The 55,759-nt window shown below is 68.4% G+C and carries 55 protein-coding genes (2 of these 55 running past the window's edge); 32 read left to right on the forward strand and 23 right to left on the reverse strand.

The features are described from left to right. Positions 1–1,010: the 3' portion of an LCP family protein gene (locus EIZ45_RS19130; protein WP_134665216.1), read on the forward strand. It extends 232 nt beyond the left edge of the window; 1,010 of the gene's 1,242 nt are visible here — the last part of the coding sequence; its start codon lies beyond the left edge, outside the window; it ends in the stop codon at positions 1,008–1,010. Positions 1,011–1,121: 111 nt separating this feature from the next. Then, positions 1,122–2,390 carry a putative lipid II flippase FtsW gene (gene ftsW / locus EIZ45_RS19135; protein ID WP_134665218.1) on the forward strand — a complete coding sequence of 423 codons (1,269 nt, stop codon included), beginning with the start codon at positions 1,122–1,124 and terminating at the stop codon, positions 2,388–2,390. A gap of 146 nt (positions 2,391–2,536) precedes the next feature. On the opposite strand, the gene EIZ45_RS19140 is transcribed toward ftsW, so the two are convergent. Both EIZ45_RS19140 and EIZ45_RS19145 read right to left on the reverse strand, forming a co-directional pair. Next, entirely contained in the window at positions 2,537–3,703 is a 1,167-nt protein-coding gene (locus tag EIZ45_RS19140) for an AAA family ATPase (protein WP_134665221.1), read from the reverse strand. Beyond that, entirely contained in the window at positions 3,697–4,665 is a 969-nt protein-coding gene (locus EIZ45_RS19145) for an RNA polymerase subunit sigma-70 (protein ID WP_240690734.1), read from the reverse strand. The genes EIZ45_RS19140 and EIZ45_RS19145 overlap by 7 nt, the downstream gene beginning before the upstream one ends. Positions 4,666–4,731: 66 nt before the next feature. On the opposite strand from EIZ45_RS19145, the gene EIZ45_RS19150 reads away from it, so the two are divergent. Beyond that, on the forward strand, positions 4,732–5,292 hold the full coding sequence (locus EIZ45_RS19150) for a TIGR03086 family metal-binding protein (RefSeq protein ID WP_205670055.1): 561 nt from the start codon (positions 4,732–4,734) through the stop codon (positions 5,290–5,292). On the opposite strand, the gene EIZ45_RS19155 is transcribed toward EIZ45_RS19150, so the two are convergent. Next, entirely contained in the window at positions 5,289–6,224 is a 936-nt protein-coding gene (locus EIZ45_RS19155) for a methyltransferase (RefSeq protein WP_205670060.1), read from the reverse strand. The genes EIZ45_RS19150 and EIZ45_RS19155 overlap by 4 nt on opposite strands. 214 nt (positions 6,225–6,438) lie before the next feature. On the opposite strand from EIZ45_RS19155, the gene EIZ45_RS46140 reads away from it, so the two are divergent. Further along, complete coding sequence (locus tag EIZ45_RS46140; protein ID WP_167756492.1) at positions 6,439–7,071, forward strand: TetR/AcrR family transcriptional regulator; 633 nt, start codon at positions 6,439–6,441, stop codon at positions 7,069–7,071. 55 nt (positions 7,072–7,126) lie between these two features. Further along, on the forward strand, positions 7,127–7,789 hold the full coding sequence (locus EIZ45_RS46145) for a TetR/AcrR family transcriptional regulator (RefSeq protein ID WP_167756493.1): 663 nt from the start codon (positions 7,127–7,129) through the stop codon (positions 7,787–7,789). Here EIZ45_RS46145 and EIZ45_RS19165 read toward each other — a convergent pair whose 3' ends face one another. Next, a complete protein-coding gene (locus tag EIZ45_RS19165; RefSeq protein ID WP_134665227.1) occupies positions 7,790–9,103 on the reverse strand; it encodes an MFS transporter in 1,314 nt (437 codons plus the stop codon). 32 nt (positions 9,104–9,135) lie between these two features. Further along, positions 9,136–10,140 carry a hypothetical protein gene (locus EIZ45_RS19170; RefSeq protein ID WP_134665229.1) on the reverse strand — a complete coding sequence of 335 codons (1,005 nt, stop codon included), beginning with the start codon at positions 10,138–10,140 and terminating at the stop codon, positions 9,136–9,138. 98 nt (positions 10,141–10,238) lie between these two features. Here EIZ45_RS19170 and EIZ45_RS19175 point away from each other — a divergent pair, with 98 nt between their 5' ends. Continuing rightward, positions 10,239–10,838: a TetR/AcrR family transcriptional regulator gene (locus EIZ45_RS19175; protein WP_134665231.1), complete on the forward strand. Its 600-nt coding sequence runs from the start codon at positions 10,239–10,241 to the stop codon at positions 10,836–10,838. Here the strand turns inward: EIZ45_RS19175 and EIZ45_RS19180 are convergent. Continuing rightward, the gene (locus EIZ45_RS19180) at positions 10,835–11,185 is read right to left on the reverse strand and encodes an antibiotic biosynthesis monooxygenase (protein ID WP_134665233.1); all 351 of its coding nucleotides are present in this window, start codon (positions 11,183–11,185) and stop codon (positions 10,835–10,837) included. The genes EIZ45_RS19175 and EIZ45_RS19180 overlap by 4 nt on opposite strands. A 207-nt stretch (positions 11,186–11,392) precedes the next feature. Here EIZ45_RS19180 and EIZ45_RS19185 point away from each other — a divergent pair, with 207 nt between their 5' ends. Continuing rightward, entirely contained in the window at positions 11,393–12,580 is a 1,188-nt protein-coding gene (locus tag EIZ45_RS19185) for a cytochrome P450 (protein WP_134665235.1), read from the forward strand. A 93-nt stretch (positions 12,581–12,673) separates the two neighbouring features. Then, positions 12,674–13,057: a hypothetical protein gene (locus EIZ45_RS19190; protein WP_205670062.1), complete on the forward strand. Its 384-nt coding sequence runs from the start codon at positions 12,674–12,676 to the stop codon at positions 13,055–13,057. A 4-nt stretch (positions 13,058–13,061) separates the two neighbouring features. Here EIZ45_RS19190 and EIZ45_RS19195 read toward each other — a convergent pair whose 3' ends face one another. Beyond that, the gene (locus EIZ45_RS19195; protein WP_037811056.1) at positions 13,062–14,003 is read right to left on the reverse strand and encodes an MBL fold metallo-hydrolase; all 942 of its coding nucleotides are present in this window, start codon (positions 14,001–14,003) and stop codon (positions 13,062–13,064) included. 10 nt (positions 14,004–14,013) lie between these two features. Then, positions 14,014–15,006, reverse strand: coding sequence for a fumarylacetoacetate hydrolase family protein (locus tag EIZ45_RS19200; RefSeq protein WP_134665239.1), 993 nt, complete (start codon positions 15,004–15,006; stop codon positions 14,014–14,016). Positions 15,007–15,130: 124 nt separating this feature from the next. On the opposite strand from EIZ45_RS19200, the gene EIZ45_RS19205 reads away from it, so the two are divergent. Further along, on the forward strand, positions 15,131–15,730 hold the full coding sequence (locus tag EIZ45_RS19205) for a TetR/AcrR family transcriptional regulator (protein ID WP_051728821.1): 600 nt from the start codon (positions 15,131–15,133) through the stop codon (positions 15,728–15,730). On the opposite strand, the gene EIZ45_RS19210 is transcribed toward EIZ45_RS19205, so the two are convergent. From EIZ45_RS19210 to EIZ45_RS19235, 6 genes are read right to left on the reverse strand one after another with little or no spacing between them, the layout of a single operon-like run. Beyond that, positions 15,727–16,608 carry a hypothetical protein gene (locus EIZ45_RS19210; protein WP_134665241.1) on the reverse strand — a complete coding sequence of 294 codons (882 nt, stop codon included), beginning with the start codon at positions 16,606–16,608 and terminating at the stop codon, positions 15,727–15,729. The two genes, EIZ45_RS19205 and EIZ45_RS19210, sit on opposite strands and share 4 nt — an antisense overlap. A 1-nt stretch (position 16,609) precedes the next feature. Further along, positions 16,610–18,091: a CoA transferase gene (locus EIZ45_RS19215; protein ID WP_134665243.1), complete on the reverse strand. Its 1,482-nt coding sequence runs from the start codon at positions 18,089–18,091 to the stop codon at positions 16,610–16,612. Further along, on the reverse strand, positions 18,088–18,945 hold the full coding sequence (locus EIZ45_RS19220; protein ID WP_037811049.1) for a 3-hydroxyacyl-CoA dehydrogenase NAD-binding domain-containing protein: 858 nt from the start codon (positions 18,943–18,945) through the stop codon (positions 18,088–18,090). The genes EIZ45_RS19215 and EIZ45_RS19220 overlap by 4 nt, the downstream gene beginning before the upstream one ends. Before the next feature lie 14 nt (positions 18,946–18,959). Continuing rightward, a complete protein-coding gene (locus EIZ45_RS19225) occupies positions 18,960–20,123 on the reverse strand; it encodes an acyl-CoA dehydrogenase family protein (RefSeq protein ID WP_134665245.1) in 1,164 nt (387 codons plus the stop codon). A 13-nt stretch (positions 20,124–20,136) separates the two neighbouring features. Next, positions 20,137–21,309 (reverse strand): acyl-CoA dehydrogenase family protein, encoded by a 1,173-nt coding sequence (locus EIZ45_RS19230; RefSeq protein WP_037811046.1) that lies wholly within the window; start codon positions 21,307–21,309, stop codon positions 20,137–20,139. 3 nt (positions 21,310–21,312) lie between these two features. After that, complete coding sequence (locus EIZ45_RS19235) at positions 21,313–22,479, reverse strand: CaiB/BaiF CoA-transferase family protein (RefSeq protein ID WP_043830680.1); 1,167 nt, start codon at positions 22,477–22,479, stop codon at positions 21,313–21,315. Positions 22,480–22,608: 129 nt separating this feature from the next. Between EIZ45_RS19235 and EIZ45_RS19240 the strand changes: the two genes are divergently transcribed. The 16 genes from EIZ45_RS19240 to EIZ45_RS19315 all read left to right on the forward strand — a co-directional run bounded on the left by EIZ45_RS19240 (position 22,609) and on the right by EIZ45_RS19315 (position 43,884). After that, positions 22,609–23,481 (forward strand): LysR family transcriptional regulator, encoded by an 873-nt coding sequence (locus tag EIZ45_RS19240; protein WP_043830871.1) that lies wholly within the window; start codon positions 22,609–22,611, stop codon positions 23,479–23,481. Between the two features lie 55 nt (positions 23,482–23,536). Next, positions 23,537–24,739, forward strand: coding sequence for a TIGR02679 family protein (locus tag EIZ45_RS19245; protein WP_240690735.1), 1,203 nt, complete (start codon positions 23,537–23,539; stop codon positions 24,737–24,739). Positions 24,740–24,816: 77 nt separating this feature from the next. Beyond that, the gene (locus EIZ45_RS19250; RefSeq protein ID WP_134665247.1) at positions 24,817–26,355 is read left to right on the forward strand and encodes a TIGR02677 family protein; all 1,539 of its coding nucleotides are present in this window, start codon (positions 24,817–24,819) and stop codon (positions 26,353–26,355) included. Next, a complete protein-coding gene (locus EIZ45_RS19255) occupies positions 26,352–27,593 on the forward strand; it encodes a TIGR02678 family protein (protein ID WP_134665249.1) in 1,242 nt (413 codons plus the stop codon). The genes EIZ45_RS19250 and EIZ45_RS19255 overlap by 4 nt, the downstream gene beginning before the upstream one ends. Then, positions 27,590–31,642, forward strand: a complete 4,053-nt coding sequence (locus EIZ45_RS19260; RefSeq protein ID WP_134665251.1) for a TIGR02680 family protein — start codon at positions 27,590–27,592, stop codon at positions 31,640–31,642. Before EIZ45_RS19255 ends, EIZ45_RS19260 begins: the two co-directional genes overlap by 4 nt. 246 nt (positions 31,643–31,888) lie before the next feature. Continuing rightward, positions 31,889–33,289, forward strand: a complete 1,401-nt coding sequence (locus EIZ45_RS19265; RefSeq protein ID WP_134665253.1) for a fatty acid desaturase — start codon at positions 31,889–31,891, stop codon at positions 33,287–33,289. Next, the gene (locus EIZ45_RS19270) at positions 33,289–33,480 is read left to right on the forward strand and encodes a ferredoxin (RefSeq protein ID WP_037811043.1); all 192 of its coding nucleotides are present in this window, start codon (positions 33,289–33,291) and stop codon (positions 33,478–33,480) included. The genes EIZ45_RS19265 and EIZ45_RS19270 overlap by 1 nt, the downstream gene beginning before the upstream one ends. Beyond that, positions 33,477–34,679 (forward strand): NAD(P)/FAD-dependent oxidoreductase, encoded by a 1,203-nt coding sequence (locus EIZ45_RS19275; RefSeq protein ID WP_134665255.1) that lies wholly within the window; start codon positions 33,477–33,479, stop codon positions 34,677–34,679. Before EIZ45_RS19270 ends, EIZ45_RS19275 begins: the two co-directional genes overlap by 4 nt. Before the next feature lies 1 nt (position 34,680). Then, positions 34,681–35,304 carry a TetR family transcriptional regulator gene (locus EIZ45_RS19280; RefSeq protein ID WP_134665257.1) on the forward strand — a complete coding sequence of 208 codons (624 nt, stop codon included), beginning with the start codon at positions 34,681–34,683 and terminating at the stop codon, positions 35,302–35,304. A gap of 42 nt (positions 35,305–35,346) precedes the next feature. Next, entirely contained in the window at positions 35,347–36,075 is a 729-nt protein-coding gene (locus tag EIZ45_RS19285; RefSeq protein ID WP_167756494.1) for a cyclopropane-fatty-acyl-phospholipid synthase family protein, read from the forward strand. A 60-nt stretch (positions 36,076–36,135) separates the two neighbouring features. Then, the gene (locus EIZ45_RS19290) at positions 36,136–36,531 is read left to right on the forward strand and encodes a VOC family protein (RefSeq protein WP_037811038.1); all 396 of its coding nucleotides are present in this window, start codon (positions 36,136–36,138) and stop codon (positions 36,529–36,531) included. Positions 36,532–36,704: 173 nt separating this feature from the next. After that, positions 36,705–37,061, forward strand: coding sequence for a hypothetical protein (locus EIZ45_RS19295; protein WP_134665259.1), 357 nt, complete (start codon positions 36,705–36,707; stop codon positions 37,059–37,061). An 89-nt stretch (positions 37,062–37,150) separates the two neighbouring features. Further along, a complete protein-coding gene (locus EIZ45_RS19300) occupies positions 37,151–40,672 on the forward strand; it encodes an AAA domain-containing protein (RefSeq protein WP_370318152.1) in 3,522 nt (1,173 codons plus the stop codon). A 16-nt stretch (positions 40,673–40,688) separates the two neighbouring features. Next, a complete protein-coding gene (locus EIZ45_RS19305; protein WP_134665263.1) occupies positions 40,689–41,534 on the forward strand; it encodes a vWA domain-containing protein in 846 nt (281 codons plus the stop codon). Next, positions 41,531–42,238 (forward strand): hypothetical protein, encoded by a 708-nt coding sequence (locus EIZ45_RS19310; RefSeq protein WP_134665265.1) that lies wholly within the window; start codon positions 41,531–41,533, stop codon positions 42,236–42,238. Before EIZ45_RS19305 ends, EIZ45_RS19310 begins: the two co-directional genes overlap by 4 nt. 11 nt (positions 42,239–42,249) lie before the next feature. Next, a complete protein-coding gene (locus EIZ45_RS19315) occupies positions 42,250–43,884 on the forward strand; it encodes a serine/threonine-protein kinase (protein WP_134665267.1) in 1,635 nt (544 codons plus the stop codon). 437 nt (positions 43,885–44,321) lie between these two features. Here the strand turns inward: EIZ45_RS19315 and EIZ45_RS19320 are convergent, their stop codons facing one another. Further along, positions 44,322–45,038 (reverse strand): CDP-alcohol phosphatidyltransferase family protein, encoded by a 717-nt coding sequence (locus tag EIZ45_RS19320; RefSeq protein ID WP_134665270.1) that lies wholly within the window; start codon positions 45,036–45,038, stop codon positions 44,322–44,324. Between the two features lie 33 nt (positions 45,039–45,071). Between EIZ45_RS19320 and EIZ45_RS19325 the strand changes: the two genes are divergently transcribed. The 3 genes from EIZ45_RS19325 to EIZ45_RS19335 are packed head-to-tail and all read left to right on the forward strand — an operon-like array spanning position 45,072 to position 47,190. Then, positions 45,072–46,046 (forward strand): zinc-binding alcohol dehydrogenase, encoded by a 975-nt coding sequence (locus tag EIZ45_RS19325; protein WP_134665272.1) that lies wholly within the window; start codon positions 45,072–45,074, stop codon positions 46,044–46,046. A gap of 11 nt (positions 46,047–46,057) precedes the next feature. Further along, positions 46,058–46,456 carry a 6-carboxytetrahydropterin synthase gene (locus EIZ45_RS19330; RefSeq protein WP_037811036.1) on the forward strand — a complete coding sequence of 133 codons (399 nt, stop codon included), beginning with the start codon at positions 46,058–46,060 and terminating at the stop codon, positions 46,454–46,456. Continuing rightward, positions 46,453–47,190, forward strand: coding sequence for a class I SAM-dependent methyltransferase (locus tag EIZ45_RS19335; protein WP_134665274.1), 738 nt, complete (start codon positions 46,453–46,455; stop codon positions 47,188–47,190). The genes EIZ45_RS19330 and EIZ45_RS19335 overlap by 4 nt, the downstream gene beginning before the upstream one ends. On the opposite strand, the gene EIZ45_RS19340 is transcribed toward EIZ45_RS19335, so the two are convergent. From EIZ45_RS19340 to EIZ45_RS19355, 5 genes are all read right to left on the reverse strand, one after another. Further along, positions 47,173–48,138 (reverse strand): DNA polymerase domain-containing protein, encoded by a 966-nt coding sequence (locus tag EIZ45_RS19340; protein ID WP_134665276.1) that lies wholly within the window; start codon positions 48,136–48,138, stop codon positions 47,173–47,175. The two genes, EIZ45_RS19335 and EIZ45_RS19340, sit on opposite strands and share 18 nt — an antisense overlap. 39 nt (positions 48,139–48,177) lie before the next feature. Beyond that, complete coding sequence (locus EIZ45_RS19345; protein ID WP_134665278.1) at positions 48,178–48,957, reverse strand: oxygenase MpaB family protein; 780 nt, start codon at positions 48,955–48,957, stop codon at positions 48,178–48,180. 42 nt (positions 48,958–48,999) lie between these two features. Next, on the reverse strand, positions 49,000–50,043 hold the full coding sequence (locus EIZ45_RS19350; protein ID WP_240690736.1) for a cytochrome P450: 1,044 nt from the start codon (positions 50,041–50,043) through the stop codon (positions 49,000–49,002). Positions 50,044–50,121: 78 nt separating this feature from the next. Next, a complete protein-coding gene (locus tag EIZ45_RS47615; protein WP_350539724.1) occupies positions 50,122–50,199 on the reverse strand; it encodes a tryptorubin family RiPP precursor in 78 nt (25 codons plus the stop codon). Between the two features lie 203 nt (positions 50,200–50,402). Continuing rightward, positions 50,403–51,278, reverse strand: coding sequence for a LysR family transcriptional regulator (locus EIZ45_RS19355; protein ID WP_043830659.1), 876 nt, complete (start codon positions 51,276–51,278; stop codon positions 50,403–50,405). Between the two features lie 70 nt (positions 51,279–51,348). Here EIZ45_RS19355 and EIZ45_RS19360 point away from each other — a divergent pair, with 70 nt between their 5' ends. Next, complete coding sequence (locus EIZ45_RS19360; protein WP_134665280.1) at positions 51,349–52,491, forward strand: FAD-binding oxidoreductase; 1,143 nt, start codon at positions 51,349–51,351, stop codon at positions 52,489–52,491. 1 nt (position 52,492) lies between these two features. On the opposite strand, the gene EIZ45_RS19365 is transcribed toward EIZ45_RS19360, so the two are convergent. Continuing rightward, a complete protein-coding gene (locus tag EIZ45_RS19365) occupies positions 52,493–52,897 on the reverse strand; it encodes a nitroreductase family deazaflavin-dependent oxidoreductase (protein ID WP_043830655.1) in 405 nt (134 codons plus the stop codon). An 86-nt stretch (positions 52,898–52,983) separates the two neighbouring features. On the opposite strand from EIZ45_RS19365, the gene EIZ45_RS19370 reads away from it, so the two are divergent. Further along, positions 52,984–53,433, forward strand: coding sequence for a MarR family winged helix-turn-helix transcriptional regulator (locus EIZ45_RS19370; RefSeq protein ID WP_043830653.1), 450 nt, complete (start codon positions 52,984–52,986; stop codon positions 53,431–53,433). A 32-nt stretch (positions 53,434–53,465) separates the two neighbouring features. On the opposite strand, the gene EIZ45_RS19375 is transcribed toward EIZ45_RS19370, so the two are convergent. After that, positions 53,466–54,137, reverse strand: coding sequence for a GNAT family N-acetyltransferase (locus tag EIZ45_RS19375; RefSeq protein ID WP_134665282.1), 672 nt, complete (start codon positions 54,135–54,137; stop codon positions 53,466–53,468). An 81-nt stretch (positions 54,138–54,218) separates the two neighbouring features. Between EIZ45_RS19375 and EIZ45_RS19380 the strand changes: the two genes are divergently transcribed. Then, positions 54,219–55,067: a PaaX family transcriptional regulator C-terminal domain-containing protein gene (locus EIZ45_RS19380; protein ID WP_043830652.1), complete on the forward strand. Its 849-nt coding sequence runs from the start codon at positions 54,219–54,221 to the stop codon at positions 55,065–55,067. On the opposite strand, the gene EIZ45_RS19385 is transcribed toward EIZ45_RS19380, so the two are convergent. After that, positions 55,057–55,449: a RidA family protein gene (locus tag EIZ45_RS19385; RefSeq protein ID WP_037811023.1), complete on the reverse strand. Its 393-nt coding sequence runs from the start codon at positions 55,447–55,449 to the stop codon at positions 55,057–55,059. The genes EIZ45_RS19380 and EIZ45_RS19385 overlap by 11 nt on opposite strands. A 66-nt stretch (positions 55,450–55,515) precedes the next feature. Between EIZ45_RS19385 and EIZ45_RS19390 the strand changes: the two genes are divergently transcribed. Next, a protein-coding gene (locus tag EIZ45_RS19390) for a bifunctional salicylyl-CoA 5-hydroxylase/oxidoreductase (protein ID WP_134665285.1) crosses the window boundary here: on the forward strand, positions 55,516–55,759 show its beginning. Its footprint extends 2,108 nt past the window's final position; 244 of the gene's 2,352 nt are visible here — the first part of the coding sequence; the start codon lies at positions 55,516–55,518; its stop codon lies beyond the right edge, outside the window.

Raw genomic sequence — 55,759 nt, forward strand, 5'->3', positions numbered from 1 at the left:
ACACCAACATCCTCGTCATGGGCCTTGATTCGCGGCTCGACGAGAACGGCAACCCGCTGCCGGAGGACATCTACAACTCGCTGCACGCCGGGGATCAGCAGGACGGCGGCTACAACGCGAATGTGCTGATGCTGCTGCACGTCCCCGGCGACGGCGGCAGGGCGACGTCGATCTCGATCCCGCGCGACGATTACGTTCCGCTGGCGGGCTGTCCGGACAACGTGTGCCAGGGCAAGATCAAACAGGCCTACGGGCTGGCGTTCGACGAAAAGGCCAAACAGCTCGTCTCGCAGAATGTCACCGACAAATCCCAGCGCGAGCAGCAAGCCCGGGACGCGGGCCGCCGGGCGGAAATCGACACCGTGCGGAAATTCCTCGGCGGTGTCCCGATCGACCATTTCGTCGAGGTCACCCTCGTGGCGTTCTTCGAGATCGCCCAGGTAGTCCAGCCGATCACGGTGTGCCTCAACGAGGACACCCAGGACAGCTATTCGGGCGCGAATTTCCACGCCGGCCAGCAGGAAATCAGCGCCGAACAGGCCGTCGAATTCGTCCGGCAGCGCCGCGACAACGTGCATCCAGCGCTCAATTTCACCGATCTCGACCGCGAACGCAGACAACAGGCTTTCATCTCTTCGCTGGCCTATCAGCTCAAACAGGGCGGTACCTTCACGAACCCGGCGAAACTCCAAGGGATCCTGGATGTCGCGAAGCAGAACACCGCGGTCGACAGCGGGCTGGACCTGCTCGCGCTCGCGAAGCAAGCGTCCAGCCTGACCGGCGGGAATGTCAGTTTCGTTACCCTTCCGGTCGACCATTTCGGCAAGAGCCCGTCCGGCGAAGACGTCAACTTCGTGAATACCGGGCAAATCCAGTCACTGGTCGCGCAACTGCTCAGCGGCGCTCCGGTGCCGACACCGGCTGCGTATGTGCGCCCGATGACGCACAGCAGCGGCGTTCCCGCTCCCCCGCCGGCGTTGAGCGGTGGCGGAATCCCTTGCGTGAAATAGCTTCAGCGCCGAATGCCCGCGCGCCGCACTATCCGATGAAGACGGTTAGGGCATAATCGGCCCGGCGCGTTCCTTCCGCGCGCCGGAAAATCGGCGGACGGCGGTGCGCGAGTGGCTACGACACGGAACAGACGAACCCGGGTTCCGGTCGCGATCGTCGGCTGGCTCTCCCGGCCGCTGGCGTCGTTCCACCTCGTCCTCGCGCTGTGCGGCCTGCTCACGCTGCTCGGCGTCATCATGGTGCTGTCGGCGTCCTCCGCGCAGCCGGGCGGCGTGTACAGCACGTTCCAGAAGCACGTCATCTTCGTCCTCATCGGCCTGGTCGCGCTGTGGGCCGGGTTGCGGATTCCGTTGCGGCGGATCAGATCCCTCTCGCCGATGCTGATGCTCGTGACGCTGGCGATGCTCACGCTCGTGCTCACCCCGCTCGGCGCGAAGGTGAACGGTGCGCAGCGGTGGTTCGCGCTGGGACCGCTGACGCTGCAACCGGTCGAGGTCGCGAAGGTCGCGCTGACCCTGTGGGGCGCGCACATTCTCGTCGTGAAAGCCCGGCTGCTGCACCACTGGCGGCACCTGCTGGTGCCGCTGGTGCCGGTCGCGCTGCTGATGTTCGCGCTGGTGATGGCGCAGCCGAACCTCAGCGGGACGATCTCGCTCGGCATCGTGCTGCTTGCGCTGCTGTGGTTCTCCGGCGCGCCGGGACGGCTCTTCGCCGCGCTTCTGGCCGGCGGCGTCGGCGGGTTCGTGGTGCTCGCGCTGGTCGCGGACTACCGGCTCGCGCGCGTGCTGTCGTTCCTCTCCCCCGACGCGGACACGTCCGGTGCCGGATACCAAGCGGTGCAGGCGCAGTACGCCCTCGCCGAGGGCGGGTTGTTCGGGGTCGGGCTCGGTCAGGGCGCGTCGAAGTGGAAGTACCTGCCGAACGTGCAGAACGACTTCATTTTCGCGCTGATCGGCGAAGAACTCGGTTTCCTCGGCTGCGCGGTGGTGCTGCTGCTGTTCGGCGGGCTCGCGCTGGTCGGCCTGCGGATCGCGACGCGCAACCTCGACCCGTGGATCCGCATCGTCGCCGCGACGATCACCGTGCTGCTGGTGGCGCAGGCGGCGGTCAACATCGGGTACGTGGTCAACGCGCTGCCGGTCACCGGGGTGACGCTGCCGCTGGTGTCGTACGGCGGGACGTCGCTGATCGTGACGATGTTCCTGTTCGGCGTGCTCGCCAGTTGCGCCCGGCACGAACCCGCGGCGGTGGCGGACTTGAACCATCTCGGGCCGGGCAAGATCGGGCGGATCCTGCGGCTGCCGGTGCCGGAGCCGTACCGGCCGGTCCGGACGCCGGGGAAAACGACTCGCGCGCGGCGGCCGGTTCGGCCTCGCTAATCAAGGTGCGCTCGCCGGGTTCCGGCACGCGGGTTGACGGTCCGTGAGGGGAACCCTCAGGGAATCAGATTCCCTCAGGGTTCCCCTCACGGACTTGAAGACAGCGGGCTGACCCCGGCGAGCGTTTTCTCGCCCTCACGCCAGGTTTACCGTTTCGGCCAATGCCAAGCCGGTTGGTCCAGCCGCCCCTGTCCGGCGACCACCGTCGCGCCGAAGTCCTTCTCCAGTTCCAGCACCGAGGCGTCCTCGAGAAACCGGACCAGCAGCTGGGAGTGCGACACCACCAGCAGCTGCGTCTTCTTCGCCGCCGCGGTGATCAACGCGGCCAGTGCCGGCAGCAGGTCCGGGTGCAGGCTGGTTTCCGGTTCGTTCAGGACGAGCAGCTCCGGCGGGCGCGGGCTGAGCAGCGCCGCGGCCCACAGCAGGTAGCGCAGGGTGCCGTCGGAGAGTTCGGCGGCGCTGAGCGGGCGCAGCAGGCCGTGCTGGTGGAAGCGGAGGTCGAAGCGGCCGTCGGCGGTGGCTACTTCGACGGACGAGCCGGGGAAGGCGTCGTCGATCGCGGTGGTCAGTGCGTCGGCGTCGGTGGATTCCTGGATGGTGCGCAGGGCCGCGGCCAGGTCGCCGCCGTCGTGGTCCAACGCCCAGGTGCGGGTGCCGATGCGGCTTTGCCTACCCGGCGCGTCGGCGTCAGTGCGGAAGTGGTCGTAGAACCGCCACGCGCGGACTCGGTCGCGGACGATCAGGAGTTCCGGGCACCGGCGCGGGTCGGCGAATTCGCTCAACATGCTGTCGGTGAGGGCGATCGAGTGGCCGCTTTCGACCCAGGAGCCGGACTCGTCGCGGATGCGGACCCGGGTGCCGGAGCGGTCGGCCAGCAGCGCGGACGGGCGCAGTACCGGGCCGTGCCAGACGCATTCGCGTTTGTATTCCGGGTCCAGGTTGAAGGCCGTCGGATGGCGTTCGCGACTGGGCACGGGCAGGCCGAAGTCGAGGGCGTAGCCGAATTCGTCGCCGGAGAAGCCGAGCCGCAAACCGACCGCGGTGGTGCGCTGCAAGGGCTGCACCGGTGACCGGCCCTCGCGGACGGCTCGGCCGATCTTCTCCGGACCGGCCCACAGCGTCGACGGCAGACCGCCTTCTCCGGCGAGAGCGGCGACCGCGCCGTTGCGTCCCGCGTCGGCCAGCAGCCGCAGCGCGCGGTACAGGCTGGACTTGCCGGTGCCGTTCGCGCCGACGATCACAGTGAGCTGCGACAACGGCAGCACCAGGTCTCGCAGCGAGCGGTAGTTCTGGATCGCCAGGGTGGTCAGCACATCTTCACCTCCGCGGGCAGGCCGAAGCGCGGGAACAGCTCGGGTTCGAGGAACCAGGTGACGGTGCGGATTCGGTCGCCCCACAGGGCGAGAACGAGGATTCCGGCGGGATGCCCGACTGTTCCGTCGGGTTCCGTGAGGTAGCAGGCGAAGGCGGGGTGGGTGTTGGCGCGCGTTGGAAGAAGACGGAACCGTCGGGTGCCACGCCACTGCCCGAACATCGCGAGGAACGCCGTGACAGCTTCGCGGCCGACGTATTCGTGCGGCGCGGGCGGCATGGCGAGCCAGCCGTCGTCGGTCAGGAGGGCGACCACGCCGTCGACGTCTCCCTCGCTGAACGCGTCCGCGAACCGTTGCGCGATCTCCCGTTCCCGCGGTGCTGGCGGGGCGGGTTCGACGGTCTGCCGCAGCTGGGCTCGCGCGCGTTGCAGAGCGCCTTTGACCGCGGTGGAGCTGGTCTCCAACATGTCCGCGACTTCGGCGGTCGAGTAGTCGAGCACATCCCGAAGCAGGAGGACGGCGGCCTGTCGCGGCGGAAGTTTCTGCAGCGCCGCGACGAACGCCAGCTCGAAGGTTTCCTTGGCGCTGTACTGCGCGGCGGGGTCGTCGGGCGCGGGTTGCAGCCAAGTCACCTCGGTGCGGCGCGTGGGCTCGGTCGGGGTGAACGGCGGCGAAGGCTCGGCCGGGACGCGACGGCCGGCGTCGCGGAGGGCGTTGAGGCAGCGGTTGGTGGCGATCCGGTACAGCCAGGAGCGCACCGAGGCGCGACCGGCGTATCCGTCCAGCCCGCGCCAGGCGGCGAGGAGGGTCTCTTGCAGGAGGTCTTCGGCGTCGGTGAGGGAGCCGAGGATGCGGTAACAGTGCACTTGCAGCTCGTGCCGATAGGGCTCGACCAGCTCACGGAAGGCGCGCGCGTCTCCGGCGCGTGCGCGATCGAGGATGTCCTGGCCCACCTTTCGCATCCTGCCATCGTTCCGTTTCCGGGGCGGGCGGTGTCTGTACTGGTGACCCCTGAGAAAGGCGAAACGATGAACCCTGTCGACGATCTGTCCGCGGTCCTCGATTCCACCGGCGCGCTGGTCGCCGGCGTGTCTCGCTGGGACGCGCCGACGCCGTGCCCGGAGTGGACGGTCCGCGAACTGGTGAACCATCTGGTCCTCGGGCACCGGCTGTTCACCGCCGCCCTGAGCGGTGCGAAGGGCGCGTCGTTGGACCCTCGTACCGCCGACGCGCTCGGCGACGACCCGGTAGCGGCCTACCGGGACGCGGTTGCCGGTCTGCTCGGGGCGTTCCGGCAGCCGGGGGCGCTGGAGCAGGTGGTCGAGGTCCCGGCCGGGACGGTTCCGGGGATTGTCGCGGTGCACCTCCGGATCGTCGAGGAACTCGTCCACGGCTGGGACCTCGCTCGCGCCACCGGGCAGGAGGCGAAGTTCGAGGACGCCTTGGTGGAGCGGGAAATCGCGTTCAGCGCGGCGAAACTCGCCGACCTGCCGCCGGAACGGAGCCCCTTCGCGCCGCCAGTGCCGGTCGCCGAGGACGCGCCGCCGTTGGATCGGCTGGTCGCGTTGCTCGGACGGTCGCCGAGTTAGCCGACGCGAAATTCCAGGAGGCCTCGTTGATCGGTCAACGGGGCCGCCGATCCAAGGACCAAACCCGCGGAATCGGCGAGTGCGCGGAATTCTTCCACCCGTCGTTCACGGCCGCCGAAATGGACCAGCATGACCAAGTCCATTTCGGTCCGCGCGTGAATTCCGCTGACCGCTTCGATGGCGAGAATCCGACCGGACCGGCCTGCCGCTTCGGCGCATTGCTCCAGGATGCGGCGGGCGTTTTCGTCGTCCCAGTTGTGCAGGATGTCCACCAGGACATAGGCATCCGCGCCCGCCGGGAGCGGATCGAAGAAGCTCCCGCCGCGCACCTCGACCCGGTCAGCGAGGCCGCGTGCGGCGAAGGCGGCGCGGGCCTCGCTCGCGGTCGGTTCGAGGTCGACCAAGTGGGCACGCAGGTTCGGATTGGCTTCGAGAATCGCGGCGAGCAAATCTCCTCGACCGCCGCCGACGTCGACTACCGTAGTGAAAGAAACCCAGTCGACACCGGCGACCACTTGCGGGATCTCCGTACGGAACCGGTTGATCATCTGCTGGTCGAAAGACTTCCGCAGGTGCGGCTGCTCAGCGAGATCAGCCCAGAAATCCTTGCCGTAACGCCGGGAGTAAGCCGCTTCGCCGGTCCGGATGCTGTGCGCCAGCTCGACGAACGCGAGTTCGGCGCGACCGGCGGCGCGGTCCAGGTGCAGCAGATTGGCTACGCCGTTTTCCTTGTCCTGGCAGAGATTCGCGCCGTACGCAGTGGTCAGGTAACCCTCGTCGGTGCGTTCGACCACGCCGAGCGTGACCAGGTGGCCGAGCAGGACGTCGAGCGCGATCGGCGACAGATCCAGTTCTGCGGCGACGTCGTCGACCGTGCCAGGGGCGCGCAGCCGGTCGGGCAAGCCGAGCGTCACCGCGACGCGCAATGCCATGGGGGTCGCCAGGCTGGCGGCACGGAGAAGGTGGGTCGCGTCATCACTCACGTGACTCCACTTTGCCAGCGTGGTCAACCGGCTTTCCGGGCCACGGTTGACAAGCTCGCCTCGAGGTCCGCGCGTATACGCTGGCCGGGTGGACACAGCAGCGGAATTGCTCGCGAACGTACGGGCTCGCGCCAGGCGCCCGAGATCGGGGTAAGGAGAACCGATGTCCCGCCCGCGCAAGGTCCGCAAGGACGCGGCGGCCAACCGTGAACGGCTGCTCTCCGCGGCTGCCTCGGCGATGCTTCGCGAAGGACGGCATGTGCCGCTGGCCGCCATCGCCGCCGAGGCCGGTCTCGGGATCGGCACGCTCTATCGCAGCTATGCCGACCGCGACGCGTTGCTCCAAGCCCTGGAGCACCGCGCGTACGGCCTGCTCAACAGCCTGCTCGACCAGATCGACGACAACGGCACCGGCCTCGACCAGGTCCGCCGCTATCTCGAAGGCACCGTCGACATCGCCGACCAGCTCGTCCTTCCGCTGCACGGCGCGCCCCCGCTCGTCACCCCGGAAGCGGTCGCGGCCCGGAAGTCGATCTACGGGCGGCTCGAGTTCTTCCTCACGACCGGCCGCGAGGACGGCAGCATCCGCGGCCCGGTCAACGCCACCGATCTCCTCGCGTTCAGCACCCTGCTCACGCAGCCGAAGGCGTCCGTCCTCGACTGGGCCCACCTGGCGAGACGGCAGATCGCGCATTTCCTCAACGGCCTCGCCGCCGGTGGACCGATCGAAGTGCCTGGTCCCGCTGTCGAGCGCGACGACGTCGAGCGAGCCTTCGAAGACCGGACGAACAGTTAGAAGGTCTTCCGAACGATGGGCCGTGTTACCGTCGGGCGTCGTCAAGGAGGTGGGGATGCCCGCAGCAGGCACCCGCAAACCGATGCGCGAACGGTTCCGCGAGCAGGTGCGCGAGGAGGTCAAATCCGCCGCACTCGACCAGCTCGCGGCCGGGGGCGCGCAGGCGATCTCCATCAACGCCATCGCCAAGCAGCTCGGGGTCAGCGGACCGGCGTTGTACCGCTACTTCTCCAGCCGCGACGAACTGCTGAACGTCCTGGTCATCGACGCGTACCACGACCTCCGCGACGCCATGGCGCGAGCGCTCGGCGCCGACGCACCCGACGCGGAAGCGCGGATCCGGCTGCTGGCCGCCGCCTACCGGAGCTGGGCGCGGGAAGAGCCGCACCGGTACGAATTGCTGTTCAAGGCACCGTTCCCCGGCTACGACGCGCACGCCAAGCCGCTCGCCGACGCGGCCCGCGCGCTGATGGGCGTGGTGCTGGGGGTGTTGCACGACCCCGAAACCGCGGGAAAGCCGTACGACAACGAGGAAGTCCTCGACGCCCGGCGCGCGAACACCGAGAACCACCAGCTGGCGGTCGCGTTGTGGTCGCGGCTGCATGGCTTTGTCAGCCTCGAAATCGGCGGCGGTTTCACCGCGATGGGCCTCGACGCCGACGCGTTGTTCGAGACCGAAGTACAGGTGCTGACGGACCGGGTGCGCCGCGCCGGCTGATCACCGGCGAGACGCGCGCGGCTTCGCCCCCAACGCCACTGCCGGCACCGCTCCGGCGACCATGCAGGCACCGACCACCCACAATCCGGTCCGCTGCGTACCGGTCAGGTCGCGGAGCCAGCCCGTCAGGTACGGCGCGACGAATCCGCTCAGGTTGCCCAGCGCGTTGATCAACGCGATCCCGCCGGCGGCCGCCGCGCCGGACAGGAAGTTCGAGGGCAGCGCCCAGAATGTCGGCAGCGCCGCACACACGCCCATCGCACAGATGGTCACCGCGGTCATGGTGGCGTAAGGGTTTCCGAGATACAGCGCGACCGGGATCGCCGCTCCGCCGACGAGCATCGGCAACGCGACGTGCCACGTCCGTTCCCCGGTCCGGTCGCCGTGGCGCGCCCACGGGACCATCACCAGCGCACCCGCGACGTACGGGATCGCGTTCACCAGACCCGCTTGCAGCACGGTCAGTTTGGTGCCGAATTCCTCGCCGAACCCGGCGATGATCGTCGGCAGGAAGAAACCCAGCGCGTACAGGCCGTAAACCACCGCGAAGTACACGAACGCCAGCCCGAGAATCCGCGGGTGCGTGAGCGCTTTTCGCAGCGGCCAGTGGTGTTCGGCTTCGGTGGCGCGGCGTTCGGCGTCGAGTTCGCTGGTGAGCCAGTCGCGTTCCTCGGCCGTCAGCCACTTCGCGGATTCCGGCCGGTCGCTCAGGCAGAACCACGTGACGACCGCCAGCAGGATCGCCGGAACGCCCTCCACGAGGAACATGAACCGCCAGCCGGACAGGCCGAACACGCCGTGCCCGCCGCTGATCAGCAGACTGGAAACGGTCGAGCCGATCGCGCTCGACACCGGCACCGCGCACATGAACAGCGCGACCGCCTTCGCCCGCTGCGCCGCCGGGAACCAGTACGTCAGATACAAAATGATGCCGGGGAAGAACCCCGCCTCGGCGACGCCGAGCACGAACCGCAGCACCACCAGCGTCGTCGTGTTCGGCACGAACGCCATCGCGACGGCCACCGCGCCCCAGGTGATCATGATCCGCGCGATCCAGCGGCGCGCGCCGAACCGGTGCAGCGCGAGATTGCTCGGCACCTCGAGGATCAGGTAGCCGATGAAGAAGATCCCGGACGCGAGCCCGAACGCGGTCGCGGTGAGGCCGAGTTCTTTGTTCATCCCGTTCGGACCGGCGAACCCGATGTTGACCCGGTCCAGGTAATTGACGAAGTACAGCAGCATCAGCAGCGGCATGATCCGCACCGCCGCCTTGGCCATGACCCGGTTGCCCAGCGCGCTCGTCTTCGTCGGCATGTCCGGATCTCACCCGCCCGGACCCCGCTGAGTCAAGGTTTCGCGTAATGCTCGGCGACCGCGGCGAACGCCTCCTTCGGTTCCCAGTTCAGCCCCGGGTACGCCGTGCCCGACCGTCCTTCCAGGACTTTCACCAGGCCGAAGCTGGCCAGGTCAAGATCGTCCGGGTAGTTGTAGAGCGCGAAAAGGAACACGAACGCGCTGTCCACGCCCTCCGCGTCGAAGATTTCCAGCAGCTCGCGCAGATACGCGGCCTGTCCGGCCTCGTCCCGCTCGTACTCGCCGTCGATGCGGAGCGGATCGCCGGTTTCCTTGTCGTACTCGACGATCTCCATGCTCCGCGGCGCGACGTCGCCGGACCCGCGCCAGGTCGCCGTGCCGAAGCCGGTGATCGCGACCGGTTTCCCTTGCGCCACCAGGGTTCGCACGCCGGCTTGGAAGAGGTCGGCGACCTCGGCGGAGCGGATGAGCTCCACCGTGACGAAGTCGAACCGGCTCCAGTCCACCTGCTCGAACTGGATGCACGCGTAGGTGACCGGGCCGTGGAACCGTTCGCGCACGATCTTCACCGCGGTGTCGAGGAACGGGTCGAGCCGCTTGCCCACCTCGGCCAGCCGCTCGGCGCGGCCCTCGGGTTCGGCGAGCAGCAGGCTGACTCGTTCGGCGGTGTCCTCGCCGGGCAGGAAGCCTTCGTTCATCACGCTCAACTCGACGCCGGTCACGAACACGACGTTCGCCCCGGTGGCGCGCAGCCGTTCCGCACGGGTGGCGCAGTCGGCGAAGAGGGCGAGGATCTCGTCGTGGGTCTGCTCCAGCGGATACGGCGAGAACCAGACCTCCAGCCCCAGTTCGGCCGCCCACCGCGAGGCCTGCTCCAGCCGATCCGGATCGCCGCCCACGACGTGCACCGCGGTGCAGTGCAGGTCGTCGCGGATGATCGCCAGTTCGCGCTTCACCACCTCCGGTTCGAAGCTCTCCCGCGACGACCGTCCATTGCGGACGAATCCGGTGTCGTACGTCATTCCCTTGCCGCGCATGGCGGTTTCCTCTCGTTCGGGGACGCCGCCCACCCTACGCACGAAATTTGCGTGTGCGCAAGTTTGCGTAGGCGCAGGAACCCTGCGAGACTGGCCGGGTGACCGGATTGCGCGAACGGAAGAAGCAGGCCACTCGCGTCGCCTTGCGTGAAGCGGCCCTGCGGCTGGCGATCGAGCACGGGCCGGCGAACGTGCGCGTCGACGACATCGCCGAAGCGGCCGGAGTGTCCCCGCGGACTTACAACAACTACTTCTCCAGCCGCGAGGAAGCGATCGTCGCGGCGGTCACTGCGGACCGCGAGAACCGGATCGCCGCCGCTGTCGCCGAGCGCTCGCCGGACACCCGGCTGGCCGAGGCGATCCTCGACGCGATCGCCGAGCAGTACACCGATCCCGGCGAACAGAGCCGCGACGCCCTCCTGCTGATCACCACGAATCCCGGGCTGCGCACGGCTTTTCTCGACGCTCCGGCCGCCCTCGCGGACCCGCTGCAGGAGGTGATCGCGGCCCGGGTCGGCGACCCGCAAACCGCCCGCGTGCTGGCCGCGTCGATCGCCGCGGCGGTCCGGGTCGCGCTGGAACAGTGGACGCAACCGGCGGGCAACGGACTGGTCGTGGTGTCCGGCTCACTGCCGGATCTGTTGCGGCGAACGCTGGAACCACTCGTTCCGGCGCTCGACGCGGCACAGGCGAACTAGGCCGCGATCTCCTCGAAGATGTGCGGGTAGGACACGACGTCGTCGGGGAACTCGGCCGCCACGCGCTGGAACTCCGGATTGCTCAACGCCGCGGCGAGCGCCTCGGTCGACTCCCACACCGCGACGTTCAGCAGCAGCTGGCTGCCCGCCGTTCCCTGATGCATGCGCAGTGAGACGAATCCGGGCTGAGCCTTCATGAACTCGGCCTGCTTCCGGAAGAGAGCCAGGAACGCGTCGGTCCGCTCCTTCGGGACGACGAAGGTGTTGGCGAGGACGATCTGCCCGGTTTTCTCCTTGAACTGAGCGAACATCGGCGTGTGCGGGTCGAGGCTCTGCAACTGGGCCATTTCGGAACTTCCCCTTGCTGTCGACTGAATCTAGCATCGCTAGCTACTGGTTCGACGCTAGCACTGCTGTCGCTCGGTTGTCTAGCAGCGCTAGCACTAGGCCGGGCCGGTGATTCTCCGCCCGCTCGGCGTTCAGCTCCGACATTTACTTCACAACTTTGTGAAAGCTGTGTACCTTCTGAACTATTCAGAGGGGAAGGAGCGACGATGACCCGTCAGGCAGGACTCCCGCTCGAAAGGGGCGCGTGTCCGTTCGATCCGGTGCCGGCCCAGCGCACGCAGGCTCCGGTCGAGCCGATGACGTATCCCGACGGCTCGCAGGGCTGGCTCGTCACGGGATACCAGGAGGTGCGGGCAGTCCTCGCGGACAAGCGGATGTCCGCGCGCGCCGAACTCGCGAAGGTTCCGCTCGACTTCGGTCCGCTGCCGCCGCCGAAGCCGGCCGACCCGGGGGTGTTCACCGGGATGGACGACCCGGACCACCACCGCTACCGCAAGCTGCTGACCGGGGCGTTCACCGTGCACCGGATGCGCACGCTGGAGGACCGCGTCGCCGAGATCGTCGACGCCCACCTCGACGCGATGGCCGCCGCGGACGGTCCGGTCGACCTGGTGGAAGCGTTTGCGCGGCCGGTGCCGTCGCTGGTGATCTGCGAACTGCTCGGCGCGCCCTACGAACGCCGCGCCGAGTTCGACGGCTACGCCAGGACCATGTTCGCCAAGGACATCCCGGTCGCCGAGCGGATCGACGCGACACAGGGCGTCGTCGCGTTCATCGCCGGGCAGATCAAGGAGAAACGGGCGAACCCGGGCGACGACCTGCTGTCCGATCTCGTCCGCGGCGACGAGCTGACCGACGAGGAACTCGCCAACATCGGCATGATGCTGCTGGTCGCCGGATTCGAGACGACCCGCAACATGATCGCGCTCGGCACGCTGGCACTGCTCGAAAACCCGGAGCAGCTGGCGAAGTTCAAGGCCGACCCGGAGCTCACCGCGGGCACGGTCGAGGAACTGATGCGCTACCTCAGCGTGATCCACATCGGCCCGATCCGCACCGCGCTCGAGGACGTCGAACTCGGCGGCGTGCGGATCAAGGCGGGCGATCCGGTCGTCATGTCGCTTCCGGTCGCCAACCGGGATCCGGAGAAGTTCCCGGACCCGGACCGCCTCGACGTCACGCGCAAGGCGGCCGGGCAGCTCGGCTTCGGCCACGGCGTGCACCAATGCCTCGGGCAGCAGCTGGCGCGGGTGGAGATGCGGATCGCGTTGTTCCGGCTGTTCGCGCGGTTCCCGGACCTGCGGCTCGCGGTGCCGTTCGCCGAGGTGGACCTGCCGCACGACGCGTCGATCTACGGTCCGGTGCGGCTGCCGGTGACCTGGCGGCGGGAGTAGCCTGGCGGCGGCGGATCGAACACCGGAATCGAGGTTTTCCGCGCTGTGCACGCGATTGCTCTGATTGGCGCCTTCACGTTCGTCTGGTTCGGGATGGTGCTCGCCATCTCGTTCCTGGAAGCCCCGCTGAAGTTTCGCGCACCGGGGGTCACCATCCCGATCGGCCTCGGCATCGGCCGGATCGTGTTCCGGGCCTTGAACATCGCCGAGATGCTGCTCGCGGCGGGGATCGTGGTCACGGTCGCGGTGGGGCAGCCGGGCACCGCGGTGACGGTGCTGGCGGCGGTGGCGGTCGTGGTGCTGATCGGGCAGCTGGGGGCGGTCCGTCCGGCGTTGAACCGGCGGACGGACCGCGTCCTCGCCGCTCCGGAAGGCGTGGAGCTGCCGCGTTCCCGGGCGCATTTCGTTTATATCGCCACGGAAACCGTGAAGGTGCTCGTACTGCTGGCGCTCGGGATCCTGACCGTGGCGGGCTAGCGGCTCACGCGAACCCCTCCAGTTCCGCGATGCGGCGGAACACCTCGCGGGTGTCCACGCGCTCCATCTCCGGGTCGAGTTCGTAGTACACCGCGAGCACGTTCTGCGCGAGGCGGCCGTGTTCGTCGAGGTCGGCGAACCGGCCGAGCGAGATGTCCCGCATCGCCTCCTCCGCCGTCATCCCCCGGCGGTGACGGTCGGCGGCCTCGGCTCGCACCCACTCCAGGTAGTCGCGGACCGAGCGGATGCCGTTGGCGTCGGTGACCGGTCCGTGGCCGGGAACGACGAACTCGGCGTTCATCGCGAGCATCGCGTCGCAGGCGGCGATCCAGTTCGTCACCGGTCCCGCCCAGGTGATCGGGGTGCCGCCGATGAACAACAGGTCACCCGCGTACAGCACGCCCTCGTCGGGGACCAGCACGACGCTGTCGCCCTCGGTGTGCGCCGGTCCGAGACAGCGGATTTCCGCGGTGACGCCACCGATGTCGAGCTTCAACTGCCCGGCGAACGTCCGGGTCGCCGGGGTCGCGGTGATGGAGTCGAAGTCGAACGGATGGAGGATGTGCTGGGCGAAGCGACCCAGCGGGCCCTCCTGATTCACCAGGCCACGCATGAGGTCGGGGCCGTTGGTGCGCATCTCTTCCGCGGTGGCTTCGGACGCGATGATGGACGCGTCGGCGACCAGCTCGTTGCCGAACCAGTGGTCTCCGTTCGCGTGCGTGTTCACGACTGTCTTGATTGGACTGTCTACTGTGGTGTCTTGAAGCCCGTCGAGCATTTCCCGGGTCATCGGCACGTCGAAGAGCGTGTCGACGAGGAGAGATTCTTCTTTCCCGGCGATCAGCCCGGCGTTGCTCCAGCCCCAGGTGCCGTCCGGGACCAGCCAGGCCGAGCAGTGTTCGGTGAGCCGGTGATGTCCTTTGGTGTAGGGAATGTCTTTGCGCATTGCCTGCCTCCTAGTGGACGTGCACTTCAGGTGCGCCTTGATACGAAGCCAGCCCCGCACCGTCCGGCGCGGTCTGCCGTTGCCCCACCGGGTTTCGCAGCACCCCGACGCCGGCCGCGGCGAGTTCCACCACGTCGCCCGGCTGGATCCAACGGTCCAGCTCCAGCCCGCACCCGCCGCCGACGGTGCCGAGTCCGAAGAACTCGCCTGGATAAACGTCTTCGTCTAGCGATGCCCACGCGAGCACCTCCGCGAACGAGAACTGTCGGTCCTTTGTAGACTCTGACGCCCAGACTTCACCGTTCACCGTGGCCGTCATCTGCACCGCCCATTCGTCGACCTCGTCCATGGTCAGCACACACGGACCCATCGCGGTGCAGAAGTGTTTCCCTTTGGACGGACCGATGGTCATGCTCATCTCGAACATCTGGATGTCGCGGGCGCTGACGTCGTTGAAGATCGTGACTCCGGCGATGCGTCCGGCGGCCTCGGCTTGCGTGAGGTTCTTTCCGCCGCCGGACGTGAAGAAGCCCAGTTCAAGCTCGAAGTCGAGCTGCGCGGTGTAGGACGGCCACAGCAACGGTTCGTCCGGCCCGATCACTGTTTCGACGTTGCACTGGTAGCAGATCGGCATCGCGGCGAAGGCTGGCGGAACGGCGAGTCCAGAGCCCTTGGCGTGCTGGGTGTAGGTCAGATAGTCGCGAATCCGGCGCGGCCTCGGCACCGGCGCGAGCAGGCGAACGTCTGCTTGCGGAAGCACTGCCGGACGGCCTTCGTCGACCAGGACGTCGCCCTTTTCGGCCGCGGCGTCCGCCAACTGAAGCGCCTGCTCCGCCCTAGCCCGCGCCTCGGCCCCGCCCTCGAAGAAGGCGACCATCTCCGTCGGGACTTCGGTTTCCCCTGCTCGCGACGCTCGCAAGACCCGCGCCGGATCCACCACAGTGTCGCCGTGCAGCACCCCGAGCCGGGCCGTGCCCGCGGATTCATAGGTGACCAGACGCACCGCCGCCTCCTTGAACTGGAGTTCACTTTTAGACTTGCGTCCAATCAAGCTAGGCCGCGGCGGAGGCAGCGTCAAGAGCGCCGTTCAGCAGGCGCCGCGAAGAAATGATGGTTGACTGCGAGGCATGACGGCAGAGGCGACGACCGACCGGCGGACCAGGCAGCGGCACGAACGCCGGGACCGGCTGTTCCAGGCGGCCGTGGAGCTGTTCGTGGAACGCGGCTACGAGAACACCACGATGGAGGACATCGCCGAACGCGCCGACACCGCCCGCGCCACCGTGTTCAACCACTTCCAGCGCAAGACGGCGTTCCTCGACGAGTGGAGCCTGCGCCGCCGCGAACGCGCGATGACCGCGGTGCGCGCCGAGAACCTGGAGGACCGGCCGCTGCGCGAGGTGCTCGGCCGGTACCTGATCGAACTGGCGCGCAACAGCCTCGACTCCCGCGCGGAAACGGTCGCCTGCATGGGCGCGGCGATCCACTCCACCAACGTGTTCGGCAATCCGGAACTGGCGCGCGAGTTCGCCGCGTTCGTCGCGCGGGCGCAGGAGACCGGGGAGATCCGCGCGGACGTCGATCCGGCGCAGGCGGGTTTGCTGCTCGCCACCGGGTATTTCGGGACGCTCAGCTCATGGATCGAGAGCGAGGCCGCGCCGTTCGATCTGCAGGAGCATCTGCTGAACCTGGTGGAGATGATCCTGCGCGGGATCGCGGTGAGCTAGCCGCGCACGACCCCGGCGATCCCGGACAGCAGCTCGCCCATGTCCACCACTACCCGCGATTCGCCGCCGTTCAACGGCACCTCAGTGATCCGCCCGCCGAGATCGGAAACGTAGGCGACTTCGTCGTCCACCGCCAAGCCGATCGCCTCGGTGAAGCCGCTCGCCAGGATCTCCGGCTCCACGCCTTTCTCCCCCGGACCGGGAATCGGCGCGCGGTTCAGCGTGTTGCCCTTCGGGGCCGCACCACGGTCGGTCCAATACAGGTACCCGCCATGGATTTCCAGGTCGATCGGTTCCGGCAGGTGATCCCACAGGGTCTCCACATCGGACCGGTCGCGCGCGGTCTCTCCCGACGGGATCTCCAGCCCAGCACGGAAAATCCGGCCGACGCCGCCTTTCGCCGGACCCTTCTGCGTCCAGTAGAGATGCGTGGCGTCCACAGTCACGCCGACGCATTCCTGCATGCCGCTGTCGTCCGGCTCGTTCACGATCAGGTCCGTGAGGCCCGTGCCGTCTGGACGCACCCGGGTGATCCGGTAGCCCTCCCGGTCGCCCCAGTACAGGGAACCGTTGTACGCCAACTGTTTCCCGGTAGTCAGAGTTCCATTCGGGACAACGTCGCGGGCACCGGTGCCATCAAAGGAAACCGCGTGCAGACCGCCGTTTCGCGCGGAGTAGTCGAGACCCGCTTCGCCCGGCACCGACGGGTCACGCGAAGGCATGCCCATCGTGGTCCAGTAAACAGTGCCATCGGCGATGACAACGCCATCCGGCGAGACACCAGCGTCTTTGTACAGCGGGGTAACCTGCCCGTCGGGAAGTCCGACGCGGTAAATCGTCCCGGTGCGAATGCCCAGCACTACTAGCTCGCTGAACATGTCACCTCCACTCTGGACGGTGCGATCCCATGGGGATCAGCGGATTCGTGTAATAGCCCGGAGTCTCGGACATCCGGATCTGTTCGGTGACGCCGCGGTAGCGGCCGAGCGGGGTGTCCGCGGTGAACGTCTCGGGGCCGAAGTATTCGTGCCCGGGCGCGACACCGGCGACCTCCGCGGCGTAGCCCTTGTCGAAGATTCCCAGGCTCAGCAACCACAAGGCGACGCGCGTGAGCGAAACCTGCACTCGGTAGGAACCGCCCCATTCGGCGCGGAGCATGAGTGCACGCAGGATTCCCAATTGCAGGAACCAGGAAGTGATGTAGTCGTTCACCACCGGCACCGCGGGCAGCGACGGGACCCCGCCCTCGCCTTCCAGCAGCATGACGCCGGACAGGCAGCCAGCTGTCTGGTCGAAGCCGACTCGGCCGGACCACGGGCCGGTGCCGCCGTTGAGCGTCACTTCGGCGTGGATAATTCCGGGACGGATCTCAGCGGCGGTTTCTGCGTCGAGACCGTGCCGCGCAAGGTATCCGGGGCGACGGTTGGCGTAGAAGATGTCGGCACCGGTAAGCAGCCAGTGCATCCGCTCCTGGTCGACGGGGCGACGGAAGTCGAGCCGGGTGGAGCGAACGCCCACATTGGACGTCGCGTACAGCACCGGCAGTTCGTACTCGCCTGGATCCCACACGTTCAGCACGTCCGCGCCGTGCAACGCCAGCGCCCGGCCGCAGCCAGCGCCCGCGATGATGTGCGCCCGACCGAGAGCGCGGATTCCTTCGAGCGGCGTGGAAGGGTTGGGGTGCAACGGTTCCGGCGCGCTTTCGCCGATCCGCTCGACAATCACCGGCGGCATCGTCGACAACACCGACTGGTACTGCTCGGTCGCCATCAGCTCTTCGGTCGTGCGCACCACCGGCATGATGACGCCCGCGGCTTCGGCGGCGTCCTCCAGCTCGAACGAGTTCCACTGCGCGATCGCTCGCTGCACCACGGCATCCCGCTCGGGAACGCCCAGCAGCGCGGCAGCGTCGTTGCGCAGCTTCGGATACGGGCTGATCGGGTGTACCCAGCGGCCGTCCGCGGTAGAGTAAAACCGATCGGTGCCGAAGGCGGGATCGACGCGCGCCGGGTCGCCCTGCGGGTAGCCGTCGAGCAGTTCCCATTTCTTGTCGTAGAACGGGCACAGCCGGTGCGGCGCGGTCCGCAGGTCCATCGAAATGTCCTGTCCGCGTCCGCCGCGCAGCTGCCAGATCTTCGCCACCGCAACGGATTTCGCCGCCAGCGCGATCGACGTCGCCCCGGCCAGCCGCAGCGCGCCCGGCAGTACCGGGTCCGCTCCGGTGAACTCGATCCGGCCGCCTGCGTCGGATTCCTGCAGGCCGACCGAGCCGAGGAGATCGGCGAGCGGCTGGTGCAGATCGTATTCGTCGGTGGTGGCTGGTTTGGCGAGCGCGGCCTCGAGTTGCTCGGTGAGGCTCATGCCTTCTCCAGCGCGTCCACCACCGCGCGAGTACGGCTGTCGCGCGCTTCGACCCGCTCGGCGTAGGTGTCCGCGGTCCCGTAGGTCTGCTCGACCTCGTCGATCACCGCGTCGAGGTGTTCCCGGTCCGGACGGCCGATCTCGAACTTCATCTGCGAGCCGACATGGCTCACCAGGTGCCGGATCCCGTCCGGACCGCCGCCGAGGTGCATGCTTTCGAACGGCCCGATGGTCGCCCACCGCGGCCCGAGCGATGCCTTGACCAGCTCGTCCAGGTCCGCCGCGGACACGACGCCCTGCTGCACGAGGTACATCGCCTGGTCGTTGAAGACCTTCTGCAGCCGGTTCCCGACGAAGCCGGGCACTTCCTTCTTCAGCGTGATCGGCTTCTTGCCCAGCCCGCGGTAGACCTCGACGGCCTTCGCCACGGTCTCCTCGGCGGTCGAAACCCCGGGCACCACCTCGACCAGCGGCATCAGTTCGGGCGGGTTGAACGGATGCCCGATGACGATCCTCGAGGCCGCCGCGTTGCCCTCGGCGATCACCGAGGGCAACAGCGACGACGAGGATGACGCCAGTACTACGTCGTCGCGCGTGGCGGCGGCGAGCGTCGCGAACATTTCCCGCTTCAGCTCGATCCGCTCCGGGCCCGACTCCTGGACGAAGTCGGCTCCGGCAGCGGCTTCCGCGAGGTCCGCGACTGCCGTGGCGGGCAGCCCGGCGAGGTCGCGAGAGACGATTTCCCGCAGGTCCGGGCGCGGATCGGTGACTCGCACCGTCCAGCCCGCCTCGGCGAACAGCCGAGCCCACGACACTCCGATGACCCCAGCGCCGACGATCGCGACGACCGGCATGGCGCGCTCCTTTCTCAGGCGGTGACCGCGTCCGCGTTGTTGAGCAGCGCGCTCGGCGGCGTCAGCAACGCGTCCGACGCTAGCGCGCGGCGACGGGCCGCGCTCACTCCGCCGTAACTCTCCGTGATGGCGATGAGGCGCGCCGCGTGGTGCGCGACCTCTGATTCGTAAGTCATTCCGATGCCGCCGTGCAGCTGGACGATCTCCTCGGCGGTCGCGGTCGCCGCGTCGCACACGAACACGAACGCGTCGTCTGCCGTGGCGTCGAGGTCCACTGTGGACGCACCGTTGTCGTACGCCTCGACCGTCGCGGTGGCCCACAGCGCCAGCGAACGAGCCAGCTCGACCTTCGCGTACAGGTCAGCCGCACGGTGCACGAGCGCCTGGAACGCCGCCAGCGGAACACCGAACTGCTTGCGGGTCTTGAGGTATTCGACGGTCATCGCGAGCCCGGTCTCCATCAGACCGATCGCCTCGCCGGTCACCGCGACCCGCGCCCGCGAGAACGCGCGACGCAAGCCGGCGGGCGTGTCGGAGTCCGAGGTGCCGAGCAGAACCGCCGGCGTACCAGCGAATTCGACCTGCGACGTGTGTCCCCAGTCCGCGGCCCTGCCGTCGACGCGAGTGATGCCTTCGGCAGTCGCCTCGACCAGGTACACCCCGGTGCGGCCGTTCTCGTCGACCGCGGTGACCAGGAACTTGTCGGCCTGGTCGGCGTTGCGCACCGGGGACTTCACGCCGGTCAGCGCGGAACCGGCCGCCGACACCGACGGCGCGACGCCCCACGGACGTCCCGGCTCGGCGTGCGCGACCGCGATCGTGGTGCCACCGCTGGCGAGCAGCGGAAGCAGCTCCTTGACCTGGTCGTCGGTGCCCAGCTCGGCGATGATCCACGACGGCAGGAACACGCCGTCGAGCAGCGGTTCGGCCGCCGCGTGCTTGCCCATCGCTTCCAGCGTCGCGTAGACCTCGACCGGGCCCGCGCCCGCGCCGTCGTGGTCCGCGGAGATCGGGAGACCGGCGAGACCCAGCTCGCCGAGGGTGCTCCAGACCTGGTCGTTCCAGCCGAGTTCGCTGCTCGTCGCGGCCGCGCGGCCGCCTGCCGGGTAGCCGCGGCCGACCGCCGTGTCGACGGTCTCGAACAGCAGCTTCTGGTCTTCGTTGAATTCGAGGTTCATGAGTCGCCGTCCCTTACAGACCGAGGATCGTCTTCGCGATGACGCCGCGCTGGATTTCGTTGGAGCCGCCGAAAATCGACAGCTTCCGCTGGTTCAGGTACTGCGCCGCGGCCACGACCGCGGCCTCGTCGGCCCGCACCGGCGATTCGGTGTCCAGCAGCATGCCGTCGGAACCGGCCGCGCGCATGCGCAGCTTCGTCAGCGCCTGCAGGGCCTGCGTGCCCTCCATCTTGAGCAGCGACGACACCGGGCTCGGCTGTCCGTTTTCGGAAGCGGCGGTGACCCGCATCTGGGTCGCCTCGAGCGCGAGCAGCGTGGTCTTCGCGGTGTGCATCGCGGCGCGGAACTCGGCGTCCTGCGCGAGCGGACCGTCCTCAGTGGGCAGATCCGCGGCCGCGGCGGCGAGGTCGGCGAAGATCCGCTGACCGGTGCCGACCTGGGCGATGCCGTTGCGCTCGTTGCCGAGCAGGAACTTCGCGTACGTCCAGCCCTTGTTCTCCTCGCCGACGAGGTTCTCCGCCGGGATCACCACGTTGTCGAAGAAGAACTCGTTGACCTCGGCCGAACCGTCGACCAGCTTGATCGGACGTCGTTCGATGCCCGGCGTGTTCAGGTCGAGCAGCAGGAAGGACAGCCCCTGCTGCTTGCGCGGCGCGTCCGGGTTGGTCCGCGCGAGCACGAACATCCAGTCGCCGTACTGGCCGAGCGTGGTCCAGGTCTTCTGTCCATTGAGGACGTAGTGGTCGCCGTCGCGCTTCGCGGTGGTGCGCAGCCCGGCGAGGTCGGAACCGGCCTCCGGCTCGGAGAAGCCCTGCGACCACCAGATGTCGAGATTCGCGGTGGCGGGAAGGAACTTCTGCTTCTGCTCCTCGCTGCCGAACTCGGCGATGATCGGGCCGACCATGCTCGCGTTGAAGGCGAGCGGCTGCGGCACCGCGTTGCGCTGCAGTTCGGAGGCGTAGATGTGGGACTGGGTCGGAGTCCAATCGCGACCGCCCCATTCGACCGGCCAGTGCGGCACGGCCAGACCGTGCTCGTTCAGGATCCGCTGGCTGGTGACGATGTCGTCACGCGTGATCAGGCCGAGTGCGCTGCGCTTGCGGACTTCCTCCGGAATCGCGCCGAGGAACACCTCCCGCAATTCGTCCCGGAACGCGAGGTCCTCTTGAGACAGTTCGAGATCCATCGATCAAACCCCTTCAGTGGTGCGTACGGCTCCGACGACTTCGGCGGTGCTCGCGCCAGCGCGTTCGGCGTGCCTGCGGAACCCGGCCGGGGTCCGCGAGAAATGCAGCGGGCTCTCCACGACGCGGACAGTGCCCTCGGTCGGGTGTTCCCGCTCGGTGATCAGCCCGACTTCCTGAACGTACGGGTCGGTCGGCAGGTCGGCGATGTCGACGACGACCGCGTACGGAACGTCGTGGGCGGTCAGGTACTCCTCCCACTCCGCGGTGGTGCGGCTGGCGGAGTTGGCCAGTACCTTCTCCACCCCCGCGGTGAAAATCTCCCGGTCGATCACCGGGGAGTCCCAGGCCGGATCGGCAGCGGCGTCCTCGAGGCCGGCGCCGATCAGCAGCGTCCGCACGGCGTCGTTGGTGTAGGGCACCGCGGCGATCGCGCCGCCGTCGGCCGTGCGCATGGCCGCGTGCGTGTCGCTGAGCGAAAGCGGGTTGCCGACGTCGCCGGCGGCCGGGACGAAGACGTCGCCCGCCAGGTGCTCGACGAGGTTGACCGCGATCATCGCGTCGGCCATCGCGAGTTCGACCTGCTGGCCCTTGCCGGTGCGCTGCTGGTCGAAGAGCGCGGCGAGCACGCCGTTGAGCAGGTACAGCGCGGCGGTCTTGTCGGCGATGAAGGTCGGGACGAACTGCAGCGTGCCGCCTGCCCGGTCCTGGAGGCTGACCAGGCCGGACGTGGCCTGGATGACCTCGTCGTAGGCGGGCCGGTTGGCGCGCGACGAGCCGGGCGCGAAGCCCTGCGCGTGGGCGTAGACCAGGCGGGGGAAGCGTTCGCGCAGCTGCTCGTAGCCGAGGCCGAGCCGGTCGAGCGCGGCGGCGCGCATGTTGGTGACGAGGACGTCGGCGTCGGCGAGCAGGGCGAAGAGGTCTTCGCGGCCGGCCGGGTCCTTGAGGTCGAGTTCGATACTGCGCTTGTTCTGGTTGACCTGCATGTACAGCGGGGCCATCCCGGGCGTGCGGCCGGTGTTGGCCGGCGAGTGCCGGGCGACGTCGCGCAGCGGTTCGACCCGGATCACGTCGGCGCCGAAGTCGCCGAGGATCTGCGTGGCGTACGGGCCCATCACCGCGGACGACAGGTCGAGCACCTTCACCCCGGAAAGCGGTCCGGTGGCATCCATCTTCGCGGTCCTCCCGTTGACGATCTTTGCTTCACCACTGACGCTAAGCGCTTGCTCACCAGAAGGGAATGACCGAGTGCATCAGATCGGTATGACCACCGTGATAACACCGTGGGTACGCTGCTCAGCGTGGAGATTCACCACCTGCGGTACTTCCTCGCGGTCGCGCGCGAGCTGAACTTCACCCGTGCGGCGCGGGCGCTGAACATGTCCGTTCCGCCGCTCAGCCAGCGCATTCGCGACCTCGAACGCGAGCTGGGAGAACCGCTGTTCGACCGCTCCACCCACCACACCCGGCTGTCCGAGGCGGGCGAGGCGCTGCTGCCGCTCGCCGAATCGGTCGTTTCGGGCTTCGACGCCATTCCGGTCCGCATGCGCACCCGCGACCAGCGTGCCGACGTCCGGCTCGCCATCCCCGACGTGCTCAATCCCGCGCACCGTCGCCAGCTCAGCGAATCGATCCGCGCGCTGGACGGTTCCTACCGGTTCACCCTGCGGCAGATGCCGTCGCTCGGGATGGAATCGGCGCTGCTCAGCAACTCGCTCGACCTCGCCGTGTCGCATCTCGGCACCTCGGACGACCGGCTGTCCACCATCGTCCTTTACCGCGAACCGCTGGGCGCGGTGGTGGACGCGTCGCGATTCCCCGACCGGACCTCGCTCACCCTCGCCGACCTGCGCGGATTCCAGTATCTGCAGGGACCGCGGCACTGGGATCTCGGCTCCCGGCGCGCCGAGCAACTGGCCGCCAAGGGCGTGCTGGTCGACCCGGAAGCGCAATTCTCCGACGTCAGCGGGCTGTTGATCTTCCTGCGCAGCACCAAGAGCTTCACCCTCGCACCGGTCGAATCCGCGACCGCGCTGGCGCTGGACCCGAACGAATGCGCGGTCCTGCCGATCGACGATCTCGTCGCCACGCTGACCACGTTCCTGATCCGGCGCACCGCCGACACCCGGCTGGACCCGGTGGTCGAGGTGCTGCGGCACGCCCGCGCGTCGTGAGTGGCGATCACGGTTAGAACCGGGATAGGCACTCACGACCCCCTACACTCGCCACGTGGACCCCCTCCACCGCCTTCCCGCGGCACTGACCCCGGTGTGGCAAGCGGTGCACGCCAGGCTCTCGTCCGGGCTTCCGGTCAGCCGCGTCCGGGTCGGCCCGCTCGATTCCGAGCAGCAAACGGCCGTCGCCGACCTGCTCGGCCTGGCCCAGCTTCCCGGTCAGCATCCGACCGTCTCCTTGACCCGGCTGGACGAGGTCCTTCACGAAATCGCCGGCGTGGGAGCGCGCGAGGTCGTCGCGAAGCTGGTCGGCCCGATCGGCAACCGCGCGCAGGATCGCCGAACGGCCGCCGAAGCCCGCGCCAGCCTGTGGAATTGGCTCGACAGCCATCCGGTGATCGCCGCGCAACCGGCGTTGCGTACCTGGACAGCGGGGGTCCGCCGGGCCGGCTTGATCGAGAGCTCGATCGACCGCACCCGGCTCGAACTCGAACGGGCGCTGCGGGTGCTGTCGGAATTGCCTGCCGCAGGCGTGCCGCTGCCGGTGTTCGCCGATTCGGTGCTCGACGCGACACATGCGCTGGACGACGGCACCCGCACCGCGAATCTCGTCCTCAAAGCGCTGACTGAGATTTACGACGTACCGCCGCCAGCGGACGCGCCGGAACGTCGAGCGTTGTGGGAGCGAGCAGGCGTCGCCGACGACGAACTGTCGTCCGCAGTGCTCGCGGCCGGGCTGCCGCTCCCTGGCGACCACGTCGTCGGCCGGGTCCTCCGGGTGTGCCAAGAAGCCGGAACGGCGGCGGTCTTGACGTTGCAGCAACTCCGCGCCAGCAGGCTGACAACCGCACCGGACAAGGTCTGGGTGTTCGAGAACCCCAGCGTGCTGGCTCTCGCGCTGGCTCGCTTCGGCAGTTCCTGCCCTCCGCTGATCTGCACGTCCGGCTGGCCGAGCAGCGCCGGGGTGGCCTTGCTGAAGCAGCTAGCGCAGATCGGAACGACTCTGTACTACCACGGCGATTTCGACGGGGACGGACTGCGAATCGCTGCGAATGTCGTAGCCCGAACCGGCGCGAAGCCATGGCGGATGACGAGCGCCGACTACCTGTCCGCGGTCGCCGACGGCCCGCCGTGCGGGAGAGCGACCCCGGTTCCCTGGGACCCGGAACTGGCGAATCACCTGGCTGAGCAAGGAAAAACGGTGCCGGAAGAACGCGTTGCCGACCGCCTTCTCGACGAGATCATCGCGCGACCATAGCTGTCCGCGAGGGAGCTGAGCGGCTGAAGTGTCGGTGCCTTCCCGTACCGTTGCCGGTGACGATGGCAGGAGGACGCATGGACCCGATCCGTGTCCCGCCTGAGATGTTCCGCTTCACCAGCGGAGACCTGGCCGGACTGTACGTGTCGGTGCTGCACGCTTTCGGAGAGGCGAACGAGCGGCTGGAGACTTCCCTCGGACTGGACGACGTCCGGGCCCGCCTGCGTTCGGTCGGCTGGCTCGACGCGCTCGAGGACGAGGAACTCCGGCGCGCGCTGGACCAGCTTCACGGATGGCATCTCGTCGACATCGTCCAGAACCATTCGGAGAACTACCGCTCAGCCGCCGAGTACGAGCGGCGCAACCTGCAGTATTCCCTGACCCGGCAAGGCGAAGCCGCGTTCGCCGGCGTCGTGCACGCGATGAGCATGCTCGCGTCGGCCGGAGCGCTGCAAACCGCGGTCCTCGACGCGATCGCCGACCGGCTCGCCGACCTGGCGCGCGAACTGGACGCCGGTTCGGATCGCCGGGTGTTCACCGCGCTGACCGAACTGGAGAGCCACCTCGAAGCCTTGCGCGCGAACACCAAGCAGTTCAACGGCGAACTGCAGCGGCTGCTGCGTTCGGAAGGAGCCACCCTCGCCACCTTCCACGAGGTCAAGGCGTCCACAGTGGCCTACCTCGAGGAATTCCTGACCGACCTGGAGCAGCGGCGGCACACGATCAGCGTCCGGATCCAGCAGGTCGAAGACCGCGGGGTCGGGCTGATGCACCAGCGCGCGCTGATCGGGGCGGATCTCCCGCGGTTCTCCGGCACCGATCCCGGTCCGGAATGGCTGGCGCATCGCCGGGCCCGCTGGGACGGGCTCCGAGCCTGGTTTCTGCCTTCGGACGGGTCGACGCCGCGGGCCGAACATCTGCATGTCGTCGCCCGGCGCGCGATCATCACGCTGCTGCAAGTCCTCGACCGGATCACCGAGTCACGGCGGCGGGCCAGCAGCGCGGCGGCCGACTTCCGCGAGCTGGCCAGGTGGTTCGCCGTCGTCCCCGCACAGGGCGACCTGCACCGGTTGTGGTCGACAGTCTTCGGGCTCAGCTCGGCCCGGCACGCGCACCTCGCCCATCCCGATCCTGAGTTGATCAGCTCCGCCACGTCGTGGGAGGAAGCTCCGCCGGTCGAGGTCTCCCCGTTGCTCCGCACCTCGGGGAAGACCGAACGCTTCAGCCGCACCGGAAAGGTCCGCGACGTCGCCGCGATCAAGGCGGCCAGGGCCGAGCGGGCCCGTGCCGAACGAGCCGAGCTGGAGGCCGCCTGGGACCTGCTCGACACCGGCGGGCCGATCCGGCTCGCCGCCTTCGGCAAGCTCGACCACGCGGTGTTCGAAAGGCTGCTCGACCTGCTCGGCCGCGCCCTCGGAACCGTCCCGAGCCGAAGCGGTGTCCGGCAAAGCACGACGTCCGACGGCCGGATCGAGATCCTGCTCCGCCCGCCCGCCGACGGAGCCGTGGCAAAGCTCTCCACGCCGCGCGGGCTCTTCCGCGGACCCGACTACGAGATCGAGATCCGCACCGCGGGCGCCGCCCAGGCCCGCAGGGCGAGCGGAGGCGGGGCATGAGTCAGCTGGCGAATCAACTGGCCGCGGCCGAGCGCGAGGAGGTCGCGCTGGGAATCCGCCAGCTCCTCGCCACTCCGCTGATCACCGAGCGCACCAAGCCGGACGTGTTCGACTTGATCCGCCGCCGCGGGGAACCGATCCGGCAATGGTTCGATTACTACTGCGGCTGGACTTTGACGGTCGAGCCGAGGCTCGGTTATGCGCGGCTGGCCAAGGTGCGGGCAGCCGACGACCCGCGGCGGCCGCTGCGCCGGCTCCGTTCCGGCAAAGCTCCGTTCGATCGGCGACGTTACGTGCTGTTGTGCGTTACCGCGGCGGAACTGCTCGCGACGCCGGTGACCACGATTGGGCTGCTCGCGAAGCGAGTGGCGCAAGCAACCGCCGCGGACGAAGCGATCACGACGCTGGACACCGCCAGCCGCGAAGAACGGCGGGCATTAGTCGATGTCCTCCGGCTGTTGGAGCACTACGGCGTGCTCGACGCCGTCGACGGCTCGACCGAAGCGTTCGTCGAGTCGACCGAAGCCAAGGTGCTGTACCAGATCGACAGCACGCTGGTGCTGCGATTGCTGTCCGCGCCGATCGGGCCTTCCCGTCTCGAGGTGCCGCTTGACGAAGTCGCGCTTCGCTTCGAGGAACTCCTCGCCGCGGTTTCCCGCGAACGGCGGTACGGCGACGCCAGTGCGCACAGCGACCGTCCCGGGCAGTCGGAGGTGCAGCGGAATTTGTGGCTCCGGCACTCAGTTTTCCGTCGGCTGGTCGACGATCCCGTGCTCTACTACGAAGACCTCAGCGATGCTGAACGCGCCTACCTCACTTCGCCCACCGGACGGCAGTTGCTTCGCCGTGCAGCCGAACAGGGCGGCTTCGTTTTGGAGGAGCGCGCGGAGGGCGTGCTGCTGGTGGACGTCGAGAGCGTCGCGACGGATTCCCGCTTCCCCGACGACGCGGGCAACGCGAAGGTGGCCGCGCTCCTCTTGCTGGAAACGCTCACTGGTCCGGTCACGGTCGAGCAGCTGCGGATCCAGGCAGCCGAACTGCTCAGCCGCTTTCCCCGATGGGCCGAGGGATATCGCGGTCCGGACGGCGCCGCCCGGCTGGCCGCCGACGCGATCGAGGTGCTGATGGCATTCGGGCTGGCCCAGCTGTCTTCCGGAATCGTCCGGCCGCTTCCCGCGGCAGCGCGCTACACCGTCCGCGAAGCCCGGACCGCTGACAGCGAAGGAACGCCACGATGACGGTCACCGAACTCCCGCGGCACGCCGATGACTCGTTCTCGCGCCAGACGGACCGCTGGCAACCCGCTCGCGCCGGGATCCTGAACATCTGGCGGTATTACGACGAAGTCTTCGAATTCCATCACGGCAGGCTCCTGCTCCGGGGCCCGAACGGCAGCGGCAAGTCGAAAGCGCTTGAACTGCTGCTGCCGTTCCTCTTCGACGCGAGTCTCCGCGCGAACAGGTTGTCCACGTTCGGCACCGGCGAGCGCACGATGCACTGGAACCTCATGGGCGAGGGCGCGTCCGGAGTGACCCGGGTCGGCTACGTCTGGCTGGAGTTCCGCTTCCCGGGAACCCCCGAGCGGTGGTTCACCTGCGGCGCACGGCTTCAGGCCAGCTCCCGCACCTCGACCGTGCACCCGGACTATTTCACGACCTCGCAGCGAATCGGGGTTCCCGGCGGCATCAGCCTGGTCAACGACTCCGGTCAGCCGCTGACCCGGCAGGCACTCGAACAACGGCTCGGCTCCGAGGGCACGCTCTACGGGAACGCGACCGACTACCGGGCCGAAGTCCGCGCCACGCTGTTCCCGGGGCTGAGCGAACAACGGTTCGACGCGCTGATCCTCGCGCTGCTCCAGTTGCGCATGCCGAAACTGTCGCAACGGCTGGACCCGAGCCTGCTGTCCGATCTGCTGTCCAAGGCACTCCCGCCGCTGGGCCAGCAGGAAATCGCCGACCTCGCCGAGGGCTTCGAAAGGCTGGACAAGCACCACGAACGGCTGAAAGGGCTGGAGGAGCTGGTCGAATCGACCCGCACTCTCGCCGCCCGGCAACGGACGTATGCCCAGCGGGTGCTGCGCGCCGGCGCGGGCACGCTGATCTCCGCCACCACCGAGATGGAGAAGCGGGCCTCGACGGCGCGCGAGTCAGCAGCCCGGTACGAAACCGCGACGCGGGAAAAGGAAGCCGCCGAGCAGCGGATCGACGAACTGGCCAAGCAGATCCGCACCTCGTCGGCGCACAAGACCGGGTTGATCGAGAGCGAGGCTTACCAGCGCGGTTCGGAACTGGACCTTCTTCGCAGGCGAACCGGCGACGCCAAGTCCCGGGCGGAGCGGTTGCTGACCGAGTCCAGCCGGAAGAAAGAGGAAGCGGAGAAAGACGAGCGCGCCAGGAGCAGCACCGAGCAGGACGTTCGCCGCCGGACGGAGCACGCGCGGAGCCTGGAGAGCGAGACCCGGCAGACCGCCGTACGGGCCGGGATGCCCAGCGTGCACGGCGAGATCGCGGCGCAGCTGGACGGTGCCGATCCGGCCGCGGCCCGGCCGTTGCTGCGCGCCGCTGTGCAAAGCCGGGAAGAACAGCTGCGGGCAGTCGATGAGGCGCTGGACGGCCATGAGCGAGCAGTCGACCGGCGAGGCCAGGCGGAAGAGGAACTGGAGCAAGCGCGATCAGCGTTCTCCGAGGCGAAAAAAGAACTGGATCTTGCCGCTGAGCAGCGAGCCGCCGCGCTGGAACAGCTGCGAACCGATGTGCTCGCGTGGGCACGGGCCTGTCGCGAACTGGTGTTTCCCGAGCCCGACCTGCTGCTGGACCTCGTGGAATCAGAGCGGGCGTTGAACGCCGAGGTGGAGAACGCAGTCAACACGGCATTGCAAGACATCACCCGGCAGGAGGCTTCCCGCGAAGCGCTGGCGGCTGAACTGCGGCAGCGACGGGACGACCGCGGCACCGAGATCGCCCGGCTCCAGGCCGAGAAAGACCTTCCCCCGCTCGCGCCGCCGACCCGTACCGCTGACCGAACGCAGATGGCCGGTGCGCCGTTGTGGCGGCTGGTCGACTTCTCCGCCGCCAGCCAGGAAAACGATCGCGCCGGAATCGAAGCCGCGCTCGAAGGCGCGGGACTGCTGGACGCTTGGGTCGGTTCACGCGGAGAGGTCAAGGGCCACGACGTCTTCGCCGACCCGGACGCCTTGCCCGCGGCGGCCGGACGTTCGCTCGCGGACGTTCTTTCCCCCGAGCCCGGCGGCGAGGTCGCTCCTCCCGCGGTGCGCAGGCTGCTCGCTTCGGTGGGTTTCGGCGACGTGCTGCCGGTCGAAGGTGCTGCCGCGATCGGTGCGGACGGGTCATGGCGGCTCGGCAACCTCACCGGCAGCTGGCACAAGGACCGCCCGGCCTACATCGGCGCGGCTGCCCGCCGGCGTGCTCGCGAACGGCGCATCGAGGAGCTGCGGAACGAAATCCTCGTGCTGGACGGGGAAATAGCCGAGGTCGAGGCCGAACTGTCCGCGCTCTCCCTGCGCCGGGGAACCGTGCGCGACGAGCGGGCGAGCCTGCCTCCGCACAGCGCCCTCGACACCGCCGCCAGGCACCTCGACCGAGCGGAAATCGGACTCGCCGGAGCCGATCGGCTCGTGCGCGAACGCATCGAACTGGTCGGCAGGCGAGAACGCGAGGTCGCGGATTCCCTGCGGACGCTGACCGCCTGTGCCGCCGAATACGGGATGCCTGCCGAACGGTCCGCACTGGCGAATCTGGCCGCGGCCACCCGCGCGTTCCGCACCGCCTGCGAGAACTGGCTGGAAAGCCACGACGGCCTGCGCTCAGCACGGCAGATGCTCGATTCCTTGGCCACGCAGGCGGGCCGATCCGCCGGCGATGCCCGGCAGCGGGCGGAAGAAGCGGGAGAAGCCGAGGAGCAGTACCGAGAACTAGCCGCGACCCTCGAAGCGGTAGACAGCACTGCCGGCGCCGAGTACCGCGAGGTCGCGGCCAAAATCGAGAAAATCAGCGAGCACCTCGCCGAACTCGATGCCGCACAGAAGTCCACGCAAAGCCGGCACACCGAGCTGGCGATCGAGGTCGGGGAATGGCGCAACCGCCGGGAGACGGACGCGGCCGAACACGAGAAAGCGGTGGCCGACCGCGATGCGGCAGCGCTCCGCTTCCGCAGGCTGGCGTCCGGGGTGTTCCCCGCCGACAGCGGTCTCCACGATCTTGAGCGCTTCGAAACCGTTCTCGGCGCCAGCGACGGCGTCCGCGCCGCGTTGGACGGCGCGCGGCTGGTAGCCGCTGCCTGGCCGAGCGTCCCGCACTCCCCGAGCAACATCGGCGACGCGCTCCACCGGCTGTCCGAGTCCATGCACACGTGCCGCGCCGTTCTCCAAACCCGCGCTGACCTCGACCTCGAAACAGACGAGGACGTGCAGATCTTCACCGCCGTGGTGGACGGGATCCGGGTCGGCGCGGCCGAACTGCTGAAGATCTTGCACGGGGAAGCCGAGGAAAGCCGCCGCGAGATCACCGAACGGGAACGAGAGCTCTTCGACCAGACCCTCACCGGCGACACGCGACGGCACCTCGCCGCGCGGATCCGCCAGGCGAACGAACTGGTCGAGAACATGAACCACCGGCTGGAGCAGGTGCGCACCGCGTCGAAGGTCGCGGTCCGGCTGGTCTGGCAGGTCGCCACCGACCTCCCGCCCGGCACGAAAGCGGCCCGCGATCTGCTGCTGAAGGATCCGGTCCGGCTGACCGCCGCCGATCGGGAATCCCTGCACCAGTTCTTCCGCGACCGGATCGAGGAGGCCAAGGCCGACGACACCGCCACCGGCTGGGAACAGCAACTGGCCAAGGTCTTCGACTACACCGCGTGGCACCGCTTCGTGGTGAAAGTCGACCGGGCCAACGGCGAGGGCTGGCAACTGCTGACCCGGAAACTGCACGGCGCGCTGTCCGGCGGCGAGAAGGCCATCGCGCTTCATCTGCCGCTCTTCGCCGCCGTCGCCGCGCACTACCAGGCCGTGCCGGAGGCACCCCGGATCATCCTGCTCGACGAGGTCTTCGTCGGCGTCGACACGACGAACCGCGGCCAGGTCTTCGCCCTCTTGTCCGCCTTGGACCTGGACCTCATGCTCACGTCCGACCACGAATGGTGCGTATACGCGGAACTCAGCGGGATCGGGATCCACCAGCTCATCACTGGCACTGACGGGGACGACGCGGTCACCACTGCCCGCTTCACGTGGGACGGCCACCGACTGCTCTCGATCGACGCGGAGTAACCAGCTCTCGGCGGGCCCAGCGAACTTGGCCGCGTCGCTCCGCTGCCCAGCGCACAGGACGCGCCGGGCAAGGCGAACGTACGTGAGGGGAACCCTGAGGGAATCTGATTCCCTCAGGGTTCCCCTCACGTACCGCTCCACCTGCGGGTTCACCCGGCCGAGGCGGCTTTACATTTCAACTCCTCTTGTCAAGCGTGGTGTACATGTCTTACCGTCATGTAAAGCCAGCCAACGGAGGAGGGCGTAATGAGCGAGATGACCGGCACGGTGCCGCTGGGGTCGACCGAAGGATGGACCGACAAGAAGCGGTACCTGTGGCTGATCGGGCTGGTCGTGCCGTCGCTCGCGTTCCTCGCGATCGGCCTGCACGCCGCGACCGGCTGGGGCGTCTGGTTCTGGATCGGGCCGATCGTGATCCTGGCGATCGTGCCCGCGATCGACCTGGTCGCCGGCCTCGACCGGAGCAATCCGCCGGACGACGTCATCGAGCGGCTCGAACAGGACCGCTACTACCGGTGGATCACCTACCTGTTCCTGCCGATCCAGTACGTCGGGTTCGTCTTCGCGTTCTGGCTCATCGCGCGCGGCGATCTGTCCGTCGCGGACAAGATCGGCCTCGCGATCTCGATCGGCTGCATCGGCGGGATCGGCATCAACACCGCGCACGAACTGGGCCACAAGAAGGAAAGCCACGAGCGCTGGCTGTCGAAGATCGCGCTGGCGCAAAGCTTCTACGGGCACTTCTACATCGAGCACAACCGCGGCCATCACGTGCGCGTCGCGACTCCGGAGGACCCGGCGTCGAGCCGCGTCGGCGAGAGCTTCTACCGGTTCTGGCCGCGTACCGTGTTCGGCTCGCTGAAATCCGCGTGGGGGCTGGAGCGCAAGCGGTACGCCCGCCGCGACAAGCATCCGTTCCGGATCGGCAACGACGTGCTCAACGCGTGGCTGATGTCCGCGGTGCTGTGGGTCGCGATGGTGGCGTGGCTCGGCGTCGGGATCCTGCCGTACCTGGTGATCCAGGCGGTGATCGGGTTCTCGCTGCTGGAAGTCGTGAACTACATGGAGCACTACGGGATGCTGCGGCAGAAGGTCGGGCCGCCGGAGCGCCGTCGCTACGAGCGCGTGGATCCCAGCCACAGCTGGAATTCCAACAACATCGCGACGAACGTCCTGCTGTACCACCTGCAGCGGCACAGCGACCACCACGCCAACCCGACCCGCCGCTACCAGACCCTGCGCGACTTCGCCGAATCCCCGGTGCTGCCGACCGGGTACGCCGGGATGATCGTGCTCGCGCTCTTCCCGCCGCTGTGGCGGCGCGTGATGGACCAGCGGGTGCTCAACCACTTCGACGGCGACATCAGCCGGGCGAACATCCAGCCGTCGAAACGCGAGAAAATCCTTGCCCGGTACGGAACTTCCACCGTTGATCCGGTGATCGCGCCGGACGACGTGCGCGGTGACGCCAGCGAAGGCGGAATGTGCCCAGGCTGCGGATACGTCTACGACGAGCAGCGTGGCGACCCGCGAGAAGGCTTCCCGGCCGGTACGCCGTGGGCGTCCATTCCGGACAGTTGGTGCTGTCCCGACTGCGGTGTAAGGGAAAAGGTCGACTTCGTTGCTCCTGGAAGGATGAGTGTGTGATGCGGATCGAAGCGGATTTGAACAAATGCGACGGCCTGGGCATGTGCGAAGCGATGGCCCCGGACTTCTTCGAGGTGGGTGACGAGGGCACGGTCGTCGTGCTCGACGAGAACCCCGGCGAGGAACACCGGACCGACCTCGCCGCGGCGGTCGACGCCTGCCCGGTGCTCGCGCTGAAGCTGGTGTCATGACACTCGCCGTGGTGGGCGCGTCGCTGGCGGGACTGCGCGCGGTCGAATCCGCGCGGCGGACCGGATACGACGGCCGGATCGTGCTGATCGGCGCCGAGGACCACCTGCCGTACGACCGGCCGCCGCTGTCGAAATCCTTCCTCGCGGCGGACGGACCGGTTGCGGTGGAACCGTTTCTCAGCGCGGACGACCTCCGCGAACTCGGCGTCGAACTCCGGCTGGGCACACCCGCGACCGGGCTCGACCCGATCGCCAGGGAGATCCGCACCGGCGACACGACCGTCCGCTACGACGCCGCCGTCATCGCCACCGGAGCCGCCGCCCGGGTTCTTCCCGGCACCGAGGAGATCTCCGGCATTCACTCGCTGCGCACCGCGGACGACGCGGTCGCCATCCGGTCCGCATTGGACAGTGGCGCTAGGACAGTCGTGATCGGAGCCGGTTTCATCGGTTCAGAAGTCGCTTCAGCCGCTCGTAAACGCGGCCTGCCAGTGTCTATTGTGGAAACGCTGGAAACGCCTTTGGTGCGCGCGATCGGTCCCGAGGTCGGCGAGGTCTGCGCGGATCTGCATCGCGCGGCAGGCACCGATCTCCGGCTGGGCACCAGGGTCACCGGCTTCACGTCGCAAGACGGCGCGGTGACCGGCGTCCAGCTGTCGACCGGCGAAGTCCTCCCGGCCGACCTCGTGGTCGCTGGAATCGGTGCGGCCCCAGCCACCGGCTGGCTGCGCGACAGCGGACTACTGCTGCACGAACGCGACGGCGGCGTCATCTGCGACGGCACCCTCGCCGCCGCACACGGCGTTTACGCGGCCGGAGACGTCGCGCACGTGGCGAACGCGTTGTTCGACGGCGAGCTGATGCGGCTGGAACACTGGACGAACGCGGCCGAGCAGGGTGCGGCCGCGGCTCGGCACGCGCTGGACCCCGCGAGCGCGCGGGTGTTCAGCGCCGTGCCGTATTTCTGGTCCGATTGGTACTCGCACCGCATCCAGTTCGTCGGGACGCCGCGCGCGGACGAGGTCGTCGTCGCGGTCCCGGCCGAGCACGGCTTCACCGCGCTGTACCGGCGCGGCGACCGGCTCGTCGGCGCGTTTACCGTCGACCGGCCACGCGACATCATGAAGTACCGCAAGCGGATCGCTGCCCGAGCACCGTGGTCTGAGGCAGTCGCCTTCGCTCTCGAAACGGCCGCCTAGAATGACGGCTATGAGCGTGCTTCCGGTGCCCGCGGGCGGCCAGTACCGGCAGCCCATCATCACCGCCGCCATCGAACTCACCGCGAAATCCGGCTGGTCAACGGTCACCATGGCACGGCTGGCCGATCTGGTCGGGGTGAGCAGGCAGACCGTCTACAACGAGATCGGCTCGAAAACCGCGCTCGCCGAGGCGATGATCTCGCACGAGCTGCGCCGGTTCCTCGCCGTCGTGAGCACCGCGTTCGACCGGCATCCGGACGACCTGGTCGAGGCGATCTACGACGCCGTCCGCGCGGTGCTCGAACTGGCCGACGACAACATCCTGCTGCGCGCCATCGCCTCCGCGACGCACGGCACCGACAACGAGTTCCTGCCGCTGCTGACCACCCGCGCCGGCACCCTGCTCACCGAAGCGAAGGCCGTCCTGCGCGGCCGGGTCCGCGGCTACGCGCCGCCGCTCGACGACGGCCAGCTCACCGTGGTCATGGACCTCGTCGTGCGCACCGTGCTCAGCCACGTCATGCAGCCGTCGGGCACGCCCGCCGAAACCGCCGACGGCCTGGCCTGGGTCGCCGCTCGCGTGCTCGGCACCGCCCCGTCGGCATCGATGCGCACCCGCTCGTAAACCAGGTGCGCGGTTCGGGCCGTGCGTGCCAGCGTGGCGCGCGTGAACCGTGAACGACTTTCCGCACTCGCCCACACCCGGCACCCCATCGCGTCCCCGGTCAGCGACGACGAGGTCCAGCGTCTGCTCGAGCGCAGCATCCCGCACGAAGACGCGGTCATCCTGGACCTGGGCTGCGGCGGTGCCGAATGGCTCATCCGCGCTCTCGCCGCGTACCCGAAACTCCGCGCCGTCGGCGTCGACACGTCGGAATTCGCCCTCTCCCGCGCCCGCACCGCCGCGACCGACCGAGGCGTCGCCGACCGTCTGACCCTCCACCACCAATCCGCCACCGAATTCCCCGCCGCGCCAGAGTTCGACACCGTCCTGTGCATCGGCTCCACCCACGCCTTCGGCGGTTTGCCAGCCACCCTCGCCGCCCTGCGCACCCACGTCCGCCCCGGCGGCCGCGCGCTGATCGGCGACGCCTACTGGGAAGCCGAGCCGACCCCCGCCGCGCTCGAGATCTTCGGCGACCTGCCAGACCTGCCGGAACTCCTCGACCAGGTGATTTCCGCCAGCTGGACGCCGACCCACGGCCACACGAGCACCCGCGGCGAACTGGACGCCTACGAATGGTCGTGGACCGGCAGCCTCACCGAATGGGCCCTGGACCACCCGGAAGACCCGGACCAAGCCGAAGCCCTCACCGCCGCGACCACCCACCGCGACGAGTGGCTCCGCGATTACCGCGCCTCGTTCGGCTTCGCCTGCGTGGTGGCGCGCGCTTGACAAAACTTCTTGTCAATGCGACGTTCGGATCTGACCCCCACCCCGAGAAAGGGCAGTCCGATGACCGACCTCGTCCCGTTCCTGATGTTCCAGAAGCGCGACGCCGCCGAGGCCATGGCCTTCTACACCTCGCTGTTCCCGGGCGACTCCGTGCTGTCCGAGGAGCGCTACGGCGCCGACGGACCCGGTCCGGAGGGAACGATCGTGATGGCCGAGTTCACCGTCGCCGGACAGCGGGTGCGGTGCAGCGACAGCTTCGTCCAGCACGCCTTCGACTTCACGCCGTCCACATCGCTGTTCGTCACTGTGGACTCGACCGACGAACTGAAGCGGATCTACGAGGCACTCGGCGAGGGCGGCGGAACCCTGATGCCGCTGGACGATTACGGCTTCGGCCCGTTCGCCTGGGTGAACGACCGGTGGGGCGTGTCCTGGCAGTTGAGCGCCAAGGGCTGAGTATTTTTGGAATATTCCATCAGCGCTCCCGTACATTTCCGTCAGCCGGACTCCGGACGCAAAGGCGAGCCACAATCCTCAGGTGGGTGACGCGGGAGAGTCCCGCCGCCGCTATGGTGACCACGAAAGGTGGAAAATCAGCCCGAGGGGGGCCGGTGGAAAACTCAGCACCCATGCTTGAACTGCGCGTGCAGGCTGGCGGCGACATCATTCGAGAAGAACGACTGGCGCGCGCACTGCGTGCTGAAATCGAGAAAAACGGTGGCGCAGAAGTACGGATTCCGCAGTCCGGGCCGGGCCCGGACGGCGCAAAAGGAAGCAGCGTCGGCAGTGCCGACCTGTGGGTCTTCCTGGCTGCCACCGCGGCTCCGCTCGGCACCGCGCTTGTCACGCTGATCAAGGAGTGGTCGAAGACCAAGCGCGCCACGGTGCGGCTGAAGATCGCTGATGTCGAACTGGAGATGCCGTCCGGGACGGACGAAGCACAGGAGCGCATGCTCGCCCGGATCATCGACAAACGGCACCAGTGAGCGGCGGCCGCAAACGCGCGCTGCTGATCGGAACGGCCGGCTACCGGGACACCGCCGGATTCTCTGCTTTGCCCTGCACGCACTCCGATGTGGCAGAGCTGCGACAAGTTCTGGAAGACCCGGCAATCGGCCAATTCGCCGAGGTGCAGGCAGTTCTCGATCCGGACGCCGCCATGATGCGGGATCGCATAGCCGCGTTCCTCGGTGACCTGGAGGTCGACGATCTCGGGCTGCTCTACATCAGCGGGCACGGCCATCGACTTTCCGGCAGCACGTCGGAATTCCATTTCATTGCGGCCGACAGCAGGAAGGCGTCCTGCGAGCAGACTGCGGTCGGCGCGTCGTTTGTCAACGAACACCTGGAAAACAGCTATGCCGCACAGAAGGTCGCCATTTTCGACTGCTGCTACAGCGGTGGCTTCAGCCTGGGCATGACCACGCGCCTCGCCAAAGGCAGCGCGCACCGCAACGGCTTCCCGCAGCCGCGCGGTGTGTACGTGATGGCCTCGAGCGGTCCCAGCGAATTGTCCTGGGTCGACTCCCGGCCGAGGTCCGGGCCGACGCTTTCGTTGTTCACCGCGGAACTCGTGACCGCACTGCGGACCGGCAAGGCGGACACCGACGGCGACGGGATCGTGTCCGCCAACGAGTTGTTCCACTACGTGAACGACCAGGTTCGCGCGGTACAGCCACCGGAGCAGGCCGAGCGGCAGGTACCGGTGTTCTCCGCGGACCGGGTCAACGGGCAGATCCACCTGGCCCGCTGCCAGGCCGGTCAGGCGATCCGCCCGGTCGCGCAATCAGCTGTGCAGCCCACAGCAGGGCAGCCCTCGGGCAAAGGCACTGCCGCCAGCGCTTTCGGCGCACCAACGCCAGCCGCGCTCTTGCGCTACTACCAGGCCTGTGTCCGGAAGGACGACGCCGAGCCAAAGCGACTGTTGGACGCGCATGCGCAGCGCCAGTACGCCTGTTTCCAAGGCGCGGAAAGGCTGCTGGTCCGCGACCTGGACTCCGACGGAGCTGTGCCGATGCCCGCCGAAGCCGCACAGCTGGTCGATTCGGCCGACGAACACACCGAGCTCTGGTACGGCTATCCGGCCGTGGTCCTGCACCAGGGTCGCGGTCGTCCGCAGTTTGCCCCGCTCTTCCTGACCCAGGTAGAAGTCGTGGACAGCGCGGGCGGACGACGGCTCCGGCCGGTTGGCGAGGTCGTTCCGCACGACGGCCTTGTGAACGCCTTGCTGGACAACGACGAGGCCGCGGCACTGCTCAGCTCCTACCAGTCGACCTGGCAAAGCGGGATGCACTCGCATCTGTTGCGAGAAGTCCAACACTTCCTGCGCGAGGACTTCGGACTGGCCACGGTTCAGCCGCTGCGCCCGAACTCGCTGGAACCCGAGATCGAGACCGACACCCCGACCTCCGGAGCGCGGAACGCGGCGGTGCTGTTCGCGCACCAGGCAGGCGGTTCGGCGAGCAATGGCTTGATCAAAGACCTCGACTACATCGCCGACCACGAGGGGGAAATCCGCAAGACTGCGCTGGCACCATTGTTCGGCCTTCCCGGCAACGCGGCCGTCCGGCCGTGGCGGCCGGTCTATCTCGAGCAATGCAACGACGGCCAGCGCGCGGTGCTCGAATCGGCGATGACCCAGCAGCTCACCGTCGCCACCGGCCCGCCAGGCACCGGGAAAAGCCAGCTCGTCGCCAACGCTGTCGCCACCGCGCTGGTCAACGGACAGTCGGTGCTGGTCGCCTCCACCAACAACCGTGCAGTCGACGAGGTGTGGGAGAGGTGCGAAAAGCTCGTCCCCGGTGCGGTGGTCCGTACGGGGAACCAGCAGATGAAAGAGCGGGAAAAGCGCACACTGACCGACTATCTCGCCATGCCGCCGCCGAGGCAGCACTCAGCGACTGCGGTTGCAGAGCTAGACCGGGTGTTCACCGCCCACACCGAAGCAGTCCGTGCCTTGGCCGCAACTGCGGAGCAAGAAGCACGCCTGCTGGCGTTGGGACAGCACCGCAAGGCACTCGCCGAGCAGCTCTCCAGCACCACGGCTGCCCTCGCGACGGCTTTCTCCGCCACCGACCTCGCCGCGCTGCACCGCCGTGCAAGCCGAGCAGCCAACGCGAAGTTCTTCGGTGCACGCCGGCGCGCGAAGTTCTGCGCTTCGGTCGGGTGGCACGGCGAAACAACGGCCGAGGTTTGCCAGCGCCTTGCGACCTGGGCGTGGGCGGAGTTGCAGTGGCAGCAGGAACGCGCCCGGCCGACTCCGTCCGACGACCAGCTCGCCGCCAACCTCGCGCAGGCAGAGAACCAGGTCCTCGCCGCTTCCCGCGCGGCGCTGGAGACGGTCGTGCGAACCTCGGCACACACCGGCAAAGCCGAGATCGAAACGCTGCTCCGAGCGTCGTCGACCGGAGGCTGGGCGGCGATGCGCCGGTGCCGGGAGCACGTCAAGGGCTGGGCACTCACCGCGTTGAGCGCCCGTCGGCTTCCGGCCGATGCGGCCTCGTTCGACCTGGTGATCGTGGACGAAGCAAGCCAGTGTTCCGTCCCGCACCTGATCCCGTTGCTCTACCGCGGCGCGCGGGCGCTGGTGATCGGAGACGTGCAGCAGCTCGGCCCTGTGATCAAGTTGTCCGAGCAGGCCGAAGCCGAACTCGTCAAGGCGCACCGGGTATCGCCTGTCTGGCTGGATTCCCGCCAGCTTTCCTACCGGCGGCATTCGGCTTTCCACGCGGTCGAACGGCTCGTCCGAGCTCCGCTTCTGCTTGACGAGCACTACCGCTGCCATCCGGAGATCGCGGACCTTGCGAACCGGCGCTTCTACCGGAGCCAGCTCACCGTCCTGACCGACGAGGCTCGACGCACGCAGCTGCCGGGGGCACCGATCAGTTGGATCGACGTCGCCGGAGCAGCGACCCGAAGCACAACGACTTCCTGGCAGAACGACGTCGAGGCGCGCCGTGTCGCCGAGGTCGTCGAACGCCTGCTGGCAGAGCTGCCCGAATCGGCGACGATCGGTGTCATCACGCCGTACAAGGGCCAGGCCGGCGTTCTCGGAAGGCGTTTGGCTCACGATCCGAGAGTCGTCACAGGCACCGTGCACACTTTCCAGGGCGGGGAACGGGACGTGATCGTGCTGTCCCCGGTCGTCAGCCGAGACTTTCCCGCGCAGTCGAAAAGATGGCTGCAACAACAGGACACGCTGTGGAACGTGGCGGTGACACGCGCCCGCAGCCGGCTGATCGTGGTGGGCGACCGCAGCGTGTGGTCTGAAGACGACAACATCGGCGCAGCGCTGGTGCGGGCCGCCGAGCGCAGTGGCAGTACGGAGCACCGCGCGAACGCGGATTCTCTTCTGTCCGCTTTGTATGCATGGCTCCGGCACCGCTGCCAAGGCCAGGTCGAACTCCTGGCCTACCGCAACGGCTACCTGGCCGACGCGGTCTCCGGAGAGCACACCTTCCTTCTCGACCGAGGGCCGGTCGATGAGCGTCCTCGGCACCAGCACCTGCGAGTGCAACTGCTTCGCACCCGCCTGCTCAACACCTCTTCCAGCACCACGACCCGGGTACCGGCGTGGCGCCTGTTCGACAACGCCTGACCGCTAGGAGATCCTGATGTACACCGCCGAAGTCAACCGCGCCCAGCCTGCTTGCCTCATGCTGCTCATCGACCAGTCGTATTCGATGTCGGAACCGTGGTCGCAAGCCACCATGTCGAAGGCTGCCGCACTCGCCACCGCGGTCAACAACGTGCTCGCCACCTCAGTCGTGCTGTGCACGAAGGGCGGCCGCCGCGTCGTGGACTACTTCCAGGTCGGCGCGCTCGGCTACTCCGATATCGTGTCCTCGCTGTTCGAGAACAGCACAGTGGACGAACCGCTGCGACCGGTAGGCGCCCTAGCGGACAAGCCGCGTCGAGTCGAGAAGATCGTGCCCGACCCCGCCCAGCCGGACGAGTTCGTCGTCCAGCCGGTATGGGTCGACACAGTGCACGGCGGGCGGACCGCGATGACCGGAGCGTTGGCTGCCGCGGAGAAAGCTGTCTCGGCCTGGTGCGCCGACCATCCCGACAGCTTCCCGCCCATTGTCATCAACCTGACTGACGGCATGGCCACCGACGGCGACCCGCTTCCCGCGGCACAGCGCATCCAGGCGCTTGGCACGAACGACGGCCCCGCGCTTCTGCTCAACGTCCACCTGTCGCGGACCGGCGAAGGACGCATCAATTTCCCCGGTACCGCGGCGTCTTTGCCGGACAAGGAGGCCCGTCTCCTGTTCGAAATGTCCAGCGAACTTCCCACACCGATGGCCGAGGCCGCGTCCAGCTTCGGCTACGACCTGGTCCCCGGTGCTCGTGGTTTCCTGTACAACGCCGACCCGTCGACGGTGGTGCAGTTCCTCGACATCGGCACCCGCGGGATAACCCCGGGCGGATTCCCCGAGATCACTGATGGCCAGTGACCACCGATCGAGGAACCGGCCTGTGCGTCGTCACGGCGTCGGTAGCCAAACAGGGCAAGGACGATACGGAGAATGAAGATTTCGCGGCGACGAACCTGACGACACGGCGTTTCGCGGTTGTCGACGGGGCGTCGGACGCTGCTCGTCCGGAGGTCTGGAGCCGCCTGCTCGCGCAGTCCTATGTGAATGATGAGCTTGATCTGACTCGGGTCGCCGTGCTCGACGAGCTCGGCAAGCGATGGCATCAGGAAGTCTTCAGCGCAGACTTGCCTTGGTTCGCCAGGCAGAAACTGTCCCACGGCAGTGCCGCGACCTTCGCCGGGCTCGCCCTGAACGGTTCCGCGTTCGACGGCGAAGCAGTGGGCGACTGCTGCCTGTTTCAGCTGCGCGACGAAGCGATCATACTGGTCTTCCCGTTGGACGATCCCGCCCAGTTCACGAACTTCCCGGACGTACTGCGCACCCATCCGCCAGCCGGGCACGACCTCGACACGGTCCGCAGGCAACACGGTTCCTGGCTCCCCGGAGATCTTTTCGTGCTGGCCAGCGATGCGCTCGCCAAGTACTTACTGGAGCGCCCCGAAGCGGCGCGATGGCTGGAACAGTTGCTCGCCAGTCCTGACTCCTTCGCGGACCTGGTAGCTGAGTTCCGCGCAGATGGCCTCGACAACGACGACACGACGATTTGCGTGGTACGCCCATGACGCTGCCGGACATGGAAGCCTATCAAAAGGCCGTCCAGCTCAAGAAGTCGTTCACCGACCCAGTGCTTTCGCGTGGTGAGCTGGAACGGACACCGCTGATGACGCCAGTCGTCGCGTCCGGCGGGTTCGCACTGACCTACCTGTTCACTGTAGACGGCCAGAAGGTGGCCGTACGGTGTTTTCACAAGCAGGGAAACCATCTCGAGGAGCGCTACCACCAGATTTCCCGGTTCGTGAGCCTTCACCCAGAACTGTCCTTCCTGATCCCGGTCGACTACTTGCCCCATGGCATCGAGGTGAACGGTGCCCGCTATCCCATTGTCAAGATGCCGTGGGCAGACGGCTATCAGCTCGACCATTGGGTGGAAGACCACCTGCGAGAGCCTGACGCGTTGACCGCGGTGGGCCGTGAAGTGGCCAAGGCTGCGACACAGCTGCGCGCGGCCGGTGCCGCGCACGGCGACTTCCAGCACGGCAACATCCTGATCGACGACGACAACGCGATCCGACTGATCGACTACGACGGGATGTATCTTCCGGAACTCCGCCGATATGGCGCGTCCGAGCGGGGCCATCGGAACTACCAGCACCCGTCCCGGCAAAACAGTTACAACGCCGATCTGGACAAGTTCGCCGCTGCGACCATCGAACTGTCCCTCGAAGCACTTGCCCACGCCCCGTCGTTGTGGAGCCGGTTCCACACCGACGACCACCTTCTCTTCACCTCGCGCGACTTCGCCGAACCTGACACGTCAAATCTGTTCTCCGCGCTGTCCGCGATGCGGCCGGTCGCCGACGCAGCTGCCCGGCTCCGGCGGGCCTGCCTGGCCCCGCTGCCCGAGATCACCCTCGCCTTGTCCGGCGGCCAGGCGACCGAGGACCACGGCCGGGCGTCCCAGGCCGCCCCGGACGAACTCGTCTGCATCGAGGCGCACGACCGGAAGAAGCTCTTCCAGCACATCGGCGACAAGGTCACCGTCTTCGGCCAAATCAAATCGATCAAGCAGACCGACCTGCCGCGCGGCCACATCACCCACCTGAACACCGGCGACTTCAGAAAAGGCGCCTTCGTGTTCATCGCCTACGACGAAGCTCGAAGCACTCTCGAAGAACGCTTCGGTTCGAATCTCGGGGGACTAGACGGCAGCTGGATTTCGGTCACCGGCTTGTTGGCGACCTACCAGAGCCGCTGGCACCTTACGCCGGAGATCGAGATCGTGCGCGGCTCCGCAGTGCGGACGGTCTCCGGCGAGGAACTGATCGCGCTCCGAGCCAGCAGCCGAGGCGAAAACCCGCCTGCCCCCTCGACACCGCCGCCCAAACGGGTGCGAGCGTTCCCGCCGATCGACATCCAGGCGGGTTTGAAAGAGCTGTACTCCGATTCGCCCGCTGTCCGACAGGCCAAGCCGGCTCCCGCTCGACCGGCTGCAGGCCCGAGATCCTCCGCAACGGCGTCGCCGCCGCCTTCGGCGCCGCCGCCTAGATACCCGCCGCCCGCCTCAAGGCCACAGGCCAACCCATGGGTACCGCCGCCCGCGCCGGTCCGTCCGCCGATCCCGCCTCCAGCCAACCCCTGGATACCGCCGGGTGCCCCCGCCCGCCCTTCCTGGGGGACCCGCCTCCGCCGATGGTTCGAAGGACGCTGAGTCCCGCACGGCCCCACTCGGTTGGCGCAGCATCCCGGCGGCACCCGCACTCCAGTCGACGCCCTGAGCCAACAAGATACGCGTACGGTTTCTTTTTGCGATTGCTAATCATCACAGATCCGCAGCTCGAGCGCAATTCCCAACGCTATTGACCCAGTGACAGATACCGCGAAGAGAAATACGGACCGGTGACCCACGGACGGGTTAAGCGGGGCTATTCGGACCCCGCTATGGTGGGCATTGGGAGGTTGGCAATCAGCCTGAGGGGGGCCGATACCTCATCCCGTGGGCCAGCCGTTTACCTGCAGTAGTCCCGCTCGGGCGGTGCTGCGAGGGCAAGCGGCTGGCCCTTTTTTTGCCGTACTGCGGATCAAGCGCCACGACGGTTTCCCGGCGCCGAAACCCTGGCTGAAGAAGAATCGTCGCAGCGGAATTCTCTAGGCGGTGCGGCTCCGGTACAGCCACCACACGTCGCGCCCGAACGACCAGCTCAAGGTCGCCACCGCAATCCCCGCCAGGACCACTGGCGCGAACCCTGCCACCGCGGCTGTCAGGGCGATTCCCTGCAGAGCCGCTACTGCCTTCCGGGCTCGGCTGGGGCGCAGTGGGGCACGGAGCCACGGCCACAGCCGAGCCGCGGCGACGAATGCGTAGCGCATCAGGCCGATTGCCAGTACCCATGGGCCGACCGTGGTGGCGGCTAGGACGCTCAGCACCAGGATCAGGAAGGCGTCCGCTTCCATGTCGAAGCGGGCGCCGAGCGCGGAGACGGTTCCGGTGCGGCGGGCGACGTAGCCGTCGAGTGCGTCCAGGGCCAGGGCTACCGCGGCGATGGGGACGATCAAGGTCAGCTGCGGATGCCCGCCCAGGCGGTCGGCGGCCAAAGCGGTCACGGTGCCGATGAGGGCCGCTCGGGCGAGGGTCACCTGGTCGGCGGGGCCCAGCCGGTACACCCTGATTCGCCAGGCGCCCTGCGTGAGCAGCACTAACAAACCCAGGAGGTAGGCCACGCCGACTGCCCAGCCGGCCGGGCCGAGGCCGGTTGTCACCGTCAGCAGGGTCAGCAGCGCGAGTTGCGCCAGCAGCGCGGGGGCCTGCTGGACGACGGTTGAACCCAGCTCGGCCGGGGTTCGTGTACAGGTGGAGACAGCCATTTCTCCTCGATCCGGCAGCAACGGAGGACAACCTTGACACGGGCGGCGCAGGCCTTCTGGTTCACTTCGGCCGAGGGCGGGGAGCTCCGATCGGCCGAGGTGGCTGCTCCACAAGCCGACGAAGTGCTGGTCCGAACGCGATTTTCGGCGTTGAGCCGGGGCACCGAAAGTCTGGTCCAGCGCGGCGGGGTGCCGGAGAGCCAGCACGCCATCATGCGCGCGCCGTATCAGGAGGGCGACTTTCCGTGGCCGGTCAAGTACGGCTACCTGAACGTCGGCGAGGTCCTTTCCGGACCGCCGGAGCTGGCCGGCCGCACGGTGTTCTGCCTCTATCCACATCAGACCGAGTACGTCGTGCCCGCGTCGGCGGTCACGGTGGTGCCGGACGACGTCCCGGCGGCGCGGGCGGTGCTCGCCGGCACCGTCGAGACCGCGGTGAACGCGCTCTGGGACGCGGCCCCGCTGGTCGGCGACCGGATCGCGGTGGTCGGGGCGGGGATGGTCGGGTGCAGTGTCGCGCGACTGCTGTCCCGCTTTCCCGGCGTGGACGTCCAGCTCGTCGACCCCGACCCGGACCGCGCCGAGGTCGCGGACGCGTTCGGCATCCGGTACGCCACTCCGGAAACCGCGAGCGGCGACCTCGACCTCGTGGTGCACGCCAGCGCGACCGACGCCGGGCTCGCGCGTTCGCTGGCGCTGCTCGGCCGCGAGGGCACGGTGGTCGAGCTGAGCTGGTACGGCGACCGTCGGGTGTCGATACCACTCGGCGAGAACTTCCATTCGCGACGGCTCACCGTGCGCGGCAGTCAGGTCGGCACCGTTTCGCCGGCTCGCGCGGCGCGGCGCGATTACGGCGACCGGATGGCGCTGGCGTTGCGGCTGCTCGCGGACCCCGCGTTCGACGCGCTGATCACCAGCGAATCCACTTTCGCCGAGCTGCCGGATGTCGCGGCACGGCTAGCGGACGGAACTCTGCACGGACTGGCTCACCGAATCACCTACCCGTAAAGGAGAACGCGTTGTTCAGTGTCACCGTGCGCGATCACATCATGGTCGCCCACAGTTTCCGCGGCGAGGTTTTCGGCCCGGCGCAGCGCTTGCACGGCGCGACGTTCGTGGTCGACGCGACGTTCCGGCGGTCCGAATTGGACTCGGACAACATCGTCGTCGACATCGGGCTCGCCACCCAGCAGCTCGGCGCGGTGCTCGCGGACCTGAACTACCGGAACCTGGACGACGAACCCGATTTCGCCGGGATCAACACGTCGACGGAATACCTCGCCAAGGTGATCGCCGACCGGCTCGCGGACCGGATCCACGCCGGGGAACTCGGCGAGAACGCGCGCGGGCTGGCCCAGATTTCGGTGACCCTGCACGAATCCCACGCCGCTTCGGCCGGATACGAGCGTTCCTTGTGACCACAGTGGACTCTTCCGGTTACGCGCCGGAATGGCTGCGGCTCAGAGAACCGGCCGACACGGCGGCGCGGGCGGCCGATCTGGTCGCCTTGCTCCCGGCCAGCCCGGCAGTCATCCGGGATCTCGGGTGCGGCACCGGGGCGATGGGACGCTGGCTGTCCGGTCGCCTCCCGAAACCGCAGCGGTGGATTCTGCACGACCAGGACCCGCGGCTGCTCGAGATCGCCGCACGCAGTCTTCCACCGGGGATCAGCGTCGAGACCGAACAGGCCGACGTGACTCGGCTGAACCTGACCGGCACTTCTTTGGCAACGGCTTCCGCTCTGCTGGATCTCCTTACCCAGGAAGAAATCCAGCGATTGGTGAAGTCCTGTGTGGACGCGCAGAGCCCGGCGCTGTTCACGTTGTCCGTGACCGGATCGGCTCACCTCACGCCAGCGGACGCGGCAGACGAAGCACTCAACGCCGCCTTCAACGACCACCAACGCCGAGGCGGCAAGCTAGGCCCAGAAGCCGCCGCCTTCACCGCAGCGGAGTTCCAGCGGCACGGTTGGACCGTCCACACCAGACCGTCACCGTGGCAGCTCGGCCCGGAACACCGCGAACTCATCGACACCTGGTACCGCGGATTCGTTGCCGCGGCCCGGGAAGAGCAACCTGACCTGGCGGTACCCGAGGATCGGCAGATCACCGAGGTTACCGTGCACCACCAGGATTTACTGGCTCTCCCCTGATTCCCGCCGCGCCCGGGCGCGGCGTTTGCCCTCGTGCATCGCCGCGACCCGGGCGACCGGGATCGTGTGCCCCTCGGCCACGAGATCCGCCGGAAGTTCCTGCGGTTCCGGCAATTCCTCCGCCCACGGGTCGGCACTGCCGAGCAGCCCCACCGCGGTCTTCACCGTGAAATCCGCCGGTGTGACGTCGTCCGCGTCCGCCCAGCGAACCGGGAACGACACCGGCGTGCCCGGCCGGATCCGCGGGCTGTAAACCGCCGCCACGGTCGCCCCGCCCGCCCGGGTCGAATCGAGAAACACCTTGCCGTGCCGGTCTTCCCGGATGAACGCCGTGGTCGCCAGCTGCGGATCGATCCGTTCCGCCCGCGCGCCGACCGCCCGGGTCGCCGCCGCGACGTCCTCAAAGGACAGACCGGGAACCAGCGGCACGAACACGTGCACACCCTTGGAACCGCTGGTCTTCAACGCACCGGCGAGCCCGACGTCGGCCAGGGCCTGTCGCACCAGTCGTGCCGCCGCCACCGCGACGCCGAAGTCAGCGCCCTCCGGCGGGTCCAGGTCCATGATCAGGTCGGTCTGACCGATCGGCTCCACCCGGGTCAGCGCGGGATGCAGTTCGACCGCGCGCTGATTGCCGAACCACAGCAGCGTCCGGCGGTCGTTGCACAGGCCGTAGGTGACTGTCCGTTGTGAACTCTCCGCCCACAGTTTCGCCCGCGGCACCCACTCCGGCGTGTACTTCGGCAGGTTCTTCTGCATGAACGCGTCCTGCCCGCGCAGCACGCGCATCACCGACAGCGGACGGTCGCGCAGCACCGGCAGCAACCGGTCCGAGACGGCGTCGAAGTAGTCGACGAGGTCGCGCTTCGTCGCCCCGGCGTCGGCGAACAGCTCCTGGTCGAGGTTGGTCAGGGAAACCCCTTCACGCACCTCATCCGGTTTGGCCATACGCCAACCCTTGCCGACCGCAGCATTCCGGTCAACCGCTTAGACGAGCGGTTTCCCCTTCCGCAACCGCCGCCGGAAGTCCGCGAGGCACGCGTCGTAGGGGAACCGCCGCACCCGCACCGGAAGCGGTTCCACCATTCGGCCGATCGCGCGCATCAGCCGATCGAACCGGCGCTGGTCGGCGGCCGACCACGGCAGCCGCATCTGCTCGCGGAACACCTCCGGCAGGAAACCGGTCGTGACGAAGCGGTGGAACCGTCGGAAGAGGAACGAGAGCGGCCGCGGCAGGAATTCCAGATTCGCGATGGCGGTGAGGTACTCGCGGAGCCGGTCGTCGATGTCCACTTGAGCCAGTCCGTCCGCCCAGTACGCGGCGAAGTCCTCCGGCCAGTCTTCCGGACGCACCTGCAGCGTCGTGCCCAGCACCGCGGCCTCGGCGTACCAGGATTCCGGGGCGGGCCGGCCGAGAAACACGCGATGCACGTCCTCGACGCCGTGGGCCAGGCAGGCGGCGACCCACAGCTGCAGCTCCCGATCGAAAGCGCGGTACCGCACCGGGCTCGACTCGGTCGAGACCACGTGCGCGTGCACCGAATTCACCGCCCGCCGGTACGCCGCGCGGTCCGCGTCCGTACCCAGCACGGCGACCGCGAGGTAGGTGACGGTGGTCCGCGTGCGTTTCAGCGGATGCTTGAACAGATTCCCCGAGTCGACCCGGCTTTCCAGCACGCCGTACCCGACCTCGGGCCGGCCCAGCTGCATGATCACGTTCGCGCCGCCCGCGAGCAGGCTGACCCCGAGCACGCCGTCCTGGAGCATCCGTCCAGGGGAACGCCTCCGTTGACACGTTGTCAAGAGCCCTCAGGCGCGCACGACCCGCACGTCCGAAACCTCCAGCAGCCCGTCCAGGTGCACCCGGCCCCGCGTCTGCGCCGGGTCGACGACCAGGCCGTCGCGCCGGACCAGGTCGAGGACGCGTTCCGCCAGCGGCAGCACCATGTGCCGACCCCAGCAGCGTTCGTTGCTGTGGCCGAACGGGAGGTAACCGGGGTGGGTGTCCGGGTCGAGCGAAGCCCAGCGGCCCGGCCGGAACTCGTCCGGCGCGTCCCACAGTTCGGGGTCGCGGTGGCTGAGCAGCGGCAGCAGCAGGACGTCGTCGCCCGGGCCGATCCGGGCGTCCACCTCGGCGAACTCGGGCGAACGCACGCGCAGGATGTTCCACGACGGCGGCAGCAGGCGCAGCGCCTCGTTGAGCACGTACTCGGTGGGCACGTCGTCGTCCAGCGGCGAACTGAGCCACAAAGCGTTCGTGACCAGCGCGGCGACGGTGAAGCAGACCGGCCCGGCCACGCGCCGGTAGAGGTACATCGCGAAGCGCCGCTGGTCGTAGGTGTCCGCCTCCAGCACCATCCGCGCCAAAGTGGACAGCGCGACCTCGGGCGCGGGCCGTCCCCAGAGCGCGGCTCCGGCGGCGACCGCCGCCCAGGTGATCTTCGGCGTCAGCTCCAGCCGCCGGTCGACGAGGAACCGGAACCGCCACTGTTCGCGGCCGAACACCAGATCCCGCAGGTAGTTGTGCGGCACGGCGGGCCACGTCCCGGAGAGATCAGCCTCGCCGAGCGGCTTCTTGAGCGCGGCGCGCACGTCCGCGCCGACCGCGCGCATCAGCGCCGACGATTCCGGCCGCGTAACGGTCCGGCCGCGCACCGGCTTGAATGTCGGCCGTTCCTCGGCGTTCGCCGGCCGGCTGCGCAGCAAAGCGTCCATCAGCTCGGGCCCGGCGACGCCGACGGTGTCCGGTTCCAGCCGAAAGAAGGATTTCCCCCGATAACGGTCGAACAGTTCTTGAATGCGCGGCGCGAATACCACTTGCCGCACTTTGTTCCGTTCAGCGGGAATGGTCACCGCACAACTCCTCGCGAGCGGCGGCACGGGCCGGTTCCGGGAAATTCCGGAACCGGCCGGTACCGTTTAATGGGACCGTCAGATCCAGCCGTACCAGGCGTAAGACTTCAGGCTCTTGCTCGGAAGGGCCTTGCGCACGAGACGAACAAGCTTCACGGAAATTCCTCCGTCTTCTCCGAAACTTCGACCGCACTCGCGGCCGTTGCCGACAGTACGGCGAATTCCCGGGAATACGCGGCAAGATAACCTGAACGGCCCACTCGGCTGGATGATTTCGGGAGTTCCCGGTCGGCGGTTCGGGAATTCCGGCCCGAATTCATTGGCGAATCCGAGGCGGCGTCGGTATCCTTCGCCGCTCGCTAAAGCACTGACCGGGCGAACTCGATGAGCACCCGCGCCGCGGGCCCCACCGGCCCGTCGGACCGCCAAGCCAGCGCCAGCTGCCCGCGCAACTGCGGCCGCAACCGCAGGACGTGCAGCTCCTCGGCGTAGTAGCGAGCCAGCGATTCCGGGACCAGCGCCACGCCGAGGCCGCGCATCGCGAGCTTGGCCAGCACGTTCGGGTCGCTCGCCTCGATCGTCACCCGCGAACGCAGCCCGGCCGCGGCGAACCCGCGATCCAGCACACCGCGCATGCCGGTGCCCTTGGGCAGGCAGATCAGCGACCGTTCGGCCAGTTCCGCCAAGGTGAGCGAGGCACGGTCAGCGAACTCGTCACGCAGCGCAGCGACCGCGACCAGCTCCTCGTCGAGCACGATCTGAGTGGTCAGCCCAGCGGGCACGCCGTCGGCCAGGCCGATCACCGCGACGTCCAGCCGCCCTTCCCGCAGCGCGTCGACCATCAGGTCGGAATTCGCTTCGCTGAGCGTGATTTCCACTCCCGGGTAGCGTTCCGCGAACCCGGCCAGGAACTCCGGCAGCGCCACCGGCCCGGCGGAGGTCACCATCCCCATCGCCACCTGGCCGCGCACCAACCCCTCGTGCTCGGCGACCGTCTCGCGCACCGCCGCGACCGCGGCGAGCGCCGCCCGGGCGTGCGGCAACGCGGCCTCGCCGACGCCGGTAAGCCGTACCGTGCGCCCGGACCGGTCGAACAACGGCTGCCCCAGCTCGCGTTCCAGCCGCCGGATCTGTGCACTGACCCCGGGCTGCGCGACGTGCATCCGGGCCGCCGCGCGCGTGAAGTTGGCTTCCTCCGCGACCGCGACGAAGTACTCCAGCTGATGCAGTTCCATAAACAGTAATTCTAGCTGCTGGAACTAGTATCTCTTGGACTTATCGTGGAAGAGCCAGCACGCTGAAGACATGCAGACGTTCACCGCAGACCAGACCGGCTACCGCGAAGAGATCGCCGGGTTCCAGACCGGTATCACCTCTACTCCGCACCTGGTCGTCGCCGCCACCAGCGCCGACGACGTCGCCGCGGCGGTCCGGCTCGCGGCCGAGCGCGACCTGCCGGTTTCCGTGCAGGCGACCGGCCACGGGCTGCGCGCGCCTGCCGAAGGCGTGCTGATCTCGACGCGCCGGATGACCGGCGTGACCATCGACCCCGACCGCGCCGTGGCACGCGTCGAAGCAGGAACCACCTGGGGCAGCGTCATCACCGCGGCCGCGGAACACGGACTCGCGCCGCTGAGCGGTTCGTCTCCGGGCGTCGGCGTGGTCGGCTACACCCTCGGCGGCGGTTTCGGCCTCCTCGGCCGGCACTTCGGCCTGGCGTCGGACCGCGTCCGCTCCGCCGAGATCGTCCGTCCCGACGGCACGCGCACGACCGGCCCGCTCGACGCCGGGATCGTGACCGCGCTGGAGTTCGAACTCGTGCCGGTGACCACGCTGTACGGCGGCGGACTGTACTTCGACACCGCCAAGATCCCAGACGTCCTGCGCACCTGGCGCGACTGGACCCGCGACCTGCCGGACACCGTCGGCACCTCGGTCGCGATGGTGCCGTACCCGGATCTGCCGATGGTCCCGGAACCGTTGCGGGGCAAGCACATCGCGCACATCCGCGTGGCCTGCCTCGGCACCGGCGGAGACCAGCTCGTCGCGGCCCTGCGCGCGCTCGGCCCGCTCCAGGAAACGCTGACCACGATGCCGTTCACCGACTCCGGCAAGATCGCCGCGGAACCGCCGAACCCGCACTCGTACCTCGGCGACAACCGCGTGCTGCCGGAGCTCCGGGACGACGTGCTGAGCACTGTGCTCGACCACGCCGGCCCGGACGCCCCGGTTCCGACCGTGCTGATCATCGACCTGCTCGGCGGCGCGTACCAGCACTCGTCCGCGCCGGATTTCACCGCCGATTCGCGCTACACCGTGCGCGCGCTGTCGATGGTCGAGCCGGACGCGGCGACCGTGCAGGCCGCGCACGCCAAGCTGTTCGCTCCGCTGGACCCGATGTCGACTGGACGGTTGCGGAGCTTCGTCTACGGACAGCCGCTGGGCTGAGTCAGCGCTCGAGAACGAAGACCGGGATCACGCGCTCGGTCTTCTTCTCGTACTCCGCGAAGCCCTCCGCGTGCTCGACCATCTTGGCGTAGAGCCGGTCGCGCTCGGCGCGGTCGGTGACGAGCTTCGCCTTCGCCGGGAACTTGTCGGTGCCGATCTCGACCGTGACGGCCGGGTTCGCGACGAGGTTGTGGTACCAGTCCGGGTTGGTGTCCGCGCCGCCCTTGGACGCGACGATCACGATCCGGTCGCCGTCAGTGGTGTACACCAGCGGGCTGACCCGCTGCTTGCCGCTCTTCGCGCCGGTGTGCGTGATCAGCACCATGTTCTTGCCCTCGAACATGCCGCCGACCTTGCCCGCGTTGGCGCGGAACTCGTCGATGATCTGCTGGTTCCAGTCCGACATCGGAAGACTCCCTGATTGATGATGTAACAACAAACCTAGGATCGCGCGAATCGGGCTGTCAACACACGCGCAGGTACTGTCGCCGCATGGCCACCGAATCCGGCCCGACCGTCGAGGACGGGGTCCGCGAACTGCTGCTTCTCATGCCCCGTCTCGTCGGGCGCGCGAAGCGGACGCCGCCGCCGCCGGAACTCGACGACGTCGCGCTCGCGCCGCGGCATTTGTCCCTGCTGGCCTATCTGTTGTTCGACGGCCCGATGACGGTCAACGAACTCGCCGCACGGCTCGAAATCGCGCCCACCACAGCGAGTCTGATGATCGGCGACCTGTCCCGGCAAGGCGTGCTGGAGCGCGCCGAGGACCCGGACGACCGGCGGCGCACCATCGTGAGCATCCACTCGGACAAGCGGCCCGCCGTCGACGCGTGGCTGGCTCGCGGGGCGAAGGCGTGGGAGGCGGCGTTGTCGCCGTTGAGCCCGGGGGAACGGGCGCTGGTGATCAGGACGTTGCGGGCGTATGAGGAGTATGGGTCGTGAGTGTTCCCGCCGGTTCTAACCGGCATCGCCACTCACGAGGCGACTAGCCACTGCGCCTGCGGTCCCGCGCATTTCCGCGGCCAGGCCGCGTCGTGCTGGTACCACCAGGCTTCGCAGGCCCGTCCGTCCGGCAGCGTGTACTGCGGCGGCCCCGGGACCCGGCGCAGTCCGGCCCGTTCCAGCGAACGGCCGCTCGCGACGTTGCCGACCTCCGCGCCCGCGCGCACCCGCGAAAGCCCTAGATGCTCGTGCGCCAGCACGAGACCGGCGGCGAACAGATCGCGGCCGAAGCCTTGTCCGCGGTACTCCGGCGCGAGATAGCCGCCGGTTTCCGGGCCGCCGTCCTCGCCCGCGTGCACGCTCACGAGACCGGCGCAGCGGCCCGCCACGAGATCGATCGCGACGACGTCCACCGAATGCGGGTCCGGCGTGGTCCAGTCCGGTCCGGTGCCGGGGACGACGCGCAGCGCCTCGCCGCGCATCGGTTCGGCGACCACGGACTCGGCCAGCCAGCCGAGCCAGCGTTGCGCCGCCGGATCACTGCCGCCCGCGACCGCCGCCGCGTACTCCCACGCGGTCGAGGTGCGGAAAAGGAACCGGCCGAGCGCGAAGGCATGTCCACGGCGGTCGCAGGTGCGCTTCGCCATCAGCCGTCCGCGGCGGGTCAGCCGGCTCACCAAAGGTGCATTGCTCACAAACGCCATCGCGCCGGAAATGCTACCCCGCGCCGGTTGCCCGCCCGTCTGTAGTCGGATTCACGACGGGCGGCACGGTATGGTGAGCGGGTGACGGCCGTACCGGAAGCAGCCGATGCCGACAGCGGGCGCGCGGCCCAGCCCCGGCACCTCATCGTGTCGGTCTACGGCGTGCATCACCAGGCGGGCGGCGAATGGCTTTCGGTCGCCTCGCTGATCGATCTGCTCGCCGCGGTCGGGGTCGACGAGCCCGCCGTGCGGTCGTCGATTTCCCGGCTCAAACGGCGCGGGGTGCTCGAAGCGGTGCGCCGCGACGGAGCCGCCGGGTACGAATTGTCCGGTACCGCACTGGATTTGCTGCGCGAAGGCGACGAGCGGATCTTCCGCCGGGACCGCGCGAAGCTCGCCGACGGCTGGCTGCTCGCGGTGTTCTCGGTGCCGGAAGCCGAACGGCACAAGCGGCATGTGCTGCGGACGCAGTTGTCGCGGCTCGGCTTCGGCACCGCGTCCTCGGGCGTCTGGATCGCGCCGGCACACCTGTACGAGGTCACTGTCGGCACGCTGGAGCGCCTCGGGCTCGCCGAGTACGCCGACCTGTTCCGCGCCGAACACCTCGCCTTCGGCGACCCGCGCGAGAAGGTGCGCGAGTGGTGGGACCTGGACCAGCTGGACGAGCTGTACACGGCGTTCCTCGAAGAACACGAACCAGCGCTGCGCCGGTGGCAGCGCCGCCGCACGACGCCCGGCGACGAAGCGTTCGCCGACTACCTGCGCGTGCTCACCGGCTGGCGGCGGATGCCGTATCTCGACCCGTGCCTGCCCGCCGAATTGCTGCCCGAGGGCTGGTCCGGCATCCGCGCCGCCGAGGTGTTCTTCACGCTGCACGACCGCCTCGAGGAGGCCGCGCGCACGCACCTGCGGCAGGTGCTCAGCGGTTGACCACCGCGTAGCCCTGCACTTCCACCAGCGCCTCGACGTCCCACAGCCGGTTCACGCCGATGCCCGCCATCGCCGGGTAATCCGCGCCCACCAGCCGCTTCCACACGCGGCCGATCTCGCGCGCGTGCGCCTTGTAGTCGTCCATGTCGACGATGTAGACGGTCAGGCTGCACAGGTCCGCGGGCTCTCCGCCGGCCGCGCGCAACGCGGTGAGCAGGTTGCCGAGCGCGCGCTCGAACTGCTCCACGACGCCGTCGCCGACGATCCGGTTGTCCGCGTCCAGCGCGGTCTGCCCGGCGAGGAACACGAGCCTGCCCTGCGCCGCCACCGCGTGCGAGAACCCCGACGGCTTGCCCAGTTCGGGGGGATTGATCCGCTCCATGCCGGGAGCGTAACCCATCTATCGTCTTCTTGACGACCGTATGGCAGACGACATACCCTGGCTTGCGTGCGGATTTCAGTAGTCGGCGGCGGGCCAGCGGGCCTCTACTTCGCCGTGCTCGCGAAACAACTCGGCCCGGACCACGAGATCACGGTCTGGGAGCGCAACGCGCCCGATGACACGTTCGGCTTCGGCGTCGTCTTCTCCGACGAGACGCTCGGCGGCATCGAGCACGCCGACCCGGCCGTGCACGAGGCGATGAGCCGGGAGTTCGCGCGCTGGGACGACATCGACGTGCACTACCGCGACA

Origin of the sequence: Amycolatopsis sp. CFH S0740 (genome assembly GCF_004522315.1) — a bacterium.
Classification (GTDB): Bacteria; Actinomycetota; Actinomycetes; order Mycobacteriales; family Pseudonocardiaceae; genus Amycolatopsis; species Amycolatopsis nivea.

What these genes read in the sequence shown, in the direction of transcription:
- EIZ45_RS19185 (WP_134665235.1), top strand. Translation starts at nt 11,393, where the DNA reads ATGACCCGTCAGGCAGGACTCCCGCTCGAAAGGGGCGCGTGTCCGTTC.
- EIZ45_RS19345 (WP_134665278.1), bottom strand. Translation starts at nt 48,957, where the DNA reads ATGCTCCAGGACGGCGTGCTCGGGGTCAGCCTGCTCGCGGGCGGCGCG.
- EIZ45_RS19280 (WP_134665257.1), top strand. Translation starts at nt 34,681, where the DNA reads ATGACGGCTATGAGCGTGCTTCCGGTGCCCGCGGGCGGCCAGTACCGG.
- EIZ45_RS19340 (WP_134665276.1), bottom strand. Translation starts at nt 48,138, where the DNA reads ATGGCCAAACCGGATGAGGTGCGTGAAGGGGTTTCCCTGACCAACCTC.
- EIZ45_RS19370 (WP_043830653.1), top strand. Translation starts at nt 52,984, where the DNA reads ATGGCCACCGAATCCGGCCCGACCGTCGAGGACGGGGTCCGCGAACTG.
- EIZ45_RS19315 (WP_134665267.1), top strand. Translation starts at nt 42,250, where the DNA reads ATGGAAGCCTATCAAAAGGCCGTCCAGCTCAAGAAGTCGTTCACCGAC.
- EIZ45_RS19190 (WP_205670062.1), top strand. Translation starts at nt 12,674, where the DNA reads ATGGTGCTCGCCATCTCGTTCCTGGAAGCCCCGCTGAAGTTTCGCGCA.
- EIZ45_RS19170 (WP_134665229.1), bottom strand. Translation starts at nt 10,140, where the DNA reads ATGCGCGGCAAGGGAATGACGTACGACACCGGATTCGTCCGCAATGGA.
- EIZ45_RS19145 (WP_240690734.1), bottom strand. Translation starts at nt 4,665, where the DNA reads ATGCGAAAGGTGGGCCAGGACATCCTCGATCGCGCACGCGCCGGAGAC.
- EIZ45_RS19305 (WP_134665263.1), top strand. Translation starts at nt 40,689, where the DNA reads ATGTACACCGCCGAAGTCAACCGCGCCCAGCCTGCTTGCCTCATGCTG.
- EIZ45_RS19150 (WP_205670055.1), top strand. Translation starts at nt 4,732, where the DNA reads ATGAACCCTGTCGACGATCTGTCCGCGGTCCTCGATTCCACCGGCGCG.
- EIZ45_RS19205 (WP_051728821.1), top strand. Translation starts at nt 15,131, where the DNA reads ATGACGGCAGAGGCGACGACCGACCGGCGGACCAGGCAGCGGCACGAA.
- EIZ45_RS19385 (WP_037811023.1), bottom strand. Translation starts at nt 55,449, where the DNA reads ATGGAGCGGATCAATCCCCCCGAACTGGGCAAGCCGTCGGGGTTCTCG.
- EIZ45_RS19290 (WP_037811038.1), top strand. Translation starts at nt 36,136, where the DNA reads ATGACCGACCTCGTCCCGTTCCTGATGTTCCAGAAGCGCGACGCCGCC.
- EIZ45_RS19250 (WP_134665247.1), top strand. Translation starts at nt 24,817, where the DNA reads ATGGACCCGATCCGTGTCCCGCCTGAGATGTTCCGCTTCACCAGCGGA.
- EIZ45_RS19320 (WP_134665270.1), bottom strand. Translation starts at nt 45,038, where the DNA reads ATGGCTGTCTCCACCTGTACACGAACCCCGGCCGAGCTGGGTTCAACC.
- EIZ45_RS19225 (WP_134665245.1), bottom strand. Translation starts at nt 20,123, where the DNA reads ATGAACCTCGAATTCAACGAAGACCAGAAGCTGCTGTTCGAGACCGTC.
- EIZ45_RS19265 (WP_134665253.1), top strand. Translation starts at nt 31,889, where the DNA reads ATGAGCGAGATGACCGGCACGGTGCCGCTGGGGTCGACCGAAGGATGG.
- EIZ45_RS19195 (WP_037811056.1), bottom strand. Translation starts at nt 14,003, where the DNA reads ATGCGCAAAGACATTCCCTACACCAAAGGACATCACCGGCTCACCGAA.
- EIZ45_RS19255 (WP_134665249.1), top strand. Translation starts at nt 26,352, where the DNA reads ATGAGTCAGCTGGCGAATCAACTGGCCGCGGCCGAGCGCGAGGAGGTC.
- EIZ45_RS19210 (WP_134665241.1), bottom strand. Translation starts at nt 16,608, where the DNA reads ATGTTCAGCGAGCTAGTAGTGCTGGGCATTCGCACCGGGACGATTTAC.
- EIZ45_RS19220 (WP_037811049.1), bottom strand. Translation starts at nt 18,945, where the DNA reads ATGCCGGTCGTCGCGATCGTCGGCGCTGGGGTCATCGGAGTGTCGTGG.
- EIZ45_RS19295 (WP_134665259.1), top strand. Translation starts at nt 36,705, where the DNA reads ATGCTTGAACTGCGCGTGCAGGCTGGCGGCGACATCATTCGAGAAGAA.
- EIZ45_RS19275 (WP_134665255.1), top strand. Translation starts at nt 33,477, where the DNA reads ATGACACTCGCCGTGGTGGGCGCGTCGCTGGCGGGACTGCGCGCGGTC.
- EIZ45_RS19230 (WP_037811046.1), bottom strand. Translation starts at nt 21,309, where the DNA reads ATGGATCTCGAACTGTCTCAAGAGGACCTCGCGTTCCGGGACGAATTG.
- EIZ45_RS46145 (WP_167756493.1), top strand. Translation starts at nt 7,127, where the DNA reads ATGCCCGCAGCAGGCACCCGCAAACCGATGCGCGAACGGTTCCGCGAG.
- EIZ45_RS19375 (WP_134665282.1), bottom strand. Translation starts at nt 54,137, where the DNA reads ATGGCGTTTGTGAGCAATGCACCTTTGGTGAGCCGGCTGACCCGCCGC.
- EIZ45_RS19180 (WP_134665233.1), bottom strand. Translation starts at nt 11,185, where the DNA reads ATGGCCCAGTTGCAGAGCCTCGACCCGCACACGCCGATGTTCGCTCAG.
- EIZ45_RS19235 (WP_043830680.1), bottom strand. Translation starts at nt 22,479, where the DNA reads ATGGATGCCACCGGACCGCTTTCCGGGGTGAAGGTGCTCGACCTGTCG.
- EIZ45_RS19155 (WP_205670060.1), bottom strand. Translation starts at nt 6,224, where the DNA reads ATGGCATTGCGCGTCGCGGTGACGCTCGGCTTGCCCGACCGGCTGCGC.
- EIZ45_RS19355 (WP_043830659.1), bottom strand. Translation starts at nt 51,278, where the DNA reads ATGGAACTGCATCAGCTGGAGTACTTCGTCGCGGTCGCGGAGGAAGCC.
- EIZ45_RS19215 (WP_134665243.1), bottom strand. Translation starts at nt 18,091, where the DNA reads ATGAGCCTCACCGAGCAACTCGAGGCCGCGCTCGCCAAACCAGCCACC.
- EIZ45_RS19270 (WP_037811043.1), top strand. Translation starts at nt 33,289, where the DNA reads ATGCGGATCGAAGCGGATTTGAACAAATGCGACGGCCTGGGCATGTGC.
- EIZ45_RS19365 (WP_043830655.1), bottom strand. Translation starts at nt 52,897, where the DNA reads ATGTCGGACTGGAACCAGCAGATCATCGACGAGTTCCGCGCCAACGCG.
- EIZ45_RS19260 (WP_134665251.1), top strand. Translation starts at nt 27,590, where the DNA reads ATGACGGTCACCGAACTCCCGCGGCACGCCGATGACTCGTTCTCGCGC.
- EIZ45_RS19360 (WP_134665280.1), top strand. Translation starts at nt 51,349, where the DNA reads ATGCAGACGTTCACCGCAGACCAGACCGGCTACCGCGAAGAGATCGCC.
- EIZ45_RS46140 (WP_167756492.1), top strand. Translation starts at nt 6,439, where the DNA reads ATGTCCCGCCCGCGCAAGGTCCGCAAGGACGCGGCGGCCAACCGTGAA.
- EIZ45_RS19165 (WP_134665227.1), bottom strand. Translation starts at nt 9,103, where the DNA reads ATGCCGACGAAGACGAGCGCGCTGGGCAACCGGGTCATGGCCAAGGCG.